A 57671-nucleotide genomic window follows, 5' to 3' on the forward strand; every position below is an offset into this window, starting at 1 on the left:
GATCGAGGACTGCCTCGACGTCAGCGGCTGGCACCAGGCGGACGCGGGCACCAAGCAGATCAAGGATCCGCAACAGCGGCTGACCCGCTACCCCGCTACCGCCGTCCTGAAGAGATACGGAAACCGCTGGCTGATCGCCGACTTCACCCGTGAGGTGACCAAGACATGCTGAACTCCGCCTGGCGCGCCGCGCTCTGTGTACTGACCGGAATCGGACTGACGGTCGCGTTCGTCCCGTCGGCGAGCGCCGACGTGACGCCGTGCGCCGACGACATCATTTGCACGGTCGTCCACGAGCCCGGCAGCGGGGGCGGCTCCGGCGGCGGCTCGGGCGGCGGGGGAGGGGACTCCGGGTCCGGCAAGTGCCGCTGGAACGACGAGGATGTGCCGTGCTGGCTCGACGACCTGGGCTGGTTCTCCAGCGGCTGCTACTACCGGCTGTCGAAGCCGCAGCCGCTGGAGAGCGAGGACGTCTGGGACGGCAAGACCAGCAAGGACGGCGCGATCTACGACCGGTCCTGCCTCGGCGTCGAGGCGCCCGGCCAGGTCTTCCTCGCCCAGCCCCCCGGCCCGGTGAAGCCCCCGACGCCCCGCCAACTCGCCTTCGACGCCCTCGACCAGATCAAGGTCGCCCGCCCCGTGCTGCACGCCGCCCCGCAGACGGACGCCGTGGTCGGCTCCCCGGTGGGACTCTGGTTCGACGCCACACCGCAGTCCGCCGGACCGATCAGCCACACCATCCACGGACCCGGCTACGACGTGACCACCACGGTGACCCTCAAGCAGGTCGTCTGGTCCGTCGACGACGGCCCCGACGGCGCCCGCTCCCAGGAGTTCACCTGCGCCGACCCCGGAACCCCGTTCGCCGCCGGGCAGACACCCAGCTGCAGCCACATCTTCGCCCGCGCCTCCGCCGGCATGAAGGACCACGCCTACACCCTGCGGGTCGCGCTGCTGTGGAAGGTCACCGCCAAGACCTCGAACAACGCCGACATCGACATGGCGGACTTCACCTGGCGCAGCGAATTCCCCGGCCTGACGATGCAGATCCCCGTCAACGAGGTCCAGGTGCTGAACTGACCGGGCCGACAACCCCCTTGCCGGACCAGCATTGACGTTCCATCACGAGTGAGAGGCCGCGAAGCGGTGGAGAACCGAAGCATGCCGACCCCGCCGCGCCGCCTCGGCGTCCGCCGCCGCAGGCCCGCCGTACTGGCCATGGCGGCCGCCCTGATCGCCGCCGGCGGCCTGGGCGGCGCCGCGCTGTACAACAGCAGCGGCCAGCGGATCGCCGTCCTGGCCCTCGCCCGCGACGTCCCCATGGGCCAGGTCATCGGCAACGACGACCTGGTCGTCGCCCACATCGCCGGCGACCCCGCGCTGCGCCCGCTGGACGCCCGCGACCTCGAACACACCGTCGGACTGCGCGCCACCACCGACCTCAAGCGCGGCGCCCTGCTGGTCAAGTCCGACCTCACCAGCGACCCCGCCACCCAGCCCGGACAGCAGATCGTCGGCGTCGCCGCCAAACGCTCCCAACTGCCCGCCACCCGGCTGCAACCCGGACTCCAGGTGCTGATCGTCTACACCCCCGACAGCACCAAGACCGACGGCACCACCCGCACCCCCGACACCATGACCGCCACCGTCTCCGCCGTCGGCCGCACCGACCCCGACGGCACCACCGTCATAGACGTCGCCATCGGCCCGTCCGACGGCCCCCGACTCGCCTCCTGGGTGGCCGGCGGCAAGTTCCAGGTGATCCTCGCACCCCGAAACGCCGGGGGCTCCTGATGACCGTGGTGGCCGTCCTCGGCGGGCCGGGGGCGCCCGGGGCCACCAGCAGCGCCCTCGCCCTGCTGCTGTCCTGGCCGCTGCGCCCGGGCCGCCGCGTCCTGCTCGCCGAATGCGACCCCGACGGCGGCGCGGTGCTGGCCGGCGCCCTCGAAGGCCGCGTCGACGCGGTGTACGGACTGCGCAACCTCGCCGTGGCCGACCGGCGCGGACTGCTCGCCCAGACCCTGTGGGAACAACTGCTGGACGTCTCCCCGCAGGGCTCCGGCGAACGCCTCCTGCTGCCCGGACTCACCGACCCCGCCCAGGCCCCCGGCCTCGCCTACACCTGGGAACCCCTGGTCGAAGCGCTGCGCGCGCTCGACCCCGAGGGCTACGACGTGATCCTCGACCTCGGCCGCTCCGGCGCCAACGGCCCGATGGCCGTCCTCGCCCGGCGCTCCGACGTGGTCGCCGTGACCGTCCGCACCACACTGCGCGGACTCTCCGCCGCCCGGCCCCGGCTGGCCGCACTGCGCGAGGACCTCGACACCCACGGCACCGGATCGGACAGCCTCGGACTGCTGCTGGTCGCCGAAGGCCCCTACCCCGACCACGAGGTGTCCCGGCAGTTCCAACTGCCCGTGCTCGGCACCCTCACGCACGCGCCGCGCACCGCCCGGGTGCTGTCCGACGGCGGCGACACCACCGACCGGCGGTTCATCCGCTCCGAGCTGATGCGCACCGCGCGGACCGCCGCCGACCGGATCCAGCACCACGCCGAGGGGCGTCGGCGACGCCTCGGGCCGCAGGGGCCGCAGGCTCAGCAGCAGGTTCCGCCGCAGCAGCTTCCGCGGGCGCAGGCGCAGCCGTTGACGTACCAGGTGCAGGCCCCGCAGCCGCCCGTTTCCCAGCAGGCCGTACCCTCGCAGCAGATGACGCAGCAACAGATGACGCAGCAGCAGATGACGCCCCCACAGGCCCCGCCTCCCGCAGCCCCGTTCGCGCAGCCGCCGTTCGCGGCCGGGCCGGTGGGCGGGCGCCAGGCCCAGCCGTACCCTCCGCAGACCGAGCAGTCCTACGTCCAGCAGCCGTACCCGCCGCAGCCGTACCAGGCCCAGGCCCCGCAGTACCCGACGCAGCCCCAGCCGTTCCTGCCGCCGCCCGTCCAGCCCCAGCCCGTTCAGCCGCAGCGGCCGCAGCCCGGTGGGCAGTTCACGGGGGAGTGGCCGATCCGGGTGGAGAACCAGCCGCAGATCTCGTACACCGCGCCGTACATCGCGCCGCCCGTGGTGCCGCAGCCGCCCGCGCCCGCGCCGTTCCCCGGACAGGACGACGGGCCCGAGGACGGGCGGGGGGAGGTGCACCGTGCGCGCTAACCCCTACCAGGGGCCGCCGCCCCAGCAGGCCGGGCAGTACGTCAACGGGCAGGTGGTGTACGGAGGTTCGCCGGACGCCGCCGGGCTGCCGTGGGCCGCGCCGGCCGTGCCCGCGCCGATGCCCGCCGCGCCCGTCCCGCCGACCGGCCCGGTGTCGGCCATGCCCGCCGCCGTGCCCGCGCTCGGCCCGGCCGGGGCGGTGCCGGCCGTGGACACCCAGGTCGCACGGGAGCTGAAGCGGCAGGTCGCGGCCGAACTGCACCAGCAGCTGTCCCGGCTGAACGAGGCGTCCGGCACCGAGGCCGACCGGGCCACCCGCCGTCAGCGCGGACGGGCGCTGATCGAGGAGGCGGTGGCCCGCTGGTCCGACGCCTACGCGCAGACCCACGGCATCCCGCCCACCCGCGAACAGGACCGGGCGCTCTCCGAGGCCGTCTACGACCTGCTGTTCCGGGCCGGGCGCCTCCAGCCGTACCTCGACGACCCGGAGATCGAGAACATCCTGATCAACGGCTGCGACGACGTCTGGGTCTCCCGGGTGCACCAGCCGCTGCGGCAGGTCCCGCCGGTCGCCGACTCCGACGAGGAACTCATCGAGCTGCTCCAGGACCTGGCCCGCCAGCACGGCGGCGGCGAACGCAGCCTGTCCACCGCCAGCCCGATGCTCGCGCTGCGCCTGGAGGGCGGCATGCGCCTGCAGGCGATGACCGAGGTCACCCCCCGCCCCTACGTGGCGATCCGCCGCCACCGGGTGGCCAGCGCCAACCTCCGCGACCTGGTCCAACTCGGTACCGTGGACACCACCTTGGCCGCGTTCCTGGCCGCCGCCATCCGGGCCCGGAAGAACGTGATGATCACCGGCACCCAGGGCGTCGGCAAGACCAGCCTGCTGCGCGCGATGGCCGCCGAGATCCCGCCCGACGAACGGATCGGCACCCTGGAGTCCGAGTTCGAGCTCTGGCTGCACACCCTCGGCCACCTGCGCCAGGTCGTACCGATGGAGGCCCGCGAGGGCAACGGCGAACGCGTGGACGGACGGCTCGCAGGCGAGCTGACGATCGGTGAACTCATTCCCGCCGCACTGCGGATGACGCTTTCGCGGATCATCGTCGGCGAAGTCCGCTCCGGCGAGGTCGTGCCGATGCTGCGGGTGATGACCAACGGCGAGGGCGGCTCGATGTGCACCCTGCACGCCCGCGGCCCGCACATGGTGGTCGACCGGATCGCCGAACTCTGCCTCGAGTACGGCTCCCACATGACCGACAGCTTGGCCTACCGGCTCACCGCCAACGCCATCGACTTCATCGTGCACGTCACCATGGTCGACGAGACCGCCGTCGGCGGCCGCCGCCACCGGTTCGTCTCGCACGTCCTGGAAGTGGCCGGCCTCGGCGAGTCCGGACGGCCCGCCATGAACACCGTCTTCGGGCCGCGCCCGGAACTCGGCGAGGTACGGGCCGTCCCCGTCACCCCGCCGCACTGCCTGGACGACCTGCGCCGGGCCGGCTTCGACGCGGGACTGCTCGCCTCCCCCTACGGGGCCTGGGGCGCGCCGCTGAACCTGCGGATCGGGGGGATGCGCTGATGCTCCTGTACGTGCTGTGCGGACTGCTCACCGCCGGCGGACTGGTGGCCCTGGCCGCCGGACTGACCGGACGGCGCGCCGACCCCGACGAACGGGCCAACCCGCTGGAAGGACGGCTGCACACCCTCTGGTACGGCGCCCCCGGCACCGCCTCGCCCGGCGTCGCCCGGCTGCGCCGCATCCAGCTCGCGCTGGCCCTGCTCGGCGGCCCGGCCGGCTGGCTGTTCACCGGCATCCCGCTGGTCGCCCTGCTGGTGCCCGCCGGCGTCTTCGGCCTGCCCTGGCTGTTCGACGCCACCCGCTCCGACACCCGCCGGATCGAACGGCTGGAAGCACTCGCCGAGTGGACCCAGCGCCTCGCCGACGTCCTGCTGCTCGGCGTCGGCCTCAACCAGGCCATCGTCACCAGCCGCCGCACCGCACCCGCCGCCCTGGAGACCGAGATCACCGACCTCGCCGCCCGCCTCCAGGCCCGCTGGCGCCCCGAGGACGCACTGCGCGCCTTCGCCGACCAACTCGCCGACGCCACCGCCGACAAGGTGCTCGCCGCCCTCCTGCTGCGGGCCGGCGACAGCGGCCCCGGCCTGGCCCGGGCCCTCGCCGACATGGCCGAATCGGTCCGCGAGGAAGTCCGCCAGCGCCGCACCATCGAGGCCGACCGGGCAAAGCACCGCACCACCATCCGCTGGATGGTGGGCATCATCCTGCTGGTGACAGTCCTCGGCTCGTTCAACTCCACCTACACCCAGCCCTACACCACCGGCATCGGCCAACTCGTGCTCGGCGTCGTCGCGGTGGCGTTCGTGCTGGTGATCGCCTGGATGCGCTCGCTCGCCTCGTACACCCCCCTGCCACGGATCCTGGAACAGGACCGGCGCTCCAAGGCCGGCCGGATGCCCGGACAGCGCACCGGCGACGAAACCGCCGACACCGCGGCCGGCGACGACAACGACCCGCTGGTCAAGGGAGCCCGATGATCTCGCCCTGGGCCGTCCTGGCCGGCGCCGCCGCCGCCGGCGGCCTCGCCCTGCTGCTCGCCGAACTCCGCCCCGCCCCACCGGACCTGGGCCAGGCCCTGGACCGGCTGCACCGCACCCCCGAACCGCGCCGGGACGCCGCCGACGACGCCGCCGACCCCTGGTACGACCGGGTCGGCACCCGCTCGCTCCAACTGCCCGGGGTCCGCATCCCGCAGCAGGAACTCGCCCTGATCGGCCGCAGCCCCGCCCGGTTCATGGCACACAAGGTGCTGTTCGCCGTCATCGGCCTCTCGCTGCCCGGCTACTTCGCCGCACTGGCCGCCCTGTTCGGCGACGGACTGCCCATCGCCGTCCCGCTGCTGGTCGGACCGCTGCTCGGCGCACTGCTCTGGTTCGTCCCCGACGCCATCGTGGCCGGCGAGGCCAAGGAGGCCCGCACCGAGTACCTGCACGGCATCGCCGCCTACCTGGAACTCGTCGCCCTGGAACGCGCCGCCGACTGCGGACCCGCCGAAGCACTCCGCCGCGCCGCCTCCGCCGGCCGCGGCACCGTCTTCCGGCGGATCCGCGACGCCCTCGAACGCGCCGCCACCGACCGGCTCCCGCCCTGGGACGGACTCGACACCCTCGCCCAGGAGCTGGGCCTCACCCCGCTCCAGGACGTCGCCGACATCATGCGGATCTCCGGCGTCGACGGCGCCGCCGTCTACGACACCCTGCGGGCCCGCGCCAAGAGCCTGCGCGGCGAACTGCTCTCCGAAGAACTCGCCAAGGCCAACACCGACAGCGAACGAATGGTCGCACCCGGCTCCGCGCTCACCCTGCTGATGACGGTCCTGATCGTCTTCCCCGCGCTCTACCAGATGCTGACCGTCCAATGACCTCCACGAGTACCCCGCCACCCCGCACCGGAGAGCACACCATGAACCGAATCCGCGCCCTGGCCACGGCAGTTCTGCTGCCGCTGCTGTTCCCCGTCCACCTGCTGCGCCCCGTCCTCGAGTTCCGGCTGGTCAAGCTGCGGGCCGCCCGCGCCTCCGGCGACCGCGGCGCGATCAGCATCGAACTCGCGCTCGCCGTCATCGTGCTGGTCGCCATCGCCGGCGCGGTGGTCTACGCGATCACCCAGCTCGGCACCAACGTGAAGAACAAGATCCCGCAGAACGTGCCGGACGGGGGCCAGGCACCGTGATCCCCCGCCCGCCCCGGCCCGTCGCTTTGACGGTCCGGCAGTTCCGCGGACGCACGCTCGACGCGGGAGCGATGGCGATCAGCCTCGCCATCGTCTTCCCCGCCGTGCTGTTCGTCATCCTCCTGGTCGTTCAGGCCGGACTCTGGTGGTACGCCGACCAGGCCGCGCTGACCGCCGCCCGGGAGGGCGTGGACGCCGGACGCGTCAACGGCGCGCGCGCCGACGACGGGCCGAGGCGGGCCCAGGACTTCACCGACCGGCTCGGCAACCTCGCCCGGCTGGAACACATCGACACCGACAGCGGCGACCCCGACCTGTACCGGCTGTCCGTCACCGTCCACCCCGCGTCCGTGCTGCCGTTCTTCGACCGGCTGACGCTCACCAAGACCGCCAGCGCGCCCCGGGAGAAGTTCGTTCCGCAGGGGCAGCCGTGAGAGATCTTCTTCGGATACGCCGCGACGACCGGGGGTCGTTCGCGATCGAGGCCGCCATCGTGGTGCCCGTGGTGCTCGCCTTCGCGCTGATGGCGGTCGCCGCCGGGCGCGTCCAGAGCACCGGCGCGATCGTCGACGCCGCCGCCCGCTCCGGCGCGCGCGCCGCCTCGCTGGCCCGCACCCCCGAGGGCGCCCGGCAGGCCGCCGCCGACGCGGTCCAACAAGCCCTCGCCGACCGCCGCGTACAGTGCGCGACCGAGCCCGTCGGGGAGCCCGAGTACGGCATCCTGAACACCGACGGAGAACCGCTCACCACCATCACCGTCCGGGTCTCCTGCACCGTCGCGTTCGGCGACCTGATGGAACTCGACGGCCTGCCCGGCCACAAGACGCTCACCGGTACATTCACCTCCGTGGTGGACCGTTACCGGGGAAACTGATCACACCCCAGGGGGAGGGACCGTGAACGAACGAGGCGTGAACTGCCGTGACCGGGGCAGCATTTCGGTCATGGTCGCCGTCACCGCCGTCAGCCTGGTGGCCGTGGTCGGCCTGGTTCTCGACTGCGGCGGACGGCTGCGTGCCGTCGAACGGACCGACGCGCTCGCCCAGGAAGCCGCCCGGGCCGGCGGCCAGCAGCTCGACATCGACGCGCTGCGGGCCGGCCGGGGCTACCGCTTCGACCGGCCCGCCGCCGAACGCGCCGCCACCGCGTACCTGCGCAGCCACGGCATCAAGGGCGCCATCGGCTTCCCGAACCCGAACGACCTGCAAACGTTCAGCGTCACCGTCGAAACGGACTACCCGACCGCGCTGCTCGGCCTGGTCGGCATCACCACACTCCCCGTGCAGGGTCACGGCAAGGCCACCCTGGTACACGGCATCACGGAAGGGACGACCGGCTGATGGCCGCGCGCGGAGCCGACGACCAGCACCGCAAGGGCCGCCCGGGGCGGCGACCGCACCCCGGCGGCACCACGCCCGTTCATCTCGGGCGCCCCGCCCGACGGCGCGGCGCCGGAGGCTCGCTGCTCGCCGCGCTCGGCTCGCTGCTGGCGCTGGCCGTGCTGCTGGTCGGCGTGCCCGCCCTGCTCGGCTACGGCACCGCCACCGTCGCCGCCATGGGCAACCCGTTCGGCCGCGGCCTGGTGGAGGCACTCACCAGCCCCGACGACGGCAGCCTGTTCCTGTGGCTGCTGGTCGGCGTCGGCTGGCTCGGCTGGCTGTGCTTCCTGATCTCCGTACTGATCGAGATCCCCGCCCAGCTGCGCGGCCGGGTCGCCCGCCGGCTCCCCGCCTTCGGCTGGAGCCAGCGGATCGCCGCCGGCCTGGTCGGCTCCGTGCTCGCCCTGCTCCCGGTGGCCGGCTCGGCCTTCGCCGCCACCCCCGAACTCGCCGAACGCCCCGCCGCCGTCGCCCAGTTGACGTCCTCCCCGGCGCTCGCCGCACTGCCCGCCGCCGCCCCCGCCGCAGCACCCGACGCCGACCCCCAGCAGCCCACCTACACGGTGCGCGACTCCCGGCCCGCCGACAGCCTGTGGACCATCGCCGAACGCCAACTCGGCTCCGGCGAACGCTGGACGGAGATCGCCAAGCTCAACGCGGGCCGCGCGATGGACGACTCCGGCACCCGCTTCGACGCCGACCGTCCGATCCAGCCCGGCTGGCGGCTGCTGATGCCCGCCGACGCCAAGCCCGACGCCGCGAGTGGCGGCGGGGGCGCCGGGACAGCGGGTGGCGGCGCGGCCGTCGGTGGGGGTACCCAGAGTGCCGCCGTCACCCCGCCCGGGCTGACCGCGGCCGCCCACGGCACCGTCACCGTGCACTCCGGCGACTCGCTGTCCGGCATCGCCCAGCGGGAGTTGGGCGACGGCGACCGCTGGCCCGAACTGTTCGACGCCAACAAGGGCGTCACCGCGCCCGACGGCGAGAAGCTCACGAACCCGGACGTGCTCGCGCCCGGCATGGTGCTCACCATGCCCGGGGCGCCGGCAGCCGCCCAGCCGCCTGCGGCGGGGGCGCCCGCGCCGCAGGCCCCGGTGGTGCCGCGCAGCCACGCGCCCGAGCGGCCCGAGCACGACGACGTGCCCGCCGCCCAGCCGCCTGCCGCCCAGCCGCCTGCGCCCGCGTCGCCCGCTGCGCAGAGCCCGACGGCGCAGAGTCCGGCCGCGGAGAGTCCGGCCGCGCAGAGCCCCGCTGCGGAGAGCCCCGTGCCCGAGCAGACGCCCGCACCGTCCACCGGCGCCGAGACGCCCGCGCCGCAGGACAGCACGCCCGCCGCCAACCTGCCCGCCGCCCGCGACCAGCAGGCCCGCCACGGCGACGACTACACCGTGCCGCTGGCGGTCTCCACCGTCGGCGTGCTGATGGCCGCCGCGCTGGTCAGCCTGGTCGCCCGCCGCCGCACCGACCAGCAGCGGGCCCGCCGCCCCCGGCACCGGATCGCGCTGCCGTCCGCCCCGGCCGGCCGCTTCGAGGCCGAGCTGAAGGCCCGCCAGAACGACGGCGGACTGGAACTGCTCAACCGCGCGCTGCGCACCCTCGGCCGCAACACCGTCCGCGGCGACAAGCGGCTGCCCGCCCTGGTCGCCGCCCGGATCACCAACGCCGGCACCGTCGAACTGCACCTGGCCGCACCCGCCGTGCCGATCGCCCCGTTCCGGGCCGCGCACGCCCCCAACGTGTGGTGGTGCCCCGACGACTCCAACGAGCTGCTGTCCGCCGGGCAGGCCGCCAAGTACAGCGCCCCCTACCCGGCGCTGGTCACCCTCGGCAACAGCCCCGACGGCTCCACCGTCCTCGCCGACCTGGAGACCGTCCGCCTGGTCCACCTCTCCGGGCACCCCGACGACGCCGACGACGTGCTGCGCACCCTCGCCGTCGAACTCGCCCACAGCCCGCTCGCCGACCGTCTCCACCTGCACCTGGTCGGCATCGCCACCGACCTGCCCGCCGCCGGCCCCGCCACCGACCGGGTCCACCACCACGCCACCCTGGAGGCCGCGCTCGCCGCCCTCGGCCCGCGCACCGCCAAGGCCCGCGCCACCCTGGTCGCCGCCGAGGCCGGCAGCCCCCGCGAGGCCCGCAGCCGGGGCAGCGCCGACGAGGCCTGGGTGCCGGAGATCGTGCTCTCCGCGCAGCCGCCCGCCGGTGGCATCCCCGCCGAACTCGGCCGGCTGCTCGACGGCCGCCCCCGCACCTGCCTGGCCGTCCTCACCCGCGCCCCCGAGCGCGGCGCCGGCCCCGTCGCCCGCTGGACGCTCCCCGCCGTCGGCCAGTCCACCCTGCCCGGCCTGCACCTGAACGTCGAACTCCAGCGCCTGAGCCGCGAACAGTACGACCAGCTCGGCGAACTCGTCCGCGCCTCCGGCGACTTCACCCAACACCCCGCCCCCGACTGGACCCTCGACGGCCCGCACAACGGCCCCGAGGACGAGGCCGAGATCCCGCTCCCCGCCGTCCCCGCACTGGCCACCGTCGGCGCCGCGATCGCCGCCCACCCCGGACCGCTCGGCTTCGAGTCGGACGGCGGCATGCCCGAGCGCTCCGACAGCTCTCTGGACGCCCGGCTGATCGCCCTGCTCGGCGGACCCGGCGGCGCGGAGCAGCACGCCGCCGAGGCATCGGCGCCGCTGTCGCTGGCCAAGCCCGGCGCCGACGGCGGCGCCGACGGCCCGCGCGTGCTGGCCCGGGTCGTGCCCACCGGCAGCAGCCCGTTCGCCGGGCTCGTCCCCACCGCGCCCACCAACCCTTACGCCGTCACCCCGGTCACCCCCGTCCCGCCCGCCGAGCCCCGGCACGCCGCCAACGGCCAGGCCCGCAAGGCCACCACGCCGCCGCACGGCACCGCCGTCGACCCGCGGCTCACTGCCTACCCCGTTCCGGTGGACCCCGTTCCGGTGGACCCCGCGCCGCTCGACCACGACCCGGACGCCGCCGACACCGCCGAACTCCCGCCCGTGGAAACGGCGGTGGAGTCGGTGGCGGAGCCCGTGGCGGAGCCGTTGGTGGAGTCGGTGCCGGAGCCCGTCGTGGCACCGGAGCCGGACCGCACGGAGTACTTCGAGCTGCCGCCGGCGGAGACCGCCCCGGAACCCACGGCCGGCACCCAGTACTTCGAGCTCCCGCCGGTCGAGACCGCCCCCGCCGTCCCGGCCCCGGCCGCCCAGCCGGTGGTGCCCGAGCCCGCGCCGATCCACGACCAGGCGGAGGCACCCGACCCGCACGCCGCGAGCGCCGCCGCCCGGCCGTCCGCCCGGCCCGGGAGCACCGCCGCCCGGACCGACAGTGACGACCTGCTGGCGATCCTGCGCTCCCCGGAGGCGCACCACCTGCGGTCCGCGCCGCGGATCCGGCTGCTCGGCCCGGTGGACGTCCTCGGGGTGGCGGGCAGCATCGACCCGGCCGCCCGCCCCCGGCTGACCGAGCTCGCCGCGTACCTGGCGCTGCGCCCCGGATCCGAGCACTCGGTGGTCGACCGGGACATCCACCCCGGCGCCGCCCACCTCGACCCGAAGGCCACCGCGGAGCGGCTCGCCGAACCGCTGCCGGTCAAACTCGCCGCGCTGGCCGCCTGGTTGGGCGCCTCCCCGGAGGGCCGCGACTACCTGGCCGCCGAGCCCGCAGAGACGTACACGCTGGCCCCGACGGTCGGCTGCGACTGGGACGAGTTCCGCAGCCTGTACCGGCGCGGCATGCGCTCCACCTCCACCACCGCCGACGCCGCACTCGCCCACGCCCTCGCCCTGGTGCGCGGCGCCCCGTTCGCCGAGTCCCCGGCCGGGACGTTCGGCTGGGCGGAGACCGAACGCCAGGACATGCTGGCCGCGATCGTCGACACCGCGCACGAACTCGCCGCCCGCCGCCTCCAGTACGGAGACCACCGCACCGCCGAGGCCGCGATCTTCCGCGCCCTCGCCGTCGCCCCCGACGTCGAACTCCTGCACCGCGACCTGTTCTACGCGTACGCCTCGGCCGGCGCCCGCGACCAACTCGTCCGCGCCGTCAACCGCCTCGACGCACTGAGCCGCCGCACCGGCCGCGACCTCGACCCCGACACCGTCGCCCTGCTCCGCGACCTCCTCACCGGAGGCTGAGAGCTGTGGAGTTGAGGCCCCGGTCCTATTGGACGCTCCAGCGGAACTCGATCTCCGGGTACCGCGGGGACGGCCCGTCGAGGATCGGGGCGGGGAGGTCGCGCAGGAAGCGGTCGGCGAAGGCGCGGACGTACGCGCGGGTGAGTTCGGTGGCGCGGGCCGGGGCGAGGGTGCCGAAGAGGCCGGCGTAGACCTCGGCGGGAAGGCGGTCGGCGAGGTGGCCCGGCCCGGCGGCGTGCGGCAGGTCGGTGAAGCTGAGGTGGCCCGTGCCCCGGGTCCGGAGCTGACGCCCCCAGGCCCGGTGGTGCTCGCGCCAGCGCCGCCAGGTGTCATGGTCCTCGAGCGAGGTGAGCAGCAGGAACGGCCGGTCCAGCCCGAGTTCGGGAACGGACGAACCGAACAGGCCGCCGTCGAGGTCGAGACCGATCCGCAGCCGGGAGTCCTGCCGCAGCGCCTCGGCCGCAGCGGCCCCGCCCATGGAGTGGCCGAGCACCCCGATTCGCCCGCCATCGACCCGGAACGGCAGCCGGCCGCCGGTCAGTTCGTCGACCACGAAGCGCAGATCGCCGACCCGTGCGGCGATCTGCTGCCGGTCCGGGCCGTCGTTGCCCGGCGGATCGTCCGACAACGAGCTGTACACCACCCGGCCGTCCGGGAACTCCACGGCGGTGGCGTCGTAGGTGTGGTCAATGGCCGCGACGAGGTAGCCGTGCGCGGCCAACTCCTCCGCCAACGCGGTGCAGTTGCTGCGCCCACCCTTCCGCCCGTGCCCGAACAGCAGCAGTGGCAGCGGGCCCGGGTGGACGGGGGCGCCGGCGTGGGCGGTGGGCCGGATCCGCGACAACGTGCCCGGGTCCAGCAGCAGAAAACCTTCGAGCGCGGCCGCGACCCGCGGGGTCGTGTACGACGCCCGGGCCAGGCCGGCGGTACCGCGCGCCGGATACCAGAACTGCACCATCAACTCGCGTGCTCCGGAGGCGGGTTCGAACGGATCGGGCCGGCCGTGGTCGACCAGGTGCAGACTGACGGTACCGACCGGCCGGCCGACAGTCGGCGAGGGCAGGTCGATGGGCTGCGGCGAATCCGCCAGGGCGGGCCCGGCCGGCAGCAGGGCGGCGGCCCCGCCCAGACCGGCGAGAGCGAACAGTGAGCGACGCTTGATCATGTGTCATCCTCGGTGACTCGGCCGTCGGGTCCGGCCAGCGTAGGCCGAGGGTGCCGCCAAGTTGTAGAGGGTGCAAAGGAGTTGGCCTGTTACGCCCGCGACCTCCTCACCGGAGGCTGAGCGGGGTCCGGCGCAGGGTCGCTTCGCGCGGGCCGTTGAAGGGCGCCAGGGACAGCACCGGGGTTCCCGGACGCTGCCGCAGCCCGTCGGCGCATACGCGGTACGGGCGGGCGATGTTTCGCACCTTGCGGTGTGGAACGTCGCCCGCCCGTGGATTTCCGCTTCGCGTTCGGGAGTTACCGGCTCAACGTGCGGCCGGCCTGGCTCCGGCGCGGTGCCTCGGGGTCTGGCGGCGAACCGGTGGCCGGCGTTCGTGGGTCTGCTGGGGCGGGCCGGTCGGGTGTGGGGTCGGCCAGGCGGCGACCGGGTTGCCGATCCATCGGGTGCTTGCCGGGAGAGACTCGCCGCGCATGGCCAGGGAGGCCCCGCCGATCGAGGCGCCGGCGCCGATCGTGGCGCCGGGCAGCACGATGGAGTTGGGTCCGAGGGTGGCACCTTCGTCCAGCTTCACGGTGCCGAGCCGCATCACCCGGTCGTGGAACAGGTGGGTCTGCAGCACGGTGCCCCGGTTGACGCTGGCGCCGGGGCCGACGGTGACCAGGTCGGCCTCCGGCAGCCAGTGCGTCTCGCACCAGGCGCCGCGGCCGATCTTGGCGCCGAGGCTGCGCAGCCACAGGTTGAGGTAGGGCGTGCCGAGCAGGGTCCGGCCGCCCCAGGGCATGGCCAGTTCCTCGACGAAGGTGTCGTAGAGCTCGTTGCGCCAGACGAAGCTGGACCAGAGCGGGTGTTCGCCGCTGCGGAAGCGGCCGACCAGCAGCCATTTGGCGAGTGTGGTGACCAGGCAGGCGGCCAGGGTCGCGCCGGCCAGCACGATTCCGCCGACGGCCAGCGCCGCGGCCAGGCCGTCCCGGTCGATGACTTCCTGGAGCGCGCCGAAGACCAGGTCGCCCAGGATTACCGTGAGCACCACCGGCAGCAGCCGGCACAGTTCCACGCCGGCCCGGGCCAGCATCAGCCGGCGCGGCGGGTCGTAGGTGCGTCCCTCGTCGGCCTGGTCGGCCACCCGGGGCAGTTCGATGCCGGGCCGGCCGAGCCAGGAGGAGCCGGGCGCGGCCTTGGCGGGCGCGTCGGAGAGCACCCCGACCAGGGCCCGGTCGGGCAGCTCGCGGTCGGCGCCGACGATGCCGGAGTTGCCGACGAAGGCCCGCCGGCCGACGTGGGACGGGCCGACCCGCAGCCAGCCGCCGCGCACCTCGAACGGGGCGATCAGGGTGTCGTCGGCGAGGAAGGCGCCGTCGTCCACGGACATCTGACCGGGCAGTGCCAGCACCGTGGAGGCCTCCACCCGGCTGCCGATCCTGGCCCCGAGCAGCCGCAGCCAGACCGGGGTGAAGAGGCTGGCGTAGAACGGGAAGAGGGTGCGGCGGGCGGTGTCCATCAGCCGGTTGACGGCCCAGACGCACCAGGCGACCTTGCCGTGTGCCGGGTGGTGGCCGGGCTTGATCGGCACGCTGAGGATCCGGATCAGCAGCACCAGGAGCAGCGCGTAGACCGCCAGCGTCATGACCGTCAACTCGAGGCTGAAGGACACGAGTTGGAGCATCGCGCTGCCGAGCGTGCGGTCGGTGTCGAGCATCGGGTAGAGCACCAGCAGCCCGGGTACGGCGGCGAGCAGCGGCAGCAGGGTGAAGCCGAACAGGCCGAGGCCGTAGGCGAGGTTCCAGAAGCCCCCGCGGCGGCGGGCCCGGCCCGCGGCGGGCCAGGGTTCGCCCGGTTCGCTGCTGGGGCGGGCGGGCGTCCCGTGGTAGCGCTGCCCGGCCGGGACGGCGTCGAGCACGCAGCTGCCGGGGGCGACCTCGGCGGCGGCGCCGATCCGGGCACCGGGCATCAGGGTGGCCCGGGCGCCGATCCGGGCGCCGGCGCCGATCTCGATCGAGCCGATGTGCAGCAGGTCGCCGTCCAGCCACCAGCCGGCCAGGTCCACGCCCGGTTCCACCGAGCAGTCGGCGCCGAAGCGGGCCAGGCCGGTGATCGGTGGCAGGGCGTGCAGGTGGGCGCCCCGGCCGACCTCGCAGCCGAGCAACCGGGCGTAGTGCCGGGCCCACGGGGTGCCGATCAGGTCGCCGGCGCCGAACGCCACGGCGGCCCGCTCGGCGGCCCAGAGCCGCAGGTGGACCAGGCCGCCGCGGGGGTAGCTGCCGGGGCGCAGCCGGGCGGTGAGCAGCCGGGCGCCGAGGGTGGTCAGCAGTAGCCGGCCGATGGAGCTGGAGAACAGCAGCAGGCCGGTGATGATCAGCCACCAGGGGGTGTGCGGGGCCCAGTCGAGCCGGCCGCCCATCAGGTTGTCGACCCCGGCGACGGCGAGTACCCAGCGCACGCTGGTGACGGTGTAGAGGACGGCGAGCACCAGGGTCTGGCCGATCGCGGCCCGGCGCGGGGTGCGGCGGACGTGGCGCTGCCGGTCGGGTCCGCTGTCCTGGCCGTCCAGTACGGCGGCGAGCTCCGGTCCGCTGTCCTGGCCGTCCAGTACGGCGGCGAGGTCGGCGAGCACCGGGTTGGCGTACAGGTCGGCGACCGAGAGGCCGGGGAACCTGGCGCGCAGCACCGAGATCAGCCGGGCCGCGACCAGGCTGGAGCCGCCGAGCGCGAAGAAGTCGCTGTCGGCCCGGACCGGCAGGCCGAGGGTGGCCTCCCACTGTTGGGCGAGCCAGCCGGCGGTGCCGGTGAGTGGGGCCCGGTCGCCGCCGTCGCCCTGGCCGAGGCCGGGCAGCGGCCAGGGCAGGGCGTTGCGGTCGACCTTGCCAGAGGTCTTGGTGGGCAGCTGGTCGACGAGGGCGAGCAGCGGGACGAGGGCGGCCGGCAGACGTTCCTGCAGGAGTTTGCGGGCCAGGGTGAGGTCGGGATCCACCCCGGGGTGCGGCACCAGGTAGCCGACCAGCAGTTGGGTGCCGGCCGGGTTGGTGCGCACGGCCGCGGCGGCGGCCCGGATTCCGGGCAGCGCCTGGAGTGCGGCGTCCACCTCGCCGAGCTCGATCCGCCGGCCGCCGAGCTTGACCTGCTCGTCGGCGCGGCCGACGAAGATCAGGCCGCGCGGGTCGGCGACCACCAGGTCGCCGCTGCGGTAGACCCGCCCGTCGGGCAGCGCGGGGTGGGCGGTGAACTTCTCCGCGTCCTTGGCCGGGTCCAGGTAGCGGGCGGTGCCGATGCCGCCGATCAGCAGTTCGCCGGTCTCGCCCCAGCCGACCGGGTGCCCGGCCTCGTTGACGACGGCGAGCTGCCAGCCGTCCAGCGGGGCGCCGATCCGCACCGGTTCGCCGGGCAGCATCCGGGCGGCGGTGGCGACCACGGTGGTCTCGGTGGGGCCGTAGGTGTTCCAGAACTCGCGGTGCGGGGCGGCGATCCGGTGCACCAGGTCGGGCGGGCAGGCCTCGCCGCCGACGATGATCAGCCGGACCCGGTCCAGGCACTCCTGGGGCCAGAGCGCGAGCAGGGTGGGCACGGTGGAGATCGCCGTGACGGCGCGCTCGACCAGCCAGGGGCCGAGGTCCGTGCCGGCCTTGACCAGCGAGCGCGGGGCCGGGACCAGACAGGCGCCGTGACGCCAGGCCAGCCACATCTCCTCGCAGGAGGCGTCGAAGGCGACCGAGAGGCCGGCCAGCACCCGGTCGCCCGGACCGAGCGGGTGCTGCTGGAGGAAGATCCGCGCCTCGGCGTCCACGAAGGCGGCGGCGGAGCGGTGGGTGACCGCCACGCCCTTGGGGCGGCCGGTGGTGCCGGAGGTGAAGATGATCCAGGCGTCGTCGTCCGGCGACGGCCCGGCGGCCCGGCCGGCGGGCGGGACGGCCCCGTTCAGGGCGACCTGCCGGCCGGCGCCGATCACGGCGCAGACCCGGGCGTCCTGCCAGATCATCTCGGCCCGCTCGTCGGGGTCGTCGGCGTCCACCGGCACGTAGGCGGCGCCGGCGGCGAGCACCGCGAGGATCGAGACGTACAGGTCGGCGGAGCCGGAGGGGACTCGGACGCCGACCCGGTCGCCGGCGCCGATCCCCCGTTGGTTGAGCCAGTTCGCCAGGGTGCTCACCTCGTGGAGCAGCGCCTGGTAGTCGAGCACCGCGCCGCCGGCGTCCAGGGCCGGGGCCCGGGGAAACGCCTGTGCGGTGGCGATCAGGATGTCGAGCAGGGTGCGCGCCTGGGGCACCGGGGTCAGGGGCCAGACGGCGACCTCACGAGCGGACCGGTGCGGATGCGCGGTGGGCACCGGGTCGTGGCTCGCAGCCATGGGGTATCTCCTCGAGTCGCTGAACTGCCGAATACGAACTGACGGGGCCGAGTACCGTAGCGGAACAACGGCACGCGATCTTCCGGGACGGACAGCGCGCTCATTCACATTGCCTGAAGCCGGCGCTCGCCGCGCACGCAAGCGTGGAATCAAAGCAATTTCTCATCCGAGTCGGAAGGCTCGGCGGTGGGGTGGCGGCCGTCACATGTGAATCAGGGCTTAATGGGTGATAAACCCTTAATAAAATACGGCCGGAAACCTTAAAGAAACCGCAAGCGACCTGCGTCACAAGATCCATTCGTGTAGTGAGCATTTTCCGAGCGGCCGCCGGGTTGCTCCTCCCCTAGGGGGAGGGGCCAGAGTGGGCGGCATGACAGGCGACACGCGCTACTCGATCGGTGAACTGGCCCGGCGGGCCGGGCTGACGGTCAAGACCGTTCGGTTCTACGCGGATCGGGGCATCGTGCCGCCGACCGGCCGTACCCCGGCCGGGCACCGCTGGTACGGCGCCGAGGCCGTCGCGCGGCTGGAGTTGGTGCGGACGCTGCGCGAGCTGGGGCTCGGGCTTCCGACGATCCGTCAAGTGGTGGACCGGGAGCTGTCGCTGGGCGACGTCGCGGCGGCGCACGCCGAGGCGCTGGACGTGCAGATCCGGACGCTGCGGTTGCGGCGGGCGGTGCTGACGGCGGTGGCCAGGCGCGGGGCAACCCCTGAGGAGATGGATCTCATGCACAGACTGGCCACGCTCTCCGAGGCCGAACGGCGGAGGCTGGTCGGGGAGTTCCTCGATGCCGTCTTCGGTGACGTCGGCCCCGCCCCGGAGTTCGCCGGGGTCATGCGCTCGCTGACCCCGGAGCTGCCCGAGGAGCCGAACACCGAACAGGTCGAGGCGTGGGTGGAGTTGGCGGAGCTCGTCCAGGACCGGGAATTCCAGGCGGCCGTACGGGAGTTGGCGCGGCACCACGCTGCGGATCGGGGCCCGGCCGCGCCGCGCAGGGACCCGGTCGCGCTGGTCCGCGACCGGGTCGGGCCGGCCCTGGGTCTCGACCCCGCCTCCGCGCAGGCCGATTCGGTGGTCGCGGCCGTCACCGCCCAGTACGCCGAGCTCCGGGGCCGCCCGGACGATGCCGAGCTGCGCCGGCAGTTGCTGGCCAGGCTGGAGGCCGCGAACGATCCGCGCCGCGAGCGGTATCTGCGACTGCTGGCGGTGATCAACGGCTGGACGCCCCCGGAGAGTTCGGCCCCGGCTCTCACCTGGTTCACCCGGGCCCTGGCCGTCCGCATCCCGGCCTGACAGACTGCTTCGCATGCACCTCACCGACAACGGAACCGTCGCGGCCTCGCGGCTCGTTCTGATCAACGAGTTCGAGAACGACAACGCGTACGCCTTCGTCCTGCCCCGCCCGCTGTTCCTGGCCGCCGGGGACCGTGTCGAGCTCACCGGTCCACGGCCGGCCGTGGTGCGGGCGGACGGCACCCGGTACCCGCTGGAGGGGTACTGGGAGCCCAGGTGCCGGCCGCGCTTCAGGAGAGGTTGAGGGCCAGGTCGTCGAGGACGAACGAGGTCTGCTTCTGGTAGTCCTCGACACCGGTGAAGGTCAGCGTGACGCTCTGGCCCGCGTAGGCGGAGAGGTCGACGGTGTGCTGGGTGTAGCCGGTGTTGTGGTCGAGGTTGGAGTGGGTGGCGACGGTGGTGCCGCTGGCGGTGACGGTGAGCTTGTCGTAGGCGGTGGTGGTGCTGGTCTCGGCGGTGTCGACGTGCAGCCAGTAGCTGAGCGTCGCGGTGCACCCGGCGGGGACGGTGACGGTCTGGGTGAGCGTCTCGGTGTGAGCGGTGCCGTAGCCGTCCAGCCAGACGTCCCAACTGCCGGTGTGGGCGGGCTCGGTGCCGGTGTTGTTGAGGGTGCCGGCGGTGCCCGTCCAGGGAGCCAGGGCCCCGGTCTCGAAGCCGGGGTTGCCGAGCAGTTGGGCGGCCGTGCAGCCGCCGGTGGGCGGCGGGGTGGTGCCGCCGGTGCTCGGGACGCGGTTGAAGTCGGCGGTGAAGGTGGACTCGATGCCGGAGATCACCGCCGGGTCGGCGATGATCAGGCCGAGTTCGCGGTTGTGGTTGAGCGAGTTGTCGGAGAAGTTCTCCGACCCGGCGAACACCTTCGCGCTCGAGGTGCCGTAGTCCGCGACGATCGCCTTCGCGTGCACGTAGAAGCCGGTGCTGCTGGTGTACGTGGTGACCTTCCCACCCGCCGCCGTGACCTGGTTGAACTGCGCGGTGTACTTGGCGGAGGTGTCCTCGGCGACCACCCGCACCGTCACACCGCGCTGTTCGGCGGCGACGATCGCGTTGACCAGCGCGGCGTCGCCGAACTCCTCCTGCTCGACGTCCAGGCTGTGCTGGGCGCCGTTGATCAGCGCGAGCAGCCGGTTCTGGGAGTCGGTGGGCGACCACACCAGGTCGGTGCCGTCGGACGGGGTGATGGCGGTGTGCGCGTAGTCCGCGTTGAAGACCTGCTCGATCGCGGCGACGTCGGCCGGGTCGGTGTCGAGCACGCCGTAGTCGCGGGAGGTGGCGTAGTAGGTGGTGTCGAAGTTGCCGGTGGAGATGTACGACTTGGCGCCGTCCACCGTGATGGTCTTCTGGTGGGTGTAGGTGAACGAGGAGGACGAGTAGACGACGCTCACCCCGCCGGCGGTCAGCGCGTTGTACGCGGCGCTGTTGACCGTGCTGTGGTTGGGGTCCATCACCACCCGGACGGTCACGCCGGCCTTCTGGCGGTTCACCAGCGCCGTGGTGAGGTTGGTGTCGCGCAGCTCGTAGATGGTCACGTCGACCGACTTGGTGGCCGAGTTCACCAGGTTGTAGATCGCGCTCTCGCCCTGGTCGGGCAGGACCACCAGCGTGTAGGTGCCGGTGGCGGCGTGCCCGGCGGTGACGGGGACCAGCGCGGTGGCGGCAACGGTGGCACCGGCGGCGAGGGTGCGCAGCAGGCGGCGGGTGAGACTCATGGCGGGGCTCCAGCAGTCCGGTGCACGTACGGAAGTGACGCGCGTAGCGCCGCCCAGTAAGACACGCCCTGACGGCCGATCAGAAGGGGCTGGACATGACAGACCGCTGAACAGGAATACTTTTACCGGGACCCTGCAAACCGTTGACCGGACGGGCCGTCACGCGTTCGGACGGGCCATCATGCGTTCGAACCCGCCGCCTGCCGCCTGCCGCCTGCCGCCTGCCGCCTGCCGCCCGCCGCCCGCCGCCCGCCGCCCGCCGCCCGCGCTGCCGGGCCGACGCGGCCGCCGCCTGCTGCCCGTGGGTCACCGGCCGTCGGCCGCGGCCTCCAGCGCGGGGAGGTCGAGCTTGGTCATGGCGAGCATCGCGGTCATCGCCCGGTTCGCCCGCTCCGGATCGGGGTCCTCCAGCAGCTCGATCATCCGGCGCGGCACGATCTGCCAGGACAGGCCGAAGCGGTCCTTCAGCCACCCGCACTGGCCGGGCTGCCCGCCGTCCGCCGTCAGCAGCTCCCAGTAGCGGTCGACCTCGGCCTGGTCCTCGCAGTCCACCTGGAGCGAGATCGCCTCGTTGAAGGTGAACATCGGCCCGCCGTTCAGCGCCCGGTACTCCCGGCCGAACAGTTCGAACGACACCAGCATCACGCTGCCCGCCGGGCCCGGACCGGCCTCCGAGTACCGCTTCACGCCGGTCACCCGGGCATCTCGGAACACCGACACGTAGAACTCGGCCGCCTGCTCGGCCTGGTTGTCGAACCACAGGAACGTGCTGATCTTCTCCGCCATCGGGGCGCACCTTTCGTCGCCGGCTTTTGCCGCCGGCTTTCGTCGCTGGTCAGGGCCTTGTTCACCCGACGCTAGCCCCGCAGGCGCGGCGAACCCGGGCGGCGCGCCACGGCGGGCATCGCGGGGCGGAGGCGGCACGCCGCAGCGGCGACGCGGGGCGCGAAAGCGGGACGAGCGGGCGGGCGCCGTGCCAGAGTCGGGGCCATGACGCCCTCGGATCCCGTCGCCGCCCTGCCCACCGCCGCCGAACAGGCCGCCAACGACCCGGCCCAACGCGCCCTCGCCGCACCGCTGTTGGCCGAGTTCACCGCCCGCCTGCACGCCGCGACCCCCGTCACCGCGCTGTGGGTGCACGGCTCGCTCGCGCTCGGCGACTACCGGCACGGCCGCAGCGACCTCGACCTGATCGCCGTCCTGCCGACCGCTCCGGACCCCCGGCTGCGCACCGAACTGTCCGTGCTGCACGAGGAGTTGATCGCCGAGCGGCCGGGCGCGGAGAAGCTGCACTGCACCTACCTGCCGCAGGACGCGCTCGCCGACCCGGCCGCCGACCACTTCACCTTCGCCCAGGGCGAGCCGATGGACCGGCCGGTCACCGTCATCACCCGGCGTGAACTCCTGGACGGCGGGCTGCGGTTGGCCGGCGTCGCCCCGGACGTGCTGCTGCTGCCGGTCGGCGACCCGGAGCTGCACGCGCACCTCCGTGCCGACCTGCGCACCTACTGGTACCCGGTCACCGACCGCCCCGGGCCGTGGCAGCACGACATCTGGGTGGACTTCGGGCCGATCACCGCCGCCCGCGCCACCATCGCGCTGCGCGAGAGCCGCCTGGTGACCAAGCGCGAGGCGATCGCCCAACTCCCGGCCCTGGGCGCCCCGTCGGAGCTGGTCGCGGACATCGTCGCCCGGCGCTACGGCACGCCGCTGCCGATCACCGCCGACGAACGTGACCAACGCGCCGAGCAGGCCCGGCAGTTCACCCGGACGGCGATCGAACGGGCGCTGGCGTGACGGGAGTTCAGCCGAGGTCGGCGAGTGCATGGAGCAATGGCCGGTAGCCGTCGTCCGGGTCGGTGCGGTCGCGCAGGCAGCTCTGGACGGCGGCGGTCAGCTCCAGTCGCGGGCCGATCCGGCGGTCGATCCGGGCCACCGCCAACTGGCGCACGGTGACGGGGTCGACGTCCAGGTTCGCGCGCAGCGGGAGCCAGCGGGCGCCCCGGGCGCGGCAGCCGGTCTCGCCGAGGTACCAGAGGGCGCAGTCGAAGACCGGGTCGTCGAACAGGCGGTGCGAGTGGGGGAGCACGGTCAGTCCGTGCCGCAGCGACGCCTCCAGGACGTCCAGCTTGTCGTCCAGGCCGAGGGTGCGGACGCGCTGCCGCAGGACCTCCTCGAGCATCTCCAACGAGCTCTCGGAGAAGTCGAGTTCAGCCTCCCGGCCGGTGGCCCGCGCCCAGAGCGGGAACGCCTCCTCGCGCACCGCCAGCCAGCGGGCGAGGTCCTGGCCGGGCCGCCCGGGGTCGAGCACCCCGGGCGCGTCGGGCCGGGGACGGCTGCCCGGATTCTGCGGGGGGCGGATGCGGGCCAGCTCCAGGGCCCGTTCGACCGCCGGCTCCCAGAACGCGTAGCCCTCCAGCGTCTCCGTCAGCGGGTAGGTCGAAGCCGGGTCGGCCACCGCGACCACCAGGTCGATCGGGGCGCAGAGCGGGAAGTCGTCCTCGCACAACTCCTCGGCCTCGGCCAGCTCTTCCGCCTCCTCCTCGTCCAGCGCCTCCCGCGGCAGTTGAACCAACGGATGGATCTCCCTGCCCAGGAAGGGGCGCGGCTCGGGCGAACACTGCCACAGCGCGCCGTAGTTGCGGACGTGCACCTCGCCGAGGTACCACGCCGCCGCGGTCAGGAAGGAACCGTTCCAGTCCGCGTCCGCCTGCTCCCGGTCCGGGTAGCGCTCGCGGATCACCCGCTCCAGCCGGGCCAGCGAGTCCGTGCCGAAGTCCCAGCCCCCGCCGGTGAGTTCGGCCCAGGTGGGGAACGCCTCCCGTCCGGCGGCCAGCCAGTCGTTCAACCGGGGGTTGTCGCGCCACGCGGGGTCTTCGATGGTGGTCATGGGGGTCGAGAGTAGGCGGACCGACTGACAGTCCGTCAGGAAGCGAACAGCGCGGTGAGTTTCGGCAGACGGGCCGCGGTCTGCTCGGCCGTCCAGAGTTCGCCCTCCGGTTCGGCGTTCAGCGGGCTCTCGTGGCCCTGGGCGAGCAGCGACTCCTCCAGGCCGTCCTCCTCGCCCGTCAGTTCCTCCCAGGCCTGCGCGGCGCAGTAGTCGAGCGCCTCCCAGTCGGGCACGAAGCGCTCGGCCCGGGCGGCCAGGGCGCGGAACTCGGGGAGGTCGGCGAGGGCGTCCGGGTCGTGCACGGCGAGCCGGTGGGCGTCGCGGCCGAGGCCGATCAGCCAGGCGTGGAAGTACCAGAGGGTGTCGTCACTCAGGAAGCCCGGCCCGACCAGCTTCGCCAGCGCGACCGTGGCCATGGTGTCCAGCGGGGCCCGCACCTCGTCCAGGCGCAGCTGGAACTCCCGTACCTCGTCCGTCGGGAGCTGCGCCAGCCGCTCGGTCAGCTGTTCGGCGCGGTCGCACGGGGAAGTGGCCCGGGTCGACTCCACCAGCTCCCAGAAAGCGTTCACGTTCATGCCGGGCATGCTCGCACGCCGCCAGGACACTCCCGGCGGGCGGCCCTTGACCTCAAGAGCGCTTGAACTTGCAGGATGGGCCCCGGCGGCCGGGACGTCCGGCCGAACGAGGAGGGGAGAGGCGATGCGGGCGGTGTGGCTGCGGGAGTTCGGCGGGCCGGAGGTCCTGGTACCGGGCGAGGCGCCCGACCCGGTGGCGGGGGAGGGGCAGGTCCTGATCGACGTCGCGCACGCCAACCTGACCTTCGTCGAGACCCAGTTCCGCGCCACCGGGTTCGGGCCGTTCACCGGCGCACTGCCGATGATCCCCGGCAACGGCGTCGGCGGCACCGTCGCCGCCGTCGGCCCCGGCGTCGACACCGCGCTGCTCGGACGCCGCGTCATCTCCACCACCGGCGGCAGCGGCGGCTACGCGGAACGCGCCGCCGTCCCCGCCGCCGGCCTGCACCTCGTCCCCGACGCGCTCAACCTGGACGACGCCACCGCGCTCCTCGCCGACGGCCGCACCGCCCGCATGCTGCTGGACACCGCCGCACCCGCCGCCGGCGCCCGCGTCCTGGTACTGGCCGCCGCCGGCGGCGTCGGCACCCTGCTCGTCCAACTCGCCACCAACGCCGGCCTGCACGTCGTCGCCGCGGCCGGCGGCCCCGCCAAACTCGCCCTGGCCTCCGAACTCGGCGCCACCGAAACCCTCGACTACCTGCGCCCCGACTGGACCGCCGGCACCGCCCCCGTCGACCTCGTCCTCGACGGCGTCGGCGGCACCCTCGGCCGCACCGCCACCACCCTGCTCCGCCCCGGCGGCCACCTCCTCAGCTACGGTCTGTCCGGCGGCAGTTGGACCGACCTCCCGCCCGCCGAGATCGAGGCCCGCCGCCTCACCGTCCTCACCCTGCGCCCCACCCCCGACACCATCCGCGCCGCCACCACCGCCGTCCTCGCCGACGCCGCCGCGCACCGGCTGCGCCCGGTCATCGGCCGCCGCTTCCCGCTCGCCGCGGCGGCGGACGCCCACCGCGCGATCGAGTCGCGGGCCACGCTCGGCAAGACCCTGCTGGACGTGTAGGCCGGGCGCGCTCGTCCGCCCCGACCGGGATACTGGCCACCTCATGAAGGGGTGGACGTGACCGAGCCGATCGCCGGGTGGATCCTGGCCCACAACCTGCGTGCCTTCCTGGAGTTGGTCTCCCACTACGCCGGGTACGCCTTCGACGCGACGGACTGGGAGACCGTCGAGCTCGGCGTCCGGGACACCGACGACGAGGACCCCGACGCCTGGTACTCGTATCCGCTCGTCGGCTCGGCCGCCACCCTGGACGCCGAACTCGCCCACTCCGTCGGCACCGAGGTGCTGATGGTGACCGTCTCCGGAGCCGGGGACCGCGAACTGCGGCTGCGGATCGACACCTTGCTGACCGCCTTCGCGAGCGTCTGATCCCGGTCGATGCCGCGTGGGTATCGTGGCGGTGTGGAGCTACGGACCTTGCGCTACTTCGTGGCGGTCGCCGAGGAACTCCACTTCGGCCGGGCCGCCAACCGACTGCACATGAGCCAGCCGCCGCTGAGTCGGGCGATCAAGCAACTGGAGGCCGAGGTCGGGGCGTTGCTGCTCACCCGCTCGCCCGCGGGGGTCGCGCTCACTCCGGTGGGCTCGGTGCTGCTCGAGGAGGCGCGGGCCCTGCTCGACCACGCCGACCGGGTCCGGGGGCGGGTGAGCGCGGCGGCCGGCGGCGCGACGCTCACCATCGGGATCCTGGGCGACGGCGGCGACCCGGGGGTGGCCAGGCTGGCCGCCGCCTACCGCCGGCGTCACCCCGGCACCGAGATCCGGGTCCGCGACACCGATCTGACCGACCCGACCTGCGGGTTGCGGGCCGGGCTGGTGGACGTCGCGCTGACCCGGGCGCCGTTCGACGAGACCGCGCTGACGGTGCGTGCGCTGCGGGCCGACCCGGTCGGCGTGGTCCTGCGCGCCGACGACCCCCTGGCCCGCCGCGAGGGGCTGCGGCCGGCCGAGCTGGCCGACCGCCGCTGACGGACATGCCGCCGAGCCGGGTGGTGGCCGTGTGGAACGAGGGCGACACCAACCCGTTGATCCGTTCCTTCGTCGAGATCGCGACAGCCGCGTACCGTCGCTGAACTGCAGCCGGGAGGTCGGCAGTTGGGTCGAGCTTCATCGGGTGGCGTCCTCGCGGGCCGGGCGGAAATGCGGTCGTGACGGGCCCGAGGGCTTCGTTAGCATCGCGACATGTCAGATCAACCGATGTACGCCCCCAAGCCCCGGCCCGGTGACCGGGTCGCCGTGCTCTCGCCTTCGTTCGCCGGGCCGGGCATGTTCCCGCTGCCCTACGAGCTCGGACTGCGCCGCCTGCGCGAGCAGTTCGGGCTGGAGCCGGTCGAATACCCGACCACCCGCAAGCTCGGGGCGAGCCCGCAGGAGCGGGCCGCCGATGTGCACGCGGCGTTCACCGATCCGAGTGTGACGGCGATCCTGGCCAGCATCGGCGGCGAGGACCAGATCAGCGTGATCCCGCACCTGGACGGGGAGTTGATCCGGGCGCACGCCAAGCCGTTCTTCGGGTTCAGCGACAACACCAACCTGCTGGACTTCCTGTGGCGGCACGGCGTCGTCTCCTATCACGGCGGCGCCGTGATGACCGAGTTCGGTCGGCCCGGCGCACTGGACCCGCTCACCGAGGCCTCGCTGCGCGCCGCGCTGTTCGAACGCGGCGAGTTCGAGCTGCGCGAGGCCGAGGACGTCAGCACCGAACTCGGCCGCTGGGAGGACCCGGCTACCTTCGAACGGATGCCCGCGAGCGAGCCCGCCACCGGCACCCACTGGACCCGCTCGGACCGAGTGGTCGAAGGCGTCAGCTGGGGCGGCAACCTGGAGATCCTGCACTGGATGGCCGCCGCCGACCGCCTGCTGCCCGTCGAGGCGTACGCGGGCTGCGTGCTGGTCCTGGAGACGTCCGAGGAGATGCCCTCCGGCACCGAGGTGTTCCGGACGCTCCGCAACCTCGGTGAACGCGGCCTGCTGCGCCAGTTCCCGGCGGTGCTGTTCGGCCGCGCCATGGCCTGGTCGTTCGAGCAGCCCAACAACGCCGAGCAGCGCGCCCAGTACCGCGCCGAGCAGCGCGAAGGCGCCCTGCGCGCCCTCGACACGTACGCGCCGGACACCATGGCCGTGTTCGACGTGGATCTCGGCCACACCTCGCCGCAGCAGGTGATCCCGTACGGCGGCCTGATCCGGGTCGACGGACCGGCCCGCCGCATCACCGTCACCTACTGAACCCGCCCGCGGCCCGCGACCGGCACCCTCGCCGACCAGCGCGGGTCGCGGCGGGTCCGGCACCCTCGCCCACCAGCGCGGGTCGCGGCGGGTCCGGCCACCCGCCCTGGCCCGGCCACCCGCCGAGCACGTATCGTGTCCGGGATCGGAAATGTGGTGCCGGGCACCATGGCGAACGGGCACGACGTCGCGCAGGCGGCGGACGGGGGCGGTGACCTGACGGTGGCTGATGTGGCATCGACGACGGGAGACGGGCCGGCGGCAGCCGACCTGGAGGACACCTTCAAGCTGCCGACCCAGCCTGCGGGCCCGAAACAGGGCACCGAACCACCGCCCGCCAACGACCCGTTCGCCACCTCGGTCAACCTACGGGTCAACACGGCGCCCCCGGACCTCACCCCCGGCGGCAACCGGAACGGCGCGCCCACCGCGACCCCGGCCGGCGGCACGCCCGTGCCGCCGCCGCCCGCGATGCCGCCCGCGCCGGTCAGCACCGGCTGGACGAGCATGATCCCGGTGATCACCGCCGACATGCCGCCGCCCGCCGCGCCCGCCGCGCCCGCCCCCGTCCAGGCACCGGGTGCCGCGTCAACTCCCGCACCCGTCACCGGCATCGGCCGCGGCCTGCGCGGCCGCATCCTGGTGATCGAGGGCGGCTACGGCGGCGGCCGCCGCTGGGGCCGCGGCGGCGCCGCGCACGCCTCCGTACTGTCCGCCGCACTGGCCGGCGTCGCCCCGCAGATCATGCTCTCCGCCGACCAGGTCGACGCCGTCCACCTGCCCGGCGCCAACGACCCGCAGACCGTCCTCGCCCACCTGCGCGCCGCCGCCCGCCACCCCGGGCCGCTGCTGATCCACCTCGGCGGCCACCTGGTCACCGACCGGCGCGGCGACCAGATGTACCTGTCGCTGCGCGAGAACAAGGCGTCCGAGAGCCTGCCGTGGAGTGCTCTCGCCACCGAACTGCGGCACCGCGTCAACGAGTTCGACACCCTGGTGATCGGCGACCTGAGCGCCGACCCGGTGCTGTGGCCACAACTCGCCTCCGCCGCCGGCCAACAGCTCAGCGAGGGCGTGCCGTTGTGGGCCGTGGTCAACCACGACCCCGACCAGCTCGGCACCTTCACCCGCGCGCTGATCGAGACCCTGCACCGCGGCCGCCCCGGCGCCGAGCAGCTGCTCACCCCCGAGCTCGTGCGCCAGCAGGTCCACTCGGTGCTGCGCTCCGACACCGTGGTGATCACCGCGCACCCCGGCGACCGGCCGTGGTTCCGCAACACTTCCCGGCAGATCGGCCCCGCCGACCCCGCCACCACCCGGCCCACCGCACCGCCGGCCCCGACCGCCCCGCCCGCCTCCTCCGCCGCGCGCCCTGCCGAACCGGCCCGGCCCCGGATGGCCCCCGGCTGGACGCCGCGTGTCCTGGTCTCGCTGCGCAAGGCCGGCGTCCCCGCGACGCCCGCCCGGCGTCGGATGATCGTCTCGCTGGTGCGCGGTGTGCCGATGGTTCCGGCGGACGCGCCGATGGTTTCGGCGGACACGCCTCTGGTTCCGGCGGACGCGCCACTGGTCGACCTCGGCAAGTCGGCTGGCCTGCCCGCCGCGCCCGAGCCCGTCGTCCGCCTCGGCAAGGACCTCCCCGTCGACACCGCCACCACGCCGCTGGTCAAGCTCGCCAAGTCCGAGCCCGCACCGGCCGATCCGTACGCCGTGCAGTTCGCCAAGGCCGCGCCTGTGCCCGCGCCCGCGCCCGTGCCGGGGTCTGTGCCCGCGCCTGCGTCTGTGCACGCGCCCGCGCCTGCGTCTGTGCCCGCGCCCGCGCTCATGCCAGTGCCGGATCTGGTGCCCGAACCGGCCGAGGACCGGCCGTGGTTCGACCCGCTGGCGTCGACCGTCCCGCTGCCCGGCGGGAGCGCGCTGGCCACCACCCTGCCGCTGCCCGACCTCGAGGCGACGGCCCCGACGGTGCCGCTGGAGAAGACCCAACCGCCCGTCCAGCACGACCCGTTGGCGGCCACCGTGCCCCTGGAGAAGCGTCAACCGCCGCTCCAGCACGACCCGTTGGCGGCGACGGTGCCACTGGAGATGACGGCTCCCGCCCCCGCCCCTGCCTCCGCGGTCGTGCCGGTTGCCGCAACTGCGCCCGCTGCCCGGGCCGTTGCGGTCGAGCAGGCCCCGCCGACCGACTACATGGAGGCGATCGGCCAGATCGTCCGGGCTACCGAGGCCGGCGACCACGCCACCGCGGCGGCGCTCGCGCTCGCCCTGGAGAACAAGGCGGTCGCCGTGCACGGAAGCCTCGCCCCGGCGGTGCTCCAGGTCCGGCAGGTCCGCGCGCACGTCTCCCGGGTGGCCGGACTGCCCGTGCTGGCAGCCGAGTTGTACCGCCAGGTCGCCACCGCGATGCTCCAGACCGAGGGCCCCGAGCACCCCGAGACCCAGCGCGCCGCCACCAACGCCGAGGCGTGCTGGCGCGCCGTCAAGGACCCGGCCGAGGCGATCCGCATCGCCCCCGAGATCATCGAACTCCGTGCCCACCTGCCCGGCCCCGACGGCCGCAAGCTGCGCGCCGCCGAACGCTATCTGCAGAAGCTCGCCGATGCGAAGGCCGGTGCTGCGGCAGGTAGTTGACGGCCCATCAGCTGTCGATGGACCACGGCACGTCCGGCGGCGGAGTGCCGGTGTCCAGCAGGTGCCGGACGAGGTGCAGCGCCCGGCCGAGCGGGACGGTGTCCTGGTCCGGGTACTCGTCCTGCTGGCCGTTGGCGAGCAGGTAGCCGTCGCTCCAGCCGCCCGCGCCCGGATCGACGGCGTGCTCGCCCGGGTCGCCCGGCGCGGCCAGCAGCATGACCATCGCCCGCACGCCGTTGGAGACCACCGCCAACTGCCGCCCGTGCGAACTGCGCAGCCAGTTCTCCGCCCGGCCCCCGGCGATCCGCCGCCGCAGCTCCGCGACGGCGTCCTGCCCGCAGCCCACGGCGGGCCAGTGGTCGGTGAACTCCCAGTGCTCGGTGGCCGGTTCGGTCATCGGGCGGTCTCCCTGCGGATGCGGCTGCGTCGATCGGCCTGCCCACGCTACCCGCGCCCGCCGGCGTCACTCCTCGCGGACGGGCAGCAGGCCGCGCTCGGCGAAGACCCGCTTCGCGGCGAGGGTGGCGTTGATCGCCCGGGGGAACCCGCAGTACGCGGCGGCGTGCAGCAGGGCCTCGACGATCTGCTGGGGCGTCAGACCGACGTTCAGCGCGGCGTTCACGTGGACCTCGAGCTCGGGCTCGCAGCCGCCGAGCGCGGTGAGCATGCCGAGGGTGACGAGTTGCCGGTCGCGCGGTGCCAGGGCCGGACGGGAGTAGATCTCGGCGAACCCCCAGGCGGCGATCTGGTGCACCAGTTCGGGGGAGACGTCCGCCAGCGCCGCCACCACCCGCTCGCCCGCCTCGCCGTCGATGCGCGCGAGGACCTCCATGCCCCGCTCGAAGCGTTCGCGACGGTCGTCCGTGGTCATGTTCCGCTCCTCGGGGTTGTTCGACGGCCAGGAGGCCACGGTAGTCAGCGCAGCGCAACCGGCGGGGCCCGGAAGCCGCCCCGCACCGCCGCCGCACACCCGACCGGCCCAACGGGAAGTGGCGACCGCGAAGTTGCCCCACGGGAAAAATGGTGCGACGTCCGGCGTGAGGAAGCGCTACACTCGCCGCGACACCGTAGGTACGCGATTTCGCGTGGGACGAAGGACAGAAACGTGGCGGGTGACGACGACATCTCCGGGTGAGATCCGGATCTGACGGCCACCGGGCCGGCGCACAGGAGCGCTGCCGGAGTGGTCCGTTTCGTCGACCCCTTTTTTCGCCCGTTTCCCCAGGGCAGTGGCCCGTTCGCAGCGGTCTGTTCGCAGTGGCCGTTCCCTGCCCTCTTGCACCTTCGAGGTCTCTTCACCATGTCCGACGCCGCCGTCGTCTGCTCCAACCTGTCCTTCTCCTGGCCGGACGACACCCAGGTCTTCCACGACCTGTCGTTCACCGTCCCGACCGGCCGCACCGGCCTGGTCGCCCCGAACGGGTCCGGCAAGTCCACCCTGCTCCGGCTGATCGCCGGTGAACTCAAGCCCACCGCAGGCTCGGTGACCGTCTCCGGCACGCTCGGGTACCTGCCGCAGACCCTCCCGCTGACCGGGAAGCTCACGGTCGCCGACGTGCTCGGCATCGCCGAGGTGATCCGCGCCCTGGACGCCGTCGAGTCCGGCGACGTCGCCGAGGAGCACTTCGCCACCATCGGCGACGACTGGGACATCGAGGAACGCACCCGCGCCCAGCTCGACCGCCTCGGCCTCGGCCACCTCGAAATGACCCGCAGCCTGAGCACGCTCAGCGGCGGCCAGGTGATCTCCCTCGGCCTGGCCGCTCAACTGCTGCGCCGCCCCGACGTGCTGCTGCTCGACGAGCCCACCAACAACCTGGACGTGGAGGCCCGCCACCGGCTGTACGAGGTGCTGTCCGAGTTCAACGGGTGCCTGCTGCTGGTCAGCCACGACCGCGCGCTGCTCGACCGAATGGAGCGGATCGCCGAACTCGGTGGCGGCGAACTGCGCCTGTACGGCGGAGACTTCACCGCCTACGAGGAGGCCGTCCGGGGCGAGCGGGAGGTCGCCGAACGCAACGTCCGCAACGCCGAGCAGAACCTGAAGCGGGAGAAGCGCGAGGCCCAGCAGGCCAGGGAGCGCGCCGACAAGCGGGCCAGCAACGCCGCGAAGAACCTGAAGAACGCCGGCCTGCCGAAGATCTTCGCCGGAAACATGAAGCGCGGCGCGCAGGAGGCCGCAGGCCGCTCCGGGCAGGTGCACGCCGCCCGGGTCGACGAGGCCAGGGCCCGCCTCGACGAGGCCGGGCGGGCGGTGCGCGAGGAGCAGCGCCTCAGCCTGGAACTGCCCGACACCCAGGTGCCGGCCGGCCGCACCCTGTTCCACGGCACCGGCCTCCAGGTCCGGCTCGGCGACCGCGAGGTGTTCGCCCCGGGCGGCATCGACCTGGTCGTCCGCGGCCCCGAGCGGATCGCGCTGACCGGCCCCAACGGCGCCGGCAAGACCACCCTGATGCGGCTGATCACCGGCGCGCTCACTCCCGACGGCGGCGAGCTGCGGCGGGGCGAGGGCCGGATCGCCTACCTCTCGCAGCGCCTGGACCTGCTGGACGAGAGCCACACCGTCGCGGAGAACTTCGCCAAGTTCGCTCCCGAGCGCCCGGAGGCGGAGCGGATGAACCTGCTCGCCCGGTTCCTGTTCCGCGGCCCGCGCGCGCACCTCCCCGTCGGGGTGCTGTCCGGCGGCGAGCGGCTGCGCGCCACCCTGGCCTGCGTGCTGTGCGCCGAGCCCGCCCCGCAGCTGCTGCTGCTCGACGAGCCCACCAACAACCTCGACCTGGTCGGCGTCGGCCAGTTGGAGAGCGCACTGAACGCCTACAAGGGCGCGTTCCTGGTGATCAGCCACGACGAGCGGTTCCTCGCCGAGATCGGCATCGACCGCCGCCTGCAACTGACCGGCGGCGCCCTCCGGGAGGTCGCGGCCCCGACGGTGTGACGTGCCGTCGGCTCCCGGCCCGCCTGTGGCACCATGCCCGGGCGGGCCGGGAGGCCGAGCACGGCCGAGTTCTTCGGCCCCAACCTGCCGCGCACGCACGTGACTTGGTTCGCGTGCTCGGCGTCCCTTCTGCCTGAGGGTAGGCGCGCCGGCCACGACCCATCGCTCGATGCCGGTCGCGCCGTCCCCCAACCTGCCGTGCCGGCCGCTGACTTGGCCTGGGTGCCCGTCGGCCGTGGGATTCCGCCGCAGGTGTGCGCACCGGTGCCGCCTTCAACCTTCGCTGCTCGTCCGTGACTTGCTCTGCGCGCCCGTCCGTCCGCCCGTCCGCCCGTCGGCCGGAGACTCGCGTCCGGACGGGCCGCCACAGACCGAACCGGAGTCCCCCCATGCCCCAACCCGCCCTGATCGCACACGACTTGATCCGCATCCTTGGCGGCCTCCGGATCCTCGACGGACTGTCCCTGACCGCCGCCCCCGGCCGCCGCTTCGGCCTGATCGGGGAGAACGGCTGCGGCAAGTCCACCCTGCTGAGGGTGCTGGCCGGCGCGGACGAACCCGACGCCGGGAGCGTCACCCGCCCCGCCGACCTCGGATTCCTGCACCAGGAAATGCCGTTCGACGCCGCCACCACCGTCGCCGCCGTCCTGGACGACGCGCTGCGCGAGGCCCGCACCGACCTCGCCGAACTCGACCGTCTCGGCAGCGAACTCGCCGAACTCCCCGACGGCGACCCGCGCCAGCCCGCCCTGCTGGCCGCCTACGGCACCCGGCTGGAACAGACTCAGCACCGCGAGGCCTGGGACGCCGACCGCCGCGCCGCCCTGCTGCTCGACGGCCTCGGCCTCGCCGCCGTCGCACACCGGCGCCCCCTCGGCTCGCTCTCCGGCGGGCAGCGCGGCCGCCTCGCCCTGGCCGCCCTGCTGGTCCGCCGCCCGTCGGCCGTCCTGCTCGACGAGCCCACCAACCACCTCGACGACGACGCCGCCGCCTTCCTGGAGGACCAACTCCGTGCTCTGCCCGGCACGGTGGTCGTCGCCAGCCATGACCGGGCGTTCCTCGACGCCGTCTGCACCGACCTGATCGATCTCGACCCGGCCACCGACGGCCCGGTCCGGTTCGGCGGCGGCTACCGCGCCTATCTGGGCTCCAAGCGAGCCGGCCGGCATCGCTGGGAGCGCCAGTACGCCGCCGAGCAACGGGAGTTGGCGGAACTGCGACGCTCCGCGGGAGTCACCTCACACCGCCTCGCCCCCGACCGCGGCCCCACCGACAACGAGAAAATGGGCTACGGCCACCGCGCGGGCCGGGTGCAGCAACAGATCTCCCGCCGGGTCCGCGACGCCGCCGGCCGACTCGCCGACCTGGAACGCCGCCAGGTCGCCGAACCGCCCGTCCCCCTGCGCTTCGCCCCGCAGAACCTCACCACCGGCCCGGAGGAGGAGAACCCCGATCCGCTGGTGACGCTGCACCGGATCCACATCCCGGGAAGGCTCACCCTGGACGAACTGGAGATCGCCACGGACGAACGCCTGCTGATCACCGGCCCCAACGGCACGGGCAAGTCCACCCTGCTCGCCGTCCTGGCCGGCCGCCTCGACGCCACCGGCGAGGTACACCGGCGCCCCGGGCTGACCGTGGGCCTGCTCACCCAGGACACCACCTTCGCCCGCCCCGAGCGCACCGCCGCCGACACCTACGAGCTGACCCTCGGCCCCGACCACGCCGAACGCGTCCCGCTCTCCTCGCTCGGCCTGCTGGCCGCCGCCGACCTCGACCGCCCCGTCGGCGCCCTGTCCGTCGGCCAGCGCCGCCGCCTCGCCCTCGCCCTCCTGGTGGCCCGCCCGCCGCACCTGCTGTTGCTCGACGAACCCACCAACCACCTCTCACCACTCCTCTGCGACGAACTGGAGGAGGCCATGGGCGGCAAGGGCCCGGGCGCGATCGTGGTGGCCGGCCACGACCGCTGGCTGCGCCGCCGCTGGCAGGGCCGCGAACTCGCTCTCGGCATGAACCGCTGACGGCCGGGTGTCGGTCGCCGCGACGACCGGCCCCCGGACCGACGATGGACGCCGAGCGGCGCCACCCCCGCGCCGCCGGCACCCGGGAGACCGGAGAGACGGAGCAGGACCGTGCAGGAGTTCCTGGTCGAGATCACCACCGCCGTACCCCAGGACGTCCCCGCCGAGGAGGTCGACCGGCGCCGCGCCGCCGAACACGAGCGCGCCGCTGAACTCGCCGCCACCGGGCGGCTGTTCAGGTTGTGGCGGCCGGTCGGCGAGAAGCGCAGCGTCGGCATCTGGCGCGCCGAGGACGAGGCCCGGCTGCGCACGGACGTACTCGGCACGCTGCCGATGTGGCCGTGGATGACCGCCGTCGTCACCCCGCTGGAGCCGCACCCCAACGACCCGGGTTCCGGAAGTCGTTAACGAGAGACGGGGCCACTGCCGGAAGCAGCGGCCCCGCCCCGGCCGAACTACCGCGCGCCGCCGTTGACGTACAGCGTCTGCCCGCTCACGTACGACGCGTCCTCGCTCGCCAGGAACGCCACCACCGAAGCGACCTCCTCCGGCAGACCCACCCGCCGCAGCGGGGTGCGCTGCGCGACCTCCGCCTGGTGCTCCTCCGGCGTCGCCCCGACCCGCTCCGCCGTCGCCGCCGTCATCGAGGTCGCGATGTACCCAGGCGCCACCGCGTTCACATTCACGTTGAACGGGCCCAACTCGATCGCCAGCGTCGCCGTCAGCCCCTGGATGCCGGCCTTCGCCGCCGCGTAGTTCGCCTGACCGCGGTTGCCGAGCGCCGAACGCGAACTCAGCGACACGATCTTGCCGTACTTCTGCTTCACGAAGTACCGCTGCGCGACGTGCGAACAGTTGTAGGCGCTGGTCAGGTTGACCGTCAGCACCGCGTCCCAGTCGCTCTTCGGCATCTTGAAGAACAGGTTGTCGCGGGTGATCCCGGCGTTGTTCACCAGGATGTGAACCCCTCCCAACTCCTCGACCACGGAGGCGAACACCGCCTCCACCGCCTCGTAGTCGGCCACGTCGCAGCCGAACCCGCGCGCCGTGCCGCCCGCCGCGAGGATCTCCTTCACGGTGCCCTCGGCGCGCTCCGCCGTCAGGTCGACCACGGCCACCGCCGCGCCCTCCTCGGCCAGCTTCCGCGCCGTCGCCGCCCCGATGCCCTGCGCGGCGCCGGTCACCACCGCCACCTTGCCGTCGAACTTGCCCACAGCCACACCTTTCCGATGCATCGCCAGATAAAGAAGAGTCAGTCCCGCTCGACCAGCACCGCGGAGCCCTGGCCGACGCCCACGCACATCGTCGCCAGGCCGCGCCGGGCGCCGGTGCGGCGCATCCGGTGCAGCAGGGTGGTGAGGATCCGGGCACCCGAACAGCCCAGCGGGTGGCCGAGCGCGATCGCCCCGCCGGACGGGTTCACCAGCTCCGGGTCGATGCCCAACTCGCCGACGGACGCCAGCGCTTGGGCCGCGAACGCCTCGTTGAACTCGGCGGTCTGCACGTCCTGCAGCTTCCAGCCGCCGCGCTCCAGCACCCGCCGGGTCGCCGGGACCGGCCCGATGCCCATCACGTCCGGGTGCACGCCCATCGACGCGCCCGCCACGTACCGGCCCAGCGGCTCCAACTCCAGCTCCGCCAGCGCTCGTTCGCTCACCAGCAGCAGTGCCGCCGCGCCGTCGTTCATCGGCGAGGCGTTGCCCGCGGTGACGCTGCCGCCCGCCCGGAACACCGGCTTCAGTGCGGCCAGCTTCTCCGCCGTCGTGTCGGGCCGGATCGACTCGTCGCGCTCCACCCGCACCCCGTCCGGGCGTTCGACGGCCAGCAGCTCGGCGTCGAAGTGGCCAGACTCCCGTGCCTGCGCGGCCAGTTGGTGGCTGCGCAGGGCGAACGCGTCCTGCGCCTCGCGGCTGATGCCGTAACGCCCCGCGACCTCCTCGGCGGTCTCGCCCATCGACAGCACGCCGTGCAGCTCACGCATCCGGGGGTTGGTGAGCCGCCAGCCGAGCCGGGTGTCGAAGGTCTCCATCCGGTGCGGCAACGCCTCGTCCGGGCGAGGCAGTACGAACGGGGCGCGGCTCATCGACTCGCAGCCGCCCGCCACCACCACGTCCGCCTCGCCGGAGCCGATCGCCCGGGCCGCCATGGTGACGGCCTCCATCCCGGACGCGCACAGCCGGTTGACGGTCGCGCCCGGCACCGAATCGGGCAGCCCCGCCAGCAGCACCGCCATCCGGGCCAGGTTGCGGTTGTCCTCGCCGGCCTGGTTGGCGGCGCCCCAGTACACGTCGTCGATCCGTGCCGGGTCGAGCCCCGGCACCTGGGCGAGCAGCCCGCGCAGCACGGCCGCCGACAGGTCGTCGGGCCGGACGCTGGACAGCGCGCCGCGCAGCCGACCGATCGGGGTGCGGCGGGCGGCGGCGATGAAGACCGGAAGCACTTCGTCGAGCTCCTGTTCCACGTGGTTACCGATGGGCCGGTCCCGCCCGGTGGGCGGCCGGCGTCAGAAGGCGCTGACCCCGGTGGGAGTCAGAAGGCGTTGACCCCGGTGGGAGTCAGAAGGCGTTGACCCCGGTCAGGGAACGCCCGATGAGCAGCTTGTGGATCTGGCTGGTGCCCTCGTACAGCGTCATCACGCGGGCGTCGCGCAGATACTTGCCGACCGGGTACTCGTCTGTGAAGCCGTACCCGCCGAACACCTGCAGCGCGTTGTTCGCGCACCGCACCGCCGCCTCGCTGGCGAACAGCTTGGCGACCGACGACTCCGTGGCGAAGGGAAGCCGGCGGTCGATCAGGTCGGCGACCCGCCAGGTCAGCATCCGGGCCGCGGCCACGTCCACCGCGATGTCGGCCAGCAGCTCCTGCACCAACTGGTGGTGCGCGATGGACTTTCCGAACTGCTCGCGCTCGCCGGCGTAGCGCACCGCCGCGTCCAGCGAGGCCTGCGCGATGCCGACGCAGCCCGCCGCCACCGACATCCGGCCCTTGGCGAGCGCCGCCATCGCCACCGTGAAGCCCTTGCCCTCCTCGCCCAGCCGTGCGCTGTCGGGCACCCGGACGGCATCGAGGTGCAGCTCGGCGGTGGCCTGCCCGCGCAGCCCCAGCTTGCCGTGGATCAGCGTGCGGGTGAACCCGGGGGAGTCCGTCGGCACCAGGAAAGCGCTCACCCCCCGGTGGCCGGGCTCACCCGTGCGGGCGAACACCAGCGCCACCTCGGCCCACGTCCCGTTGGTGATGAACATCTTCGCGCCGGAGATCAGCCAATCTCCCCCACTTTTCGCTGCGCTCAAGCGGGTGGTGCCCCCAGCGTCCCGCACCGCCCGCGTCGTCAGGTTCGCCGCGTCCGAACCGGTACCGGGCTCCGTCAGCGCGAAACACGCCAGCGCCTCGCCCGAACACAGCCGGGGCAGCCACTGCCGCTTCTGCTCCTCGGTGCCGAACGCGTTGATCGACTTGCCGACCAGCCCCAGCGAGACCGACACCACCCCGCGCACCGAGGAGTCGCCGCGCCCCAGCTCCTCCAGTACCAGGCAGTACGCCAGATGATCACCGCCGCTGCCGCCGTACTCCTCGGGCACGGTGAGACCCAGGAACCCCAGCTCACCGAGCTTCTTGACGATCCCCGGATCGATCGACTCCGCCCGGTCCCACCCGGCGGCGAACGGCACGATCTCCCGGTCGGTGAACCCCGCCGCCAACTCCCGGACGGCGGCCTGCTCCCCGGTCAGCTCCAGGTCCACGCGGCGACCCCTCGACTCGACATTCCGACGGCGGCACTCCGGCGCCCCGAATAAACTAGCGGTGCAAGTTTTACGGTGACTGTAGCCCGCCCCCGCCCCGCACGGAAGGGGGCGCCTGCGACAATGGGGCGGTTCCGGAGCCGAACAGGCCCCGACGGCCCGCGACCCGAGGAGGCCACGATCGCCCGCCCGCGCACCCCCCTGCTCAGCCGGGACCGGATCGTCGCCGCCGCACTCACCCTGGTCGACACCGAGGGACTGCCCGCCCTCTCCACCCGCCGCCTGGCCGCCGAACTCTCCGTCAGCGGACCGTCCCTCTACAACCACTTCGCCACCAAGGACGAACTCCTCGACGCCGTGGTCGACAGTGTCATCGGCGAGGTCGACCTCACCATGTTCGACGCGCCGCCCGACTGGCGCACCGCCCTGAGCGACTGGGCCCGCTCCTACCGCGCCGCCCTGGCCGCCCACCCCCACCTCGTCCCCGTCCTCGCCCAAGGCCCCGGCCGCCGCCCCAACGCGCTGCGCCTCGCCGACGCCGTCTTCGGCTGCCTGGTCGATGCCGGCTGGCCCCGCGGCCAGGCCACCCGGATCGGCGCCCTGATGCGCTACTTCATCACCGGCTCGGCCCTCGGCTCGTTCGCCGCCGGCTTCCCCGAGGACGCCGCCCTCTACACCGCCGAGTACCCCCACCTCGCCGACGCCCACCGCCTCGCCGAACACCGGCGCACCATCGACGAAGGCGCCTTCGAAACCGGCCTCGAAGCGCTGCTCGACGGGCTCGAACTCCGCTACCGGCAGATCGTCTGACGGCCCGCCGGAAATCGGTATCAGCAGGTGTGTTGACGTCGGCAGGGGAGGGGCGCACCGTACCTTCGGGCGGGAACGGCCGCGACCGATGGGGGATCGGGATGACGGGCTACGGACCGACTGTCGCCGGAATCGTGTTCTCCCTCTTCGTCGTGGCGACGGGGGTCGCGGCGGGCATCGGCACCGCCTGGCAGGCCGATCGCGCGCGGCGCACCCTGGCCGAGGGCCTGCTCGCCGAAGCGGTCGTCCTGGTGGTCTTCACCTCCGAAAGCGCCAGCGGTGTGGGCGAAAACCGCAGCACCACCACCACGCGCCACACCATCCTCGGGTTCCGCACGCCGGACGGCAGCGAGGTCCGGGTGGACGAGAGGGACGGCCATCGACGCGCCGTCGGCGACCGGGTCGCGGTCCGCTACCTGCCGGAGCGCCCGGACCGGGCCGTGGCCGTCGACCGCAGCGCCGTGCAGGACACCTTCGGCATCGTGATGAGCATCCTGCTGACCGTGGGCGGCATCATCGGACTGGTCATCACCCTCGCCCACATGCCGTCCGACCCGCCCACCCCCGGCGTCTGGTCGCCCTGACCTGCCCGGCCCTTCCCCGCGTGCGTCCCACCTGCCATGATCAACTCGTTCGCGGGAGCCGCACCGAGGGGGACGTCACCATGGGTCGCAGCAAGAAGATCGGCGTCCTGGTCGGCCCGCTCCTCCTCCTTGTCGGAGTCTTCCTCGGCTGGTTGAACATTCAGGCCCGCTGCGACTTCGCCGGCGCACCGCGGGTCTAAGCGACGGTCCTGAGCGCCCACTACAAGCCGGGCGGCACCAATGCCTTCGAGATCATCCTCGGCATACCGGAGCCCGTTCCGGTCGACGACATCCGCACCGCCCCCGACCACCTTGTGCCCGGTGACACCGTCACCGCTCTGGTCCGCCCGGGCCACGCGCTGCTTCCCGAGCAACTCTCCTGGTCCACGCTCGTCTTCCCGGTTCTCTTCGCCGGGGTCGGCCTCCTCGTCACCGTGGTCGGCGTCCGCGCGATCCGCGCCGACCCGCCGACCGGGCCCACCGACCCGGAAGCCTGGCTCTGACCTGGCCCGATCTCCCGGTCCCGGGACCGGAGAACACCTCTTGCCGGGTGCGCCGGCCGACCCCTATTGTTCGGCGCACTCGCACCACTGTCGGGGGGACCAATGAACGATGCAGTAGACACTTTCACCACGGTCTTCGGCCTGATCACGGGCCTGATGGCCCTGGTCGGCCTGCTGATCTCGGGCCTCGGCGTCAGCGGCGTCGTCTTCGCCCTGCGGCGCTTCCGCCGCCGTGACCGCGTCCGTACCGAGGGACTCGTCGCCGAGGCCGAGGTGCTGGACGCCTACCTGACGCAGGACCGCGTCGCGGACTCGGTCACCATCCGCACCAGCCGCTACGTCATCCTCGGCTTCCGCACCGCCGACGGCCGGGACATCCGCCTCAGGGACACCACCGGCATCCCCCGGATCGTCGGTGACCGCGTCACCGTCCGGTACCTCCCCGCTCACCCCCAGGAGGCCATCCCCGCCGACGCCCCCGGCTCCGGCCGCCACCCCGGACACGTCGTCGTTCTCGCGATCGGCTCGTTCTTCGCCGTGGCCGGCCTGGTGTTCGCCGTCGCCGCCATCGGCATGTCCGTCTTCGCCACGCAGATACCGACCGACCTGCCCACCCCCACCCCGGGCAGCAACTGGCCGTAGCGATCCGCCCCACGCCCGCCGCGCCGGGCCGTACGGGCTCCCGGCGCGACGGGGAAGCGGCTACCGCAGGGCGCGGCGCAGCGAGGCCACCGGGTCGCCGGTGTGGTACGGGCGCTCGCTGGGCTCGATGCCGTCCAGGAACTCCTGGTAGCGCACCGCGTAGTGGAGGTGCATCAGCGGGGCGGCCGGCTTCAGGGCGCGCAGCGGGTCGCTGTCCGGGACGAGGGACTGCCAGGCGGCGGCCCAGCGGTCGCGGACGGTGGCGCCGCGTTCGGGGGAGAGGAACGGGTCCGGGCGCAGGCCGTCGAGGGCCGGGTGGCTCCACACCGCGTCGGAGAAGTCGAGCACCACTCCGCGCCGGCCGTCCCAACGCCAGTTGCCCGGGTGGCAGTCGCCGTGCACCAGCGTCAACGGGAGCCCGCAGTCCGCGAGTTCGTCAACGAGGGCGGGCAGCCGGTCGCCCAGCGCGAGCGCCCGGTCGTACTCCTCGGCGGTGAGTTCGGGGCGCAGCCGCTCCAGCAGGGCGGGGAACAGCGCGGCCAGCGCCGCGGGTGAACGGTCCGTCAAGCCGCCCGGCCCGTCCTCCGCGACGGCCGCCTGCACGGACGCCCACCGGTCGACCACGCTCAGCATGCCGTCCTCCGGCAGCCCCCAGCAGTCCACGCCCGGCACGTCGTCCATCAGCATCCGGCGGCCGTCCGCCGCCAGCACCCGCGGCACCAGCTCCGGATCCGCCTTCGCGACCCGGGCGATCACCTCGGCCTCGGCCACCGCGAACGGCGGGGTGCTCTTCAGCCAGGCCGCGCCCGTGCCGGTCGGGAACCGCGACAGCGCCGACAGGTTCCAGCTGCGCAGCTGCTCCACGGGGCCGGTCCGAGGCCGGCCGAGGGCCGCCAACTCGCCGTCCGCCCAGGCCCATTCGGCGGCCAGGCCGTCCGCCGACGCCCACGGCAGCCGCAGCGGCTGCTCGTCGAGGTCTTCGGCGGGGGCCGCCGCCAGCGGCCGGGACGGACGCTCCAGGGCCTGCGCCAGGTACACCACGTCGCCGCTGCTTCCGGTCTCGCCGCCGTCCACGGAGAGCATCCGCAGCAGCGCCACCGGGACCCCGGCCGCCTCCGACGCCGCCTGCACCACCTCGCCGATCTGCGCCCAGTAGGGCGAGGAAGCCGTGAAAGGCCCCACCGCGCCGAGGAGTTCACCCTGCCATGCGATCAGGACGGTCGCCGTCCGCTGTTCAGTGTTCTGCACCCGGGCATTGTCCGGGCGTGAAGGCCCGCCCGCCAGCGAATTACCGCCGGCGGGCGGGCCCGGTGGCCGCGGTCGGCCCCTACGCGTCCGTCATCGGCCGTGACAGCGACAGGCCGAAGCGCTCCTCGGAGTCCGTCCACCAGTCGCTCAACCGCAGTCCGGCGGCGAACAGTTCACGCTCCACCCGCTCGCGCCGGAACTTCGCCGACACCTCGGTGTGCAGCTCCTCGCCCTCCTCGAAGTGCACCGCGAGACCCAGTTCCGTGATCTTCACGCTCTGTGACCGCAGCGAGCGCAGCCGCATCTCGATCCACTCCTGCTCGGCGTCCCAGAGCGCGACGTGCGCGAACTGCGCCGGGTCGAAGTCCGCGTCCAGCTCGCGGTTCAGCACCGTCAGCAGGTTCCGGTTGAACTCGGCCGTCACGCCCGCCGCGTCGTCGTACGCGGCGACCAGCACCGCCGGGTCCTTCACCAGGTCCGTTCCCAGCAACAGGGCGTCGCCCGGCAGCAGTTGGGCCCGCAGGCCGGACAGGAACTTGGCCCGCTCGGCCGGCACCAGGTTGCCCAGCGTGCCGCCGAGGAACACCACCAGCCGGGGGCCGCCGCCCTTCTCCGGCAGGCCGAGGCCGGTGGTGAAGTCCGAGAGCACCGCCGAGACTTCGAGCCCCGGGTAGTCGGCGATCAGCGACTTCGCCGCCGACTCCAGCGCACTCTCGCTGACATCGACCGGCACGTACCGCTCCAGCGTGCCGTGCGCGCGCAGCGCGTCCAGCAGCAGCCGGGTCTTCTCCGAGGAGCCCGAGCCGAGTTCGACCAGGGTGCGGGCCCCGGTCGCGGCCGCGATCTCCCCGGCCCGCGCCGTCAGGATCTCCCGCTCCGCCCGGGTCGGGTAGTACTCGGGCAGCCGGGTGATCTCCTCGAACAGCTCGGAGCCGCGGGCGTCGTAGAACCACTTCGGCGGCAGCCGTTTCGGTTTCCCGGCCAGGCCGGCGCGGACGTCCGCGCGCAGCGCGTGGTGCAGGTGGTCGGCGGGCAGCAGCCGGGTCAACCGGTATCCGGTCACAGCGTTGCGTCCTCTCGGCTTCGCGGCCCGGTCGGGGCCGGCGGGGTGAGCGCGCTGCCGGCCGGGTGGGCCACCAGCGGGGTGAGCGCGCTGCCGGCCGCGTCGGCCACCAGCAGGGAACGGTCGGGGACTTCGGACCAGCCCGGCCCGTCGTCGAACGGCTCGGAGGCCACCAGCAGCGAGCCGTCCGCGTCCCGGCGCTGGAACAGTGTGTCGCCCCAGGCGGTCGCGGCCAGCGAACTGCCGTCGGTGGCCAGCAGGTTGATCCTGGCATCGGCCAACTCGGACGCCGCCAGGCACACTTCGGCGAGCGCCTTGCCCAACTCGACGCCCGCGCGCAGTCGGTTCAGCACCACCGCCCACAGCAGCGCCGAATCGGTGCGCGCCTCCAGCTCCAACAGCTCGGCGGTGGGCAGCAGTTCGGCCAGCGGCTCGAACGCGCCCGGCCAGCCCGGCAGCGCCCCGTTGTGGCTGAACAGCCAGCGCCCGGCGGCGAACGGGGCCGCCGCCTGCGGGCCCGGCGCGCAGCCCGGGGTCGCCGAGCGGACGGCGCCGAGTATCGCGTGCGAGCGCACCACCCGGGCCAGGTCCGCGAGATCGCCGTCCGCCCAGATCGGCCCCTCCCGCCGGTAGCGGGCCGGCCGCTCGTCGCCCTCGGCGTACCAGCCCACCCCGTAGCCGTCCACGTTGACGTTGCCGAAGCGCTGCAACCGGGGCGACCAGGACTGCCGCAGCAGGCCGAACGGCGGATCCAGCAGGACCGTTCGCAGCGCCACCGCCCGCCCCAGATAAGCGAAGTGGCGGCACATCAGATCTCACCCCGTCCCTCGGCGTCGCGGGCGGTGCGGAAGCCGGAGAAGATCTGCCGCCGGATCGGGTAGTCCCAGTTGCGGAAGGTACCCCGGCAGGCGACCGGCGCGACCGCGAACGAGCCGCCGCGCAGCACCTTGTACTCGGGCCCGAAGAACACCTCCGAATACTCCCGGTACGGCCACGCCCGGAAGCCCGGGTAGGCGGTGAAATCGCTGGCCGTCCACTCCCACACGTCACCGATCAACTGCCGTGCCCCGTACGGCGATTCGCCCTGCGGGTAGGCGCCGGCCGGGGCCGGGCGCAGGTGGCGCTGGCCGAGGTTGGCGTGCTCCGGGCCGGGCGGATCGTCGCCCCACGGGAAGCGCCGGGAGCGGCCGGTCACCGGGTCGTGCCGGGCCGCCTTCTCCCACTCCGCCTCGGTCGGCAGCCGCCGCCCCGCCCACCGGGCGTAGGCGTCGGCCTCGTACCAACTGACGTGCAGCACCGGCTCGTTCGGCGGAACCTGCTCGACGTGCCCGAAGCGGCGGCGCAGCCACTGCCCGTCCCGCTGGGTCCAGAACAGCGGAGCCGTCAGGTCGGCGGCCATCCGGTGCTCCCAGCCGGCCGGCGTCCACCAGCGCGGGTCGCGGTAGCCGCCGTCGGCGATGAACGCCTGGTAGGCGGCGTTGGTGACCGGCGCGGTGTCCAGCCAGAACGCCGGCAGGTCCACCAGGTGCGCCGGGCGTTCGTTGTCGAGCGCCCACGGCTCGGTGTCGGTACCCATGGTGAACGGCCCTGCCGGGACGAGCACTTCGGGTACCAGGGTGCCCTCGGCGGCGGGCGGCGGCGGGGCGTCCAGCACCGCCGGGCCCTTGCGCAGCTGGTGGGTGATCAGCATCGTCTCGTCGTGCTGCTGCTCGTGCTGCGCGATCATCCCGAACGCGAACCCGGCGTCCAGCAGCGGCGCACCCTCCAGCGGCGAGGCGGCCAGCAGGTCCAGCACCCGGCCGCGCACCTCGTACGCGTATGCGCGGGCCTGGTCGGGCGGCAGCAGCGGCAGGCTGGGGCGCTTGGCGCGCGGGTGCTCGAACGCGTCGTACAGCGGGTCGATCTCCGGGTGCATCGGGTCGCGGCCGCCGACGTTGCGCAGCAGCCACAGCTCCTCCTGGTTGCCGATGTGCGCCAGGTCCCACACCAGCGGTGACATCAACGGCGAGTGCTGGGCGACGAGTTCGGCGTCCTCGACGGCGCCGGTGAGCAGCCCGGTGCGTTCCCGGGCGGCCAGCAGTTCGGTGGCGATCAGCTCGCGCAGCACGGCGGGGTCGGTGCGGTCGGCGTTCAGCACGGGGTGTCCTCCTGCAGCGCGGGCGCGGCGCCGGTGCGCAGCGCGGCCAACTGGTCGTCGGCGGGGCAGCGGCCCCGGGCCGGATAGCGTTCGGCGAACTCCAGCAGTGCGGGCCGGAGTTGGCCGTCGCGGCGGGCGAGTGCCCGCTCGGCGGCGGAGAAGCAGGCCAGGGCGGCCCGGCGCAGTTCGGCGTCGGCCATGCCGAGCGCGGCGGCGCGCCGCCACAGGCCCGAGCGGGGCGCGCGTGAGCCCGCGTGGCCGAGGCGTTCCAGTGCGGACCGGGCCTCGTCGGCGGCCTGCGGGTCGTCCATCAGCGCGGACACCAGTGCCAGCGGCACCCGCCAGCCCTCGCCGGGCTGGGCGTCGATCATCCGCAGTTCCAGGTGGCCGCGCGGGCGGACCGGCGGGAACAGAGTGGTGCGGTGGTAGTCCAGGTCGGCCAGCACGGCGCCGCGTTCGCCGCCGCCGCGCAGCCAGCCGCGGAACGTCAGCCCCGCCGGCGCGTCCCACGGCAGGCCCTCCGGGCGTCGCACGCACAGCACCGCGGCGTCCAGCACGTACCGGGTCCACGCCTCGCGCGGGTCGGCCAGCGGCGGCGGGGCCAGCGTGCGGGAGGGGTCCATCCGCGACCAGACCAGCTGCCGGGTCGACTTCCAGCCCGTCGGGCGGCCTTCCAGCAGCGGGGAGTTGGCGAACGCGCCGACCAGCACCGGCCCCAGTTGATGCGCCAGGCGCCAGCGGTCGAGGTGCGTCGCCTCGGTACCCGCGTCCACGCAGACCTGCACGGACGCGGTGCCCGTCATCATGATCCGGCCCCACGGGCCGCCGCGGGCGAAGTGGCGTTCCATCGCCCGGTACCGCGGGTGGGTGGCCAGCATCCGGCGCTCGCGGTCCAGCGGATCGGTGCCGGTGCCCGTCAGCCGCAGGCCCTCGGCGGCGAGTGCCGCCCGCAGTACCGTCTGGTCGGTGCTCAGACCCGCCGCGCAGGCGGCCGGGTCGGCGGCGGGCGGGGAGCTGAGCTCGACCTGCCCGCCGGGTTCGTACGTCAGCCTGGAGCCGGCCGGGAACACCGGGCCGTCGGCCGAACCGGGCAGCACCGCCAGCGCGGCCGCCACCCGGGCGGGATCCACCGGGGCGGTCGGACATCGGCCGTCATGGACGAACCACTCCGCCTCCACCCCGACCAGCGCCGGCGGCCCGATCTTGAAGCAGATGGCGCCCAGGTGTCGTTCGGCCGACGCCTCGGTCAACTCCGTCGGCGGGGTCACGCTCTGTGTCGAATCGGCCGGTAGATCGGCCTGCGGTGGGCGTACAACTGTCACCGGACTCACCATCCCTCGGTACGTGACTAGGGCCCGGTTGTTCCTGCTCAGTCTGCCCCGGGGCAAACCTCGACGCCCGTCAGCTCGTAGTCGCGCAGGTCAAGCGGGTGAGAGCGGTGCGGAGCCGGTCCGGCGGCAGGGCGAAATTCAGCCGCAGGCAGCCGGAACCGGCCGGACCGAAGTCAAACCCGCTCGCCAGTTCGACATGACGCTGTGTGAGCAGCTCTTCCCTGGTTCCGAGACCCGATCCGTCCAGCCAGAGCAGGAACGACGCCTGTGGACGGGCCAGCACCGCGCCGCCCAGCGCCGCCGTCGCCGACTCCCGGGCCGTCACCAACCGTGTCAGCAGCCCCGCCAGCCACTCCTCACCCTCCGCGAGGGCCGCCCGCTGCACCAGCGCGCCCAGCAGACCGCCCTCCCACAGGCCGAACCCCGCCATCACCTCCGCCAGCCGCGCCCGGAGCGCCGGATCCGGCACCAGCGCGAGACAGCTCGGCACCCCCGACAGGTTGAAGGTCTTGCCGACCGAGTTCAGCGTCACCACGTTCGGCGCGCCGTCCGTCACCGCCACCGCCACCGGGTGCGGCACACCCGCGTCCGGATGCCGCAGATCCCCGTGCACCTCGTCCGACACCAGCAGCCCCGGCGCCGCCGTCCGGGCCAGCGCCCGGATGTCGCCGGCCGGCCAGAGCAGACCCGTCGGATTGTTCGGACTGCTCAGCAGCACCATGCCGGGGCGGACGGCGGCGATCCCCCCGAGCGGCAACCGGAAAGCGTTTTCCCGTTGGTCCGGGGCATGGACCAGCGGCACCTCCCGCACCGGCACCCCCGCCGCCCGGCACGCCCGCGCCAACCCGTTCCACTCCGGCGTCACACACACCGCCGGACCGGACAGCGGACGCGCCGCCTCCAGCAGCAACCGCACCGCCGTACCCGGCCCGAACGGCAGCAGCATCACCCACTCCGGCGGCACCTCCACCCCGTGCCGCCGCCGGTACCAGCGCGCCACCAGCACCCGGTCCGCCTCCTCCGCCACCGGATACCCGAACGCCGGATGCCCCGCCCGCACCCGCAACGCCGCCCCCACCGCCGGCGGCCCCGGCAGATCCATGTCCGCGACCCCCATCGCGATCCGCCCCGCGCCCGCCCGCGCCCACTTCGCACTCCCCGTTCCGTCCCGCGAAAACGCACCGCCCACGACCACTCCCCGCAGCTAGAGAATGAGCATGCAATCACCGAACATGTCGAACTCGTACCCGCCCTTCTCGAGGACCTCCGCATAGGACCGCATCACGAGATCCTTTCCGCCGAACGCCGCCGTGAGCACAATGTGACTGGAACGCGGCCGGTGCAGATTGGTCACCAGCGCATTCACGATCCGGAACTGGAACCCCGGATAGATGTAGAGATCCGTCCACCCCCTCTGCGGCTCGACTCCGGCCCCGTCCCCGGTCCTCAGCGATTCGAGCGTTCGCATCACCGTCGTGCCGACCGCGACAATCCGCCGCCCCTCGGCCATCGCCCGACCGATCTGCGCGGCCGCCTTCTTCCCGACCTCGAAATACTCGGACCGCACCTTGTGGTCCTCGACCTCGTCCGCACTGATATGCCGCACCGCGAGGATCTCGGTCGCGCCCACATGCAGCGTGATGTAGGCGATCTCGACCCCCTTGTCGGAAATACGCTCCAGCAGCTCCCGCGAGAAATGCAGGCCCGCCGACGGGATCTCCAGCGAACCCGGCGTCCTGGCGTAGACCGACCGGTACGCCCCGCGCGCCGACTGCCAGTTCGCCGGATCGAGCGGGACGGTCTCGTCGCTGCGCCGCCCGTGCCGATCGAGCGCGGGCACCAGTCGCTCGGCGGGTTCGAACGTCACTTTCCAGAGCCGGTCGGGCTGCGGCCCGACCAGAATACATTTCAGTTCGGGGTCGTCGACGGATGTCAGAGTGAGGCCGGGTTCGAGTTTCTTCCGGGCGTCGATCTTCACGATGTTCGCGCCGTCCGGCTCGTGGCCGTACACGATGACGTCCACTGCCTTGCCGTCGTGCCGGAATGCCAGCGTGTTCGACAGCATGTAGCTGTCGTTCAGCACCAGCAGATCGCCGACCTGGAGGTGATCGAGAATGGCGGGGAATTCGGTGTGCTCGATCGTTCCTCCGGACCGGTCGAGCACCACCATCTTTCCGTTCTCGCGGCTCCGGCCGCGCAGTTCGACGGGGTCGGTCGGCATGTCCTTCGCGTTGTGGTCGAATTCGAATTCCTCGGTCCGCATGGTCCGCCATCCTCTCGGTTCGCATGGCCGGCGACCGGTGGTTCGCCGATATCGACGAGTGGACCCGAGCGGTGTGGCAGCCGCACCTCGTGCCTGCCGTTCGGACCACCCGCATGCTCAGCGGGACGAGTCCGGCACCTTCCGGCGGCGCGCCTCCGCGGCCTCCTGCCGGCGTCCCATCACGTCGAGCGCCTTCGCTCGCACGCCCAGCACGGCGTTGAGCTCCGGGATCAGCGAGGGCCGGGCGGCGACGAGAGAGCGGTAGAGCGCCTCGGCCTCCTCCATGGCCTCCAGCACTTCTGGAAGATGGCCGGTCGCGCCCAGCAGCCGGGCGAGGAGGAGCAGCGCACAGGCCACGTCGGCGATGTGGCGGGCGGGGCCGACGGTGGCCGGCCGGTGGTGGATGGTCAGGACCTCGAACCCGGCGGCGTAGCCCTCGGCGAACTGCCGCAGACTGCCCAGGGGGTGGCCGAGGTTGTGCAGCGAGGTGGCGAGGTGGGAGTCGTGGACGGCGGGGCCGGCGGCGGCCAGGTGGCGGCGGATGCGGACAGCTTCTTCCTCGGCGGTGAGGGCGTCGCGGTAGTCCCCAGTGGCGGCCAGGTGGGAGCCGAGGTCGGACAGGGCGGCGGCGAGCGCGGGTTCGTGGCGGGCGGGCGCGCCGGCCGCGAGCCGACGGAGGATCTCCACCGCTTTCCGGGTGACGGCCAGCGCCTCGTCGTGGCGTTGAACGTCCGCCGGCCGCAGCGAGAGGTTGTTCAGCGAGCCCGCGAGGACCAAACGCCTCAGGAGGAGAGGCGGCGCTCCAGCGGGGTGCGGAAACGCGGCGTGACCCGGGCGTCGCCGAGCACCGCGCGCAATTCGGCGGCCCGCGCCGCGATGGCGGCGTCCGCCTCCCGGCCGGCATCCTCCAGGAGCTCGAACACCACCTCGCCGTCCGGCCGCTGGGCCCAGCCGCCGACCACCCGGCCGTTCCACCACACCGTCGGGCCGATGTTGCCCGAGCGGTCGACCAGCTGCGGACGGTGGCCGGAAGGCAGGTACCAGTCGCGGTGCTTCCCGTTCATCGCGGTCGGATCCAGGGCCGGCAGCAACGCCGCCCACGGGCCCGGCTCCGCGACCGCTTCGAGATCGCCGGGAAGAACGAACCCGGTTGCGCCGCCCGCGAGTTCCACCCCGACGGCCGCGCAGCCGGCCAGCGCCGCCCGCACCTCGCGGACACCCCAGCCCGTCCACCACACCAGATCGTCCTCCGTCCCCGGGCCGTACCGCTCCAGCCAGCGCCGCGCCAACTCGCGCTGCGCCTCCGCCCGTTCGGCCGCCGACGGCGCGGCCGGGGCCGGCGGGCCCGGCGCCCAGCGGTGCTGGCTGCTGGTCCAACTGCCCACCGGGCGGCGACGAACCATGCTGCCCTCCATACCGAGCAGCCGCAGCAGGCGCATCCCGACCGACTGCTCGGCGCGGTACGAGGTGCCCGCACCGTACTCGATCTTCTCCCGCAACCGCGGTACCAGCTCGCCGATTTGACTGCCAGTCAGGTCGGAGTCGGCGAGGGCGTCGCGGACAGCGGCCTCCACGCCGGCCGTCCAGTCGGCGTCGCGGCCGGAGGCGGCGAAGTCCTTGAGCAGGCGGGTGCGTTCGCGGGCCACCAGCTTCGCGGTGGTGGAGGTGTACACGGTCGGGGCGAGCGCGGCGGGGATCGCGAACAGCGTGCTGCGCATGCCGTGTTGGCGCAGCACGGTGCCGTCCCGGTACAGGGCCCGTTCGGTGTCGGCGATGCCGGGCGTGGCGAGCCGGGCCGAGACGGCGAGGAACACCGTGGCGGGATCGGTGGCGTGCACGGCGACCAGGTCGTCCACCACCTGCTCGGCCCGGTCCGCCCGGGCGTCCTGGGCGAGGTGGTGCCGCCGGGCCAGCCGGGCGCGGCGCTGGTCGTCGTCGAACTGCGGTCGGGCGGGCACGCGTTCCTCCTCGGACTCCGGGTCGTCCTCAGCCTGCCACGGTGCGCGGCGACCTCACCTCCGCAACGCGTGCCGTGAAAGTTTCGTCCAGGTGGACCGGCCTGCTCCCGGGGTGGGGCCGGTGGGGCGGCGAGGTGGTGAAGTGCGCGTCCCTTCGCGGGGGTACGGCCATCGCTGCGGGAGCGCTCCCATGGTTTCTGTGCAACTCCTTGACGACACCAGGAGGCCATGGCTTCATATCGGTTGTTCCCGGGCCGAGTTCGATCCCGTCCGGGCCAAGTATGGGAGCGCTCCCACCAGTTGGGGGTGTCTCACGCCGAGTCCGTCCCCCACCCGAAAGGACTCCCGTGACTGTGTCGGCCAACCTGACGCGCCGTCTTCGGACGGCGGCAGCGGCCGCGGTGCTCAGCGCCGCGACCGCACTGCCGATCGCCGCCGCGACCCCCGCCGCCCACGCCGCGGCGACCGCCCGCGTGGACAACCCGTTCGTCGGCGCCGGGGTCTACCTGAACCCCGAGTGGTCCGCCCACGCCGCCGCCGAACCGGGCGGCTCCGCCATCTCCACCCAGCCCACCGCCGTCTGGATGGACCGCATCGCGGCCATCGCCGGCGGCAACGGTGTGATGGGCCTGCGCGACCACCTGAACGCCGCCGTGCAGCAGGCCGCGGGCAAGCCGTACGTGTTCCAGGTCGTCATCTACGACCTGCCGGGCCGCGACTGCTCCGCCCTGGCCTCGAACGGCGAACTCGGCCCCACCGAACTGCCGCGCTACAAGAGCGAGTTCATCGACCCGATCGCCGCCATCCTGGCCGACCCGGCCTACGCGAACCTGCGGATCGTCACCACCGTCGAGATCGACTCGCTCCCCAACCTGGTCACCAACGCCGGCGGCACCGCCACGGCCACCCCCGCCTGCGACACCATGAAGGCCAACGGCAACTACGTGAACGGCGTCGGCTACGCGCTCGCCAAGCTCGGCGCCATCCCGAACGTCTACAACTACGTGGACGCCGGCCACCACGGCTGGCTCGGCTGGGACTCCAACCTGCAACCCGCCATCGACGTCATCAAGCAGGCCGCCACCGCGTCCGGCTCGACCGTCAACAACGTCCAGGGCTTCATCACCAACACCGCCAACTACTCGGCGCTGCACGAACCCAACTTCACCGTCGCCGACTCGGTGAACGGCACCTCGGTGCGCCAGTCGAAGTGGGTGGACTGGAACAACTACGTCGACGAGGCGACCTACGCCAAGGCGTTCCGGACCAAGGCGGTCGCGTCCGGCTTCAACGCGAACGTCGGCATGCTGATCGACACCTCGCGCAACGGCTGGGGCGGCAGCAGCCGACCGGCCGGACCGGGCCCGACGACCAGCGTCGACGCGTACGTCGACGGCGGCCGCATCGACCGCCGCTTCCAGACCGGCAACTGGTGCAACCAGTCCGGCGCGGGCCTCGGCGAACGCCCCAAGGCCGCCCCCGAGGACGGCATCGCCGCCTACGTGTGGGTCAAGCCGCCCGGCGAGTCGGACGGCGCGAGCTCGGCGATCCCGAACAACGAGGGCAAGGGCTTCGACCGGATGTGCGACCCCACGTACACCGGCAACCCGCGCAACAACAACAACATGTCGGGCGCGCTGCCGGGCGCCCCGCTGGCCGGCCACTGGTTCTCCGCGCAGTTCCAGGAACTGCTGAAGAACGCCTACCCCGCGCTCGGCCCGTCCACCGGCGACACCACCCCGCCGACCGCCCCCACCGGCCTGGCCGCCACCACCACCGCCGGCAGCGTCTCGCTGACCTGGAACGCCGCCACCGACAACGTCGGCGTCACCGGCTACGACGTTTATCGCGGTGGTGTTCTGATCGGGTCCACCGCCGGCACCTCCTACACCGAAACCGGGCTGACCGCCTCGACCGCGTACTCGTACACCGTCAAGGCGCGCGACGCCGCGGGCAACGTCTCCGCGGCCTCCGCGGCACTCGTCGCCACCACCCAGGCCTCCGGCGGCGGCACCGGCGCCGGCTGCACGGCCAGCTACAAGGTCACCAACGACTGGGGCGCCGGCTTCAACGCCGACGTCACCGTCACCGCCGGCAGCGCGGCGATCAAGACCTGGAAGGTCACCTGGAACTTCGGCGGCAACCAGCAGATCACCAACCTGTGGAACGGCCAGCTCGCCCAGTCCGGCCCGGCCGTCACCGTGACCAACCTCGCCTACAACGGCACCGTCGCAGCCGGTGCCAGCACCGCGTTCGGCTTCGGCGCCAACTACTCCGGCAGCAACGCCACCCCCACCCTCACCTGCACCGCCACCAGCTGACACCGCCCCCGCACCACCCCGCCGCCGCCCACCCGCGAACCCTGCGGGCGGGCGGCGGCTCCGGTGCACGATGCCGGGCCGCCGTCGATGCGCTGCGGCCAGCGGTGATCGTGCACCGGGCCTGCGGCGTGTCGTGCGCCCGGTCGGACGACGCCGCTTGCCGCGCCCCGCGCAATCCCGGCGCCGTCCCCCCGCCGAGCGCGCCGGCAGGCGGCTGCCTCGTGGCTGGATCGGCCGCCGTTGATGCCCTGCGGCCAGCGGTGATCGCTACGCCCGGTCGGGCGACGCCGCTCTCCCGCGCCCCGCGCAACCCCGGCGTCGTCCATCCGCAGGCCCCGTCGGCAGGCGGCTGCCTCGTGGCCGGGGCCGGGCGCCGTCGGTGCCCTGCGGCCGGCGGTGATCGCTACGCCCGGTCGGACGACGCCGCTTGCCGCGCCTCGCGCAACTCCGGCGTCGTCCGCCCGCAGGCCCCGTCGGCAGGCGGCTGCCTCGTGGCCGGGGCCGGGCGCCGTCGGTGCCTTGCGGCCGGCGGTGATCAGTACGCCTGGTCGGACGATGCCGCTCTCCCGCGCCTCGCGCAACCCTGGCGCCGTCCGCCCGCAGGCCCCGTCGGCAGGCGGCTGCCTCGTGGCCGGATCGGCCGCCGTCGGTGCCTTGCGGCCGGCGGTGATCAGTACGCCTGGTCGGACGCCGCCGCTCTCCCGCGCCTCGCGCAACTCCGGCGCCGTCCGCCCGCAGGCCCCGTCGGCAGGCGGCAGCCTCGTGGCCGGGGCCGGGCGCCGTCGATGCCCTGCGGCCAGCGGTGATCAGTACGCCTGGTCGGACGCCGCCGCTCTCCCGCGCCTCGCGCAACTCCGGCGCCGTCCATCCGCAGGCCCCGTCGGCAGGCGGCAGCCTCGTGGCCGGGGCCGGGCGCCGTCGATGCCCTGCGGCCAGCGGTGATCACTACGCCCGGTCGGACGCCGCCGCTCTCCCGCGCCCCGCGTAACCCTGGCGCCGTCCGCCCGCAGGCCCCGCCGGCAGGCGGCTGCCTCGTGGCCGGGACCGGCGGCCGTCGGTGCCCTGCGGCCAGCGGTGATCACTACGCCCGGTCGGACGACGCCGCTTGCCGAGGGGATCCGAAGTGTAGGAAGATCTTTATGTCCTGTTGCCATTTTTCGACCGATTGCCCGCCGGAAGGGGTGCCGTCATGGCGCGTCCGAACTGGGTGCCTGCGGGGACCGACCTCGACAAGCCCAATGCCGCCCGGGTCTACGACTACTACCTCGGCGGTTCGCACAACTTCGAGGTCGACCGGCGGATGGCGCGCAAGGCCATGGAACTCTGGCCGGACCTGCCCAAGATCATGCGGGCCAACCGCGCCTTCCTGCACCGCGCCACCCAGTACGTCGCCGGCGAAGGCATCAGCCGCTTCCTCGACATCGGCTCCGGCATCCCCACCTTCGGCGCCGTCCACGAAGTGGCCCGCGAGTACCAGCCCGACGCCCGCGTCGTCTACATCGACATGGACCCGGTCGCCGTCGCCCACAGCCGCCTGATCCTCGCCGACGACCCCCTGTGCCAGGTCGTCGACGCCGACCTGCGCAACACCGAGGACCTGCTCTCCCGCCCCGAGGTCGAAGAGCTGCTCGCCCCCGGCGAACCCGTCGCCGTCATCCTCAACGCCGTGATGCACTTCGTCACCGACGACGACGAGCCCGAGAAGATCCTCGCCAAACTCCGCGAAGCCCTCCCCAGCGGCAGCGCGCTGATCCTCTCGCACGCCTCCCTCGACGGCCGCCCCGACAAGGCCGAATCCCACCAGGACCTGTACCGCGCCACCCCCACCCCGCTCACCATGCGCAGCCGCGAACGGATCACCTCCTTCTTCGACGGCTTCGACCTGGTCGAACCAGGGGTGGTCTACCTGTCCCAGTGGCGCCCCGACGACGCCGACGCCGTCGACCCGCACCCCGAGCGGATCACCGGGATGGCCGGCGTCGGACGCCTGTCATGAACGAGGCGGCCGCTCCCGACCACGGGTTCCGCACCGCCTGGGCCGCCATGCTGCGCACCGGACACGGCGCGGCGGTGCGCCCCGGCGTCCTCAACCCGCTGATCGCGCGGACCGCCGACCTGCTGCGCCGCGCCGCCCTGGAACGCCCGTTCCGCCCGGAGCTCGCCGGGCAGGTCGGCGCGCTGCTGATCGACAACCACTTCACCGATCCCCAACTGCTGTCCGACGCCGTCCAGTTGATCCAGACCCAGCCCGTCCCCGACGGCCGCGGCCCCGCCCTGTCGGGCGCGTTCGCGGCCGGCTGGGCGGCCGCTCTGCGCGAACGCACCCTGAACGAGCAGGAGGCGATCCGGCTGGCCGCCGACACCGCCCGGCAGGAGGTCGAGAAGGCGCTGCGGGTGTCCGAGGCACGCTTCCGCGCCCTGTTCGAATCCGCGGCGATCGGCATCGGCCTCGGCGACACCGACGGCAACATCCTCGCCGTCAACCGGGCCCTCGGCGAGATCTTCGGCGGCGGCCCCGAGGACATGCAGGGCGTCCGCGTCAACGACCTGATGCACCCCGAGGACACCCCAGGCGTGTGGGAGGCCTACGAGGAACTGATCAGCGGCAAGCGCGAGTACTTCCAGTTCGACAAGCCGTACTACCGGCGCGACGGCGAAGTGGTCTGGACGCACCTCACGGTCTCGCTGATCCGCGACGACGACGGCTCGCCGCTGTACCAGGTCGCGATGCTGGAGGACGTCACCGACCGCTACCGGCTCCAGGAACGCCTGCGCCACCAGGCCACCCACGACCCGCTGACCGGCCTGCCCAACCGCGCCGCGTTCTTCGAACGGCTGGAGCGGCTCTTCGAATCGCCCGAGCCGGACGAACGTTTCGGCCTGTGCTACGTCGACCTGGACGGCTTCAAGGTCGTCAACGACAGCCTCGGCCACGACATGGGCGACCAGCTGCTCACCGTGGTCGCCGGCCGCCTGGAGTCTGCGCTCAGCCCGCTCGGACACATGGTGGCCCGGCTCGGCGGCGACGAGTTCGTCGTCCTGCTGGAGAACTGCCGCGGCGAACAGGAAGCCGTCGCCGCCGCCAAGACCGTCCTCGCCGCGCTCACCAAGCCCGTGGTGATCGGCGACCACCGGCTCGCCGTCGGCGCCAGCGTCGGCGTCCTCGAACGCCGGATCTCCAGCACCACGCCCGGCGCCGCCGTCCGCGCCGCAGACCTGACGCTGTACCGCGCCAAGGAAGCCGGACGCGGCCGCTGGACGCTGTTCGACCCGAAGGAGAACGCGCGCGCCGTCAGCCGATACGCCGTATCGGTGCGCATGCCCGCCGCGCTCGACCGCGGCGAGTTCTTCATCGACTACCAGCCGATGATCGACCTCTCCACCGGCGCGATGACCGGCGTCGAGGCACTGGTGCGCTGGCGCGACCCGGAACACGGCGTGATCGGCCCCGAGAAGTTCGTCGGCGTCGCCGAGGAGACAGGGCTGATCATGCCGCTCGGCCGCTGGGTGCTGGAACAGGCCTGCGAACAGGCCGCCGACTGGGTCGCCAGATTCGGCGACCGGGCACCCAAACTGAGCGTCAACCTGGCCGTCCGGCAGGCCCGCAACGCCGGCCTCGTCGCCGACATCGACCGGATCCTGCGCAACACCGGGCTCGACCCGTCCATGCTGCAACTCGAGATCACCGAATCCACCGTGGTCGGCCCCGAGGACGAAGCCCTCAAGGCCCTGCACGCCCTCGTCGACATGGGCGTCTCGCTGGCCGTCGACGACTTCGGCACCG

Annotated in this window: 49 protein-coding genes and 1 pseudogene (2 of these 50 running past the window's edge); 30 read left to right on the forward strand and 20 right to left on the reverse strand. The window is 73.5% G+C overall.

All coding sequences use genetic code 11. The annotated features are described in order from the left end of the window. From ACIHEI_RS12880 to ACIHEI_RS12935, 12 genes are all read left to right on the forward strand, one after another. Positions 1-172: the end of a hypothetical protein gene (locus ACIHEI_RS12880; RefSeq protein ID WP_396606642.1), read on the forward strand. The gene continues 458 nt to the left of window position 1, outside the view; the window shows 172 of its 630 coding nt (coding positions 459-630); its start codon lies off the left edge, out of view; the stop codon is at positions 170-172. After that, positions 166-1080 carry a hypothetical protein gene (locus tag ACIHEI_RS12885; RefSeq protein WP_396606643.1) on the forward strand — a complete coding sequence of 305 codons (915 nt, stop codon included), beginning with the start codon at positions 166-168 and terminating at the stop codon, positions 1078-1080. Before ACIHEI_RS12880 ends, ACIHEI_RS12885 begins: the two co-directional genes overlap by 7 nt. An 81-nt stretch (positions 1081-1161) precedes the next feature. After that, the gene (locus ACIHEI_RS12890; RefSeq protein WP_396606644.1) at positions 1162-1794 is read left to right on the forward strand and encodes an SAF domain-containing protein; all 633 of its coding nucleotides are present in this window, start codon (positions 1162-1164) and stop codon (positions 1792-1794) included. After that, positions 1794-3152 carry a hypothetical protein gene (locus tag ACIHEI_RS12895; RefSeq protein ID WP_396606645.1) on the forward strand — a complete coding sequence of 453 codons (1359 nt, stop codon included), beginning with the start codon at positions 1794-1796 and terminating at the stop codon, positions 3150-3152. Before ACIHEI_RS12890 ends, ACIHEI_RS12895 begins: the two co-directional genes overlap by 1 nt. Before the next feature lie 118 nt (positions 3153-3270). Continuing rightward, positions 3271-4737, forward strand: coding sequence for a CpaF family protein (locus ACIHEI_RS12900; protein WP_387636795.1), 1467 nt, complete (start codon positions 3271-3273; stop codon positions 4735-4737). Continuing rightward, positions 4737-5714 (forward strand): type II secretion system F family protein, encoded by a 978-nt coding sequence (locus ACIHEI_RS12905; protein ID WP_392944250.1) that lies wholly within the window; start codon positions 4737-4739, stop codon positions 5712-5714. Before ACIHEI_RS12900 ends, ACIHEI_RS12905 begins: the two co-directional genes overlap by 1 nt. Then, a complete protein-coding gene (locus tag ACIHEI_RS12910; RefSeq protein ID WP_387634368.1) occupies positions 5711-6598 on the forward strand; it encodes a hypothetical protein in 888 nt (295 codons plus the stop codon). Before ACIHEI_RS12905 ends, ACIHEI_RS12910 begins: the two co-directional genes overlap by 4 nt. 41 nt (positions 6599-6639) lie before the next feature. Continuing rightward, a complete protein-coding gene (locus ACIHEI_RS12915) occupies positions 6640-6909 on the forward strand; it encodes a hypothetical protein (protein ID WP_073808831.1) in 270 nt (89 codons plus the stop codon). Between the two features lie 71 nt (positions 6910-6980). Next, positions 6981-7343: a TadE family protein gene (locus ACIHEI_RS12920; protein WP_392944247.1), complete on the forward strand. Its 363-nt coding sequence runs from the start codon at positions 6981-6983 to the stop codon at positions 7341-7343. Next, positions 7340-7783, forward strand: coding sequence for a TadE/TadG family type IV pilus assembly protein (locus tag ACIHEI_RS12925; RefSeq protein WP_387634362.1), 444 nt, complete (start codon positions 7340-7342; stop codon positions 7781-7783). Before ACIHEI_RS12920 ends, ACIHEI_RS12925 begins: the two co-directional genes overlap by 4 nt. Positions 7784-7853: 70 nt before the next feature. After that, entirely contained in the window at positions 7854-8249 is a 396-nt protein-coding gene (locus tag ACIHEI_RS12930; protein ID WP_392944244.1) for a hypothetical protein, read from the forward strand. Continuing rightward, positions 8249-12439, forward strand: coding sequence for a BTAD domain-containing putative transcriptional regulator (locus ACIHEI_RS12935; RefSeq protein ID WP_396606646.1), 4191 nt, complete (start codon positions 8249-8251; stop codon positions 12437-12439). Before ACIHEI_RS12930 ends, ACIHEI_RS12935 begins: the two co-directional genes overlap by 1 nt. Positions 12440-12464: 25 nt before the next feature. Here ACIHEI_RS12935 and ACIHEI_RS12940 read toward each other — a convergent pair whose 3' ends face one another. Both ACIHEI_RS12940 and ACIHEI_RS12945 read right to left on the reverse strand, forming a co-directional pair. Next, positions 12465-13604, reverse strand: coding sequence for an alpha/beta hydrolase family protein (locus tag ACIHEI_RS12940; RefSeq protein WP_396606647.1), 1140 nt, complete (start codon positions 13602-13604; stop codon positions 12465-12467). A 304-nt stretch (positions 13605-13908) separates the two neighbouring features. Continuing rightward, positions 13909-17943 carry a Pls/PosA family non-ribosomal peptide synthetase gene (locus tag ACIHEI_RS12945; protein WP_396606648.1) on the reverse strand — a complete coding sequence of 1345 codons (4035 nt, stop codon included), beginning with the start codon at positions 17941-17943 and terminating at the stop codon, positions 13909-13911. Between the two features lie 370 nt (positions 17944-18313). On the opposite strand from ACIHEI_RS12945, the gene ACIHEI_RS12950 reads away from it, so the two are divergent. Further along, positions 18314-19237: a MerR family transcriptional regulator gene (locus ACIHEI_RS12950; RefSeq protein ID WP_396606649.1), complete on the forward strand. Its 924-nt coding sequence runs from the start codon at positions 18314-18316 to the stop codon at positions 19235-19237. Between the two features lie 13 nt (positions 19238-19250). Further along, positions 19251-19481: a hypothetical protein gene (locus tag ACIHEI_RS12955; protein ID WP_396606650.1), complete on the forward strand. Its 231-nt coding sequence runs from the start codon at positions 19251-19253 to the stop codon at positions 19479-19481. On the opposite strand, the gene ACIHEI_RS12960 is transcribed toward ACIHEI_RS12955, so the two are convergent. After that, positions 19468-20943 carry a phospholipase D-like domain-containing protein gene (locus ACIHEI_RS12960; RefSeq protein ID WP_396606651.1) on the reverse strand — a complete coding sequence of 492 codons (1476 nt, stop codon included), beginning with the start codon at positions 20941-20943 and terminating at the stop codon, positions 19468-19470. The genes ACIHEI_RS12955 and ACIHEI_RS12960 overlap by 14 nt on opposite strands. A gap of 306 nt (positions 20944-21249) precedes the next feature. Continuing rightward, positions 21250-21729, reverse strand: a complete 480-nt coding sequence (locus ACIHEI_RS12965; RefSeq protein WP_387634336.1) for a VOC family protein — start codon at positions 21727-21729, stop codon at positions 21250-21252. A 204-nt stretch (positions 21730-21933) separates the two neighbouring features. On the opposite strand from ACIHEI_RS12965, the gene ACIHEI_RS12970 reads away from it, so the two are divergent. Further along, on the forward strand, positions 21934-22740 hold the full coding sequence (locus tag ACIHEI_RS12970; RefSeq protein ID WP_396606652.1) for a nucleotidyltransferase domain-containing protein: 807 nt from the start codon (positions 21934-21936) through the stop codon (positions 22738-22740). Positions 22741-22747: 7 nt separating this feature from the next. Here the strand turns inward: ACIHEI_RS12970 and ACIHEI_RS12975 are convergent, their stop codons facing one another. Both ACIHEI_RS12975 and ACIHEI_RS12980 read right to left on the reverse strand, forming a co-directional pair. Continuing rightward, positions 22748-23833, reverse strand: coding sequence for a hypothetical protein (locus tag ACIHEI_RS12975; RefSeq protein ID WP_396606653.1), 1086 nt, complete (start codon positions 23831-23833; stop codon positions 22748-22750). A 35-nt stretch (positions 23834-23868) separates the two neighbouring features. Continuing rightward, positions 23869-24408, reverse strand: a complete 540-nt coding sequence (locus ACIHEI_RS12980; protein WP_396606654.1) for a DUF4240 domain-containing protein — start codon at positions 24406-24408, stop codon at positions 23869-23871. 124 nt (positions 24409-24532) lie between these two features. Here ACIHEI_RS12980 and ACIHEI_RS12985 point away from each other — a divergent pair, with 124 nt between their 5' ends. The 5 genes and pseudogenes from ACIHEI_RS12985 (at position 24533) to ACIHEI_RS13005 (ending at position 30331) form a co-directional block, all read left to right on the forward strand. After that, positions 24533-25474 (forward strand): zinc-binding dehydrogenase, encoded by a 942-nt coding sequence (locus tag ACIHEI_RS12985; RefSeq protein WP_396606655.1) that lies wholly within the window; start codon positions 24533-24535, stop codon positions 25472-25474. 57 nt (positions 25475-25531) lie between these two features. After that, positions 25532-25843 (forward strand): hypothetical protein, encoded by a 312-nt coding sequence (locus ACIHEI_RS12990; RefSeq protein ID WP_387634321.1) that lies wholly within the window; start codon positions 25532-25534, stop codon positions 25841-25843. A gap of 9 nt (positions 25844-25852) precedes the next feature. Continuing rightward, positions 25853-26547 (forward strand): annotated as a pseudogene (locus tag ACIHEI_RS12995) (LysR family transcriptional regulator). A 109-nt stretch (positions 26548-26656) separates the two neighbouring features. Further along, positions 26657-27700, forward strand: a complete 1044-nt coding sequence (locus ACIHEI_RS13000; RefSeq protein WP_396606656.1) for a S66 peptidase family protein — start codon at positions 26657-26659, stop codon at positions 27698-27700. A 168-nt stretch (positions 27701-27868) separates the two neighbouring features. Then, a complete protein-coding gene (locus ACIHEI_RS13005; protein ID WP_396606657.1) occupies positions 27869-30331 on the forward strand; it encodes a hypothetical protein in 2463 nt (820 codons plus the stop codon). A gap of 7 nt (positions 30332-30338) precedes the next feature. On the opposite strand, the gene ACIHEI_RS13010 is transcribed toward ACIHEI_RS13005, so the two are convergent. Together ACIHEI_RS13010 and ACIHEI_RS13015 are read right to left on the reverse strand one after the other, a co-directional pair. After that, on the reverse strand, positions 30339-30728 hold the full coding sequence (locus tag ACIHEI_RS13010) for a hypothetical protein (protein ID WP_396606658.1): 390 nt from the start codon (positions 30726-30728) through the stop codon (positions 30339-30341). A gap of 66 nt (positions 30729-30794) precedes the next feature. Continuing rightward, positions 30795-31202, reverse strand: a complete 408-nt coding sequence (locus tag ACIHEI_RS13015) for a carboxymuconolactone decarboxylase family protein (protein WP_387859827.1) — start codon at positions 31200-31202, stop codon at positions 30795-30797. Positions 31203-31631: 429 nt separating this feature from the next. Between ACIHEI_RS13015 and ACIHEI_RS13020 the strand changes: the two genes are divergently transcribed. The 3 genes from ACIHEI_RS13020 (at position 31632) to ACIHEI_RS13030 (ending at position 35695) form a co-directional block, all read left to right on the forward strand. Then, positions 31632-33266 carry an ABC-F family ATP-binding cassette domain-containing protein gene (locus tag ACIHEI_RS13020; RefSeq protein ID WP_396606659.1) on the forward strand — a complete coding sequence of 545 codons (1635 nt, stop codon included), beginning with the start codon at positions 31632-31634 and terminating at the stop codon, positions 33264-33266. Positions 33267-33655: 389 nt separating this feature from the next. After that, complete coding sequence (locus ACIHEI_RS13025) at positions 33656-35287, forward strand: ABC-F family ATP-binding cassette domain-containing protein (protein WP_396606660.1); 1632 nt, start codon at positions 33656-33658, stop codon at positions 35285-35287. 111 nt (positions 35288-35398) lie between these two features. Further along, a complete protein-coding gene (locus ACIHEI_RS13030) occupies positions 35399-35695 on the forward strand; it encodes a muconolactone Delta-isomerase family protein (RefSeq protein ID WP_396606661.1) in 297 nt (98 codons plus the stop codon). A 47-nt stretch (positions 35696-35742) separates the two neighbouring features. Here the strand turns inward: ACIHEI_RS13030 and fabG are convergent, their stop codons facing one another. The 3 genes from fabG to ACIHEI_RS13045 form a co-directional block, all read right to left on the reverse strand. Continuing rightward, on the reverse strand, positions 35743-36501 hold the full coding sequence (gene fabG, locus ACIHEI_RS13035) for a 3-oxoacyl-ACP reductase FabG (RefSeq protein ID WP_396606662.1): 759 nt from the start codon (positions 36499-36501) through the stop codon (positions 35743-35745). A gap of 38 nt (positions 36502-36539) precedes the next feature. Continuing rightward, a complete protein-coding gene (locus ACIHEI_RS13040) occupies positions 36540-37727 on the reverse strand; it encodes a thiolase family protein (RefSeq protein ID WP_396606756.1) in 1188 nt (395 codons plus the stop codon). 115 nt (positions 37728-37842) lie between these two features. Beyond that, positions 37843-39027 carry an acyl-CoA dehydrogenase family protein gene (locus ACIHEI_RS13045; RefSeq protein WP_396606663.1) on the reverse strand — a complete coding sequence of 395 codons (1185 nt, stop codon included), beginning with the start codon at positions 39025-39027 and terminating at the stop codon, positions 37843-37845. A 180-nt stretch (positions 39028-39207) separates the two neighbouring features. Here ACIHEI_RS13045 and ACIHEI_RS13050 point away from each other — a divergent pair, with 180 nt between their 5' ends. From ACIHEI_RS13050 to ACIHEI_RS13065, 4 genes are all read left to right on the forward strand, one after another. Further along, a complete protein-coding gene (locus ACIHEI_RS13050) occupies positions 39208-39837 on the forward strand; it encodes a TetR/AcrR family transcriptional regulator (RefSeq protein ID WP_396606757.1) in 630 nt (209 codons plus the stop codon). Between the two features lie 101 nt (positions 39838-39938). Then, positions 39939-40421 carry a DUF3592 domain-containing protein gene (locus tag ACIHEI_RS13055; protein ID WP_396606664.1) on the forward strand — a complete coding sequence of 161 codons (483 nt, stop codon included), beginning with the start codon at positions 39939-39941 and terminating at the stop codon, positions 40419-40421. 314 nt (positions 40422-40735) lie between these two features. Beyond that, entirely contained in the window at positions 40736-40924 is a 189-nt protein-coding gene (locus ACIHEI_RS13060) for a hypothetical protein (RefSeq protein WP_396606665.1), read from the forward strand. 102 nt (positions 40925-41026) lie between these two features. Beyond that, on the forward strand, positions 41027-41566 hold the full coding sequence (locus ACIHEI_RS13065; RefSeq protein WP_392944193.1) for a DUF3592 domain-containing protein: 540 nt from the start codon (positions 41027-41029) through the stop codon (positions 41564-41566). A 60-nt stretch (positions 41567-41626) separates the two neighbouring features. Here ACIHEI_RS13065 and ACIHEI_RS13070 read toward each other — a convergent pair whose 3' ends face one another. The 9 genes from ACIHEI_RS13070 to ACIHEI_RS13110 form a co-directional block, all read right to left on the reverse strand. Continuing rightward, a complete protein-coding gene (locus ACIHEI_RS13070) occupies positions 41627-42814 on the reverse strand; it encodes an aminoglycoside phosphotransferase family protein (protein ID WP_396606666.1) in 1188 nt (395 codons plus the stop codon). Between the two features lie 79 nt (positions 42815-42893). Further along, positions 42894-43877, reverse strand: a complete 984-nt coding sequence (gene egtD, locus ACIHEI_RS13075) for an L-histidine N(alpha)-methyltransferase (protein WP_396606667.1) — start codon at positions 43875-43877, stop codon at positions 42894-42896. Beyond that, a complete protein-coding gene (egtC, locus tag ACIHEI_RS13080) occupies positions 43874-44686 on the reverse strand; it encodes an ergothioneine biosynthesis protein EgtC (RefSeq protein ID WP_396606668.1) in 813 nt (270 codons plus the stop codon). Before egtC ends, egtD begins: the two co-directional genes overlap by 4 nt. Beyond that, positions 44686-46014 (reverse strand): ergothioneine biosynthesis protein EgtB, encoded by a 1329-nt coding sequence (gene egtB, locus ACIHEI_RS13085; protein WP_396606669.1) that lies wholly within the window; start codon positions 46012-46014, stop codon positions 44686-44688. The genes egtC and egtB overlap by 1 nt, the downstream gene beginning before the upstream one ends. Beyond that, entirely contained in the window at positions 46008-47282 is a 1275-nt protein-coding gene (gene egtA, locus ACIHEI_RS13090; protein ID WP_396606670.1) for an ergothioneine biosynthesis glutamate--cysteine ligase EgtA, read from the reverse strand. The genes egtB and egtA overlap by 7 nt, the downstream gene beginning before the upstream one ends. A gap of 133 nt (positions 47283-47415) precedes the next feature. Continuing rightward, a complete protein-coding gene (locus ACIHEI_RS13095) occupies positions 47416-48447 on the reverse strand; it encodes an aminotransferase class I/II-fold pyridoxal phosphate-dependent enzyme (protein WP_396606671.1) in 1032 nt (343 codons plus the stop codon). Positions 48448-48549: 102 nt separating this feature from the next. After that, positions 48550-49608 carry an S-adenosylmethionine:tRNA ribosyltransferase-isomerase gene (locus tag ACIHEI_RS13100; protein ID WP_396606672.1) on the reverse strand — a complete coding sequence of 353 codons (1059 nt, stop codon included), beginning with the start codon at positions 49606-49608 and terminating at the stop codon, positions 48550-48552. Positions 49609-49725: 117 nt separating this feature from the next. Continuing rightward, the gene (locus ACIHEI_RS13105; RefSeq protein WP_396606673.1) at positions 49726-50385 is read right to left on the reverse strand and encodes a hypothetical protein; all 660 of its coding nucleotides are present in this window, start codon (positions 50383-50385) and stop codon (positions 49726-49728) included. A gap of 5 nt (positions 50386-50390) precedes the next feature. After that, entirely contained in the window at positions 50391-51566 is a 1176-nt protein-coding gene (locus ACIHEI_RS13110) for a winged helix DNA-binding domain-containing protein (RefSeq protein WP_396606674.1), read from the reverse strand. A gap of 281 nt (positions 51567-51847) precedes the next feature. Between ACIHEI_RS13110 and ACIHEI_RS13115 the strand changes: the two genes are divergently transcribed. From ACIHEI_RS13115 to ACIHEI_RS13125, 3 genes are all read left to right on the forward strand, one after another. Beyond that, positions 51848-53887, forward strand: a complete 2040-nt coding sequence (locus ACIHEI_RS13115; protein WP_396606675.1) for a glycoside hydrolase family 6 protein — start codon at positions 51848-51850, stop codon at positions 53885-53887. Between the two features lie 1189 nt (positions 53888-55076). Next, a complete protein-coding gene (locus ACIHEI_RS13120) occupies positions 55077-55883 on the forward strand; it encodes an SAM-dependent methyltransferase (protein ID WP_387634254.1) in 807 nt (268 codons plus the stop codon). Then, positions 55880-57671, forward strand: partial view of a putative bifunctional diguanylate cyclase/phosphodiesterase gene (locus ACIHEI_RS13125; protein ID WP_396606676.1) — the 5' portion only. The gene runs 449 nt beyond the window's last position; 1792 of the gene's 2241 nt are visible here — the first part of the coding sequence; its start codon is at positions 55880-55882; the stop codon falls past the right edge of the window. The genes ACIHEI_RS13120 and ACIHEI_RS13125 overlap by 4 nt, the downstream gene beginning before the upstream one ends.

The sequence above is a fragment of the Kitasatospora sp. NPDC051984 genome (assembly GCF_044593455.1).
Lineage (GTDB): Bacteria > Actinomycetota > Actinomycetes > Streptomycetales > Streptomycetaceae > Kitasatospora.

Coding starts and splice junctions, on each gene's coding strand:
- ACIHEI_RS13020 (WP_396606659.1), top strand. CDS start 31,632: ATGTCCGACGCCGCCGTCGTCTGCTCCAACCTGTCCTTCTCCTGGCCG.
- ACIHEI_RS12915 (WP_073808831.1), top strand. CDS start 6,640: ATGAACCGAATCCGCGCCCTGGCCACGGCAGTTCTGCTGCCGCTGCTG.
- ACIHEI_RS12930 (WP_392944244.1), top strand. CDS start 7,854: ATGGTCGCCGTCACCGCCGTCAGCCTGGTGGCCGTGGTCGGCCTGGTT.
- ACIHEI_RS13000 (WP_396606656.1), top strand. CDS start 26,657: ATGTCAGATCAACCGATGTACGCCCCCAAGCCCCGGCCCGGTGACCGG.
- ACIHEI_RS12900 (WP_387636795.1), top strand. CDS start 3,271: ATGCCCGCCGCGCCCGTCCCGCCGACCGGCCCGGTGTCGGCCATGCCC.
- ACIHEI_RS12945 (WP_396606648.1), bottom strand. CDS start 17,943: ATGGCTGCGAGCCACGACCCGGTGCCCACCGCGCATCCGCACCGGTCC.
- ACIHEI_RS13005 (WP_396606657.1), top strand. CDS start 27,869: ATGGCGAACGGGCACGACGTCGCGCAGGCGGCGGACGGGGGCGGTGAC.
- ACIHEI_RS13015 (WP_387859827.1), bottom strand. CDS start 31,202: ATGACCACGGACGACCGTCGCGAACGCTTCGAGCGGGGCATGGAGGTC.
- ACIHEI_RS12935 (WP_396606646.1), top strand. CDS start 8,249: ATGGCCGCGCGCGGAGCCGACGACCAGCACCGCAAGGGCCGCCCGGGG.
- ACIHEI_RS13115 (WP_396606675.1), top strand. CDS start 51,848: ATGGGAGCGCTCCCACCAGTTGGGGGTGTCTCACGCCGAGTCCGTCCC.
- ACIHEI_RS13055 (WP_396606664.1), top strand. CDS start 39,939: ATGACGGGCTACGGACCGACTGTCGCCGGAATCGTGTTCTCCCTCTTC.
- ACIHEI_RS12955 (WP_396606650.1), top strand. CDS start 19,251: ATGCACCTCACCGACAACGGAACCGTCGCGGCCTCGCGGCTCGTTCTG.
- ACIHEI_RS12920 (WP_392944247.1), top strand. CDS start 6,981: ATGGCGATCAGCCTCGCCATCGTCTTCCCCGCCGTGCTGTTCGTCATC.
- ACIHEI_RS12985 (WP_396606655.1), top strand. CDS start 24,533: ATGCGGGCGGTGTGGCTGCGGGAGTTCGGCGGGCCGGAGGTCCTGGTA.
- ACIHEI_RS13010 (WP_396606658.1), bottom strand. CDS start 30,728: ATGACCGAACCGGCCACCGAGCACTGGGAGTTCACCGACCACTGGCCC.
- ACIHEI_RS12885 (WP_396606643.1), top strand. CDS start 166: ATGCTGAACTCCGCCTGGCGCGCCGCGCTCTGTGTACTGACCGGAATC.
- ACIHEI_RS12950 (WP_396606649.1), top strand. CDS start 18,314: ATGACAGGCGACACGCGCTACTCGATCGGTGAACTGGCCCGGCGGGCC.
- ACIHEI_RS13095 (WP_396606671.1), bottom strand. CDS start 48,447: ATGGATCTGCCGGGGCCGCCGGCGGTGGGGGCGGCGTTGCGGGTGCGG.
- ACIHEI_RS13065 (WP_392944193.1), top strand. CDS start 41,027: ATGAACGATGCAGTAGACACTTTCACCACGGTCTTCGGCCTGATCACG.
- ACIHEI_RS13025 (WP_396606660.1), top strand. CDS start 33,656: ATGCCCCAACCCGCCCTGATCGCACACGACTTGATCCGCATCCTTGGC.
- ACIHEI_RS13120 (WP_387634254.1), top strand. CDS start 55,077: ATGGCGCGTCCGAACTGGGTGCCTGCGGGGACCGACCTCGACAAGCCC.
- ACIHEI_RS12965 (WP_387634336.1), bottom strand. CDS start 21,729: ATGGCGGAGAAGATCAGCACGTTCCTGTGGTTCGACAACCAGGCCGAG.
- ACIHEI_RS12890 (WP_396606644.1), top strand. CDS start 1,162: ATGCCGACCCCGCCGCGCCGCCTCGGCGTCCGCCGCCGCAGGCCCGCC.
- ACIHEI_RS12895 (WP_396606645.1), top strand. CDS start 1,794: ATGACCGTGGTGGCCGTCCTCGGCGGGCCGGGGGCGCCCGGGGCCACC.
- ACIHEI_RS12905 (WP_392944250.1), top strand. CDS start 4,737: ATGCTCCTGTACGTGCTGTGCGGACTGCTCACCGCCGGCGGACTGGTG.
- ACIHEI_RS13100 (WP_396606672.1), bottom strand. CDS start 49,608: ATGCGGACCGAGGAATTCGAATTCGACCACAACGCGAAGGACATGCCG.
- ACIHEI_RS12975 (WP_396606653.1), bottom strand. CDS start 23,833: ATGACCACCATCGAAGACCCCGCGTGGCGCGACAACCCCCGGTTGAAC.
- ACIHEI_RS12980 (WP_396606654.1), bottom strand. CDS start 24,408: ATGAACGTGAACGCTTTCTGGGAGCTGGTGGAGTCGACCCGGGCCACT.
- ACIHEI_RS12940 (WP_396606647.1), bottom strand. CDS start 13,604: ATGATCAAGCGTCGCTCACTGTTCGCTCTCGCCGGTCTGGGCGGGGCC.
- ACIHEI_RS12910 (WP_387634368.1), top strand. CDS start 5,711: ATGATCTCGCCCTGGGCCGTCCTGGCCGGCGCCGCCGCCGCCGGCGGC.
- ACIHEI_RS12970 (WP_396606652.1), top strand. CDS start 21,934: ATGACGCCCTCGGATCCCGTCGCCGCCCTGCCCACCGCCGCCGAACAG.
- egtC (WP_396606668.1), bottom strand. CDS start 44,686: ATGTGCCGCCACTTCGCTTATCTGGGGCGGGCGGTGGCGCTGCGAACG.
- ACIHEI_RS12960 (WP_396606651.1), bottom strand. CDS start 20,943: ATGAGTCTCACCCGCCGCCTGCTGCGCACCCTCGCCGCCGGTGCCACC.